At 66.2% G+C, this 55,580-nt stretch carries 52 protein-coding genes and 1 pseudogene (2 of these 53 running past the window's edge); 22 read left to right on the forward strand and 31 right to left on the reverse strand.

Features of this window, described 5'->3' with window-relative positions; translation table 11 throughout:
- A protein-coding gene (locus tag E4487_RS02120) for an aminotransferase class V-fold PLP-dependent enzyme (RefSeq protein WP_037051748.1) crosses the window boundary here: on the forward strand, positions 1 to 72 show its end. Its footprint begins 1,062 nt before the window's first position; only the last 72 of its 1,134 coding nucleotides appear in the window; the start codon falls outside the window, past its left edge; the stop codon is at positions 70 to 72.
- A gap of 22 nt (positions 73 to 94) precedes the next feature.
- Here the strand turns inward: E4487_RS02120 and E4487_RS02125 are convergent, their stop codons facing one another.
- The 3 genes from E4487_RS02125 to E4487_RS02135 all read right to left on the reverse strand — a co-directional run bounded on the left by E4487_RS02125 (position 95) and on the right by E4487_RS02135 (position 3,120).
- Positions 95 to 919: a bifunctional 2-polyprenyl-6-hydroxyphenol methylase/3-demethylubiquinol 3-O-methyltransferase UbiG gene (locus tag E4487_RS02125; RefSeq protein ID WP_175252633.1), complete on the reverse strand. Its 825-nt coding sequence runs from the start codon at positions 917 to 919 to the stop codon at positions 95 to 97.
- A 77-nt stretch (positions 920 to 996) separates the two neighbouring features.
- On the reverse strand, positions 997 to 1,917 hold the full coding sequence (locus E4487_RS02130) for a histone deacetylase (RefSeq protein ID WP_175252634.1): 921 nt from the start codon (positions 1,915 to 1,917) through the stop codon (positions 997 to 999).
- Positions 1,918 to 2,037: 120 nt separating this feature from the next.
- Entirely contained in the window at positions 2,038 to 3,120 is a 1,083-nt protein-coding gene (locus E4487_RS02135; RefSeq protein ID WP_052178350.1) for an L-dopachrome tautomerase-related protein, read from the reverse strand.
- 419 nt (positions 3,121 to 3,539) lie between these two features.
- Here E4487_RS02135 and E4487_RS02140 point away from each other — a divergent pair, with 419 nt between their 5' ends.
- From E4487_RS02140 to E4487_RS02155, 4 genes are all read left to right on the forward strand, one after another.
- Positions 3,540 to 4,100: a GNAT family N-acetyltransferase gene (locus tag E4487_RS02140; RefSeq protein WP_175252635.1), complete on the forward strand. Its 561-nt coding sequence runs from the start codon at positions 3,540 to 3,542 to the stop codon at positions 4,098 to 4,100.
- A complete protein-coding gene (locus tag E4487_RS02145; RefSeq protein ID WP_134675704.1) occupies positions 4,097 to 5,686 on the forward strand; it encodes a nitroreductase family protein in 1,590 nt (529 codons plus the stop codon). The genes E4487_RS02140 and E4487_RS02145 overlap by 4 nt, the downstream gene beginning before the upstream one ends.
- A 144-nt stretch (positions 5,687 to 5,830) precedes the next feature.
- Entirely contained in the window at positions 5,831 to 6,700 is an 870-nt protein-coding gene (gene tesB / locus E4487_RS02150) for an acyl-CoA thioesterase II (RefSeq protein WP_047591382.1), read from the forward strand.
- A 16-nt stretch (positions 6,701 to 6,716) separates the two neighbouring features.
- On the forward strand, positions 6,717 to 7,310 hold the full coding sequence (locus tag E4487_RS02155) for an HAD family hydrolase (protein WP_134675703.1): 594 nt from the start codon (positions 6,717 to 6,719) through the stop codon (positions 7,308 to 7,310).
- Between the two features lie 90 nt (positions 7,311 to 7,400).
- Here E4487_RS02155 and adeC read toward each other — a convergent pair whose 3' ends face one another.
- From adeC to E4487_RS02170, 3 genes are read right to left on the reverse strand one after another with little or no spacing between them, the layout of a single operon-like run.
- Entirely contained in the window at positions 7,401 to 8,822 is a 1,422-nt protein-coding gene (adeC, locus tag E4487_RS02160) for an AdeC/AdeK/OprM family multidrug efflux complex outer membrane factor (protein WP_037051767.1), read from the reverse strand.
- A complete protein-coding gene (locus E4487_RS02165; RefSeq protein WP_175252636.1) occupies positions 8,819 to 11,959 on the reverse strand; it encodes an efflux RND transporter permease subunit in 3,141 nt (1,046 codons plus the stop codon). Before E4487_RS02165 ends, adeC begins: the two co-directional genes overlap by 4 nt.
- 15 nt (positions 11,960 to 11,974) lie before the next feature.
- A complete protein-coding gene (locus E4487_RS02170; RefSeq protein ID WP_037051050.1) occupies positions 11,975 to 13,123 on the reverse strand; it encodes an efflux RND transporter periplasmic adaptor subunit in 1,149 nt (382 codons plus the stop codon).
- Between the two features lie 180 nt (positions 13,124 to 13,303).
- Between E4487_RS02170 and E4487_RS02175 the strand changes: the two genes are divergently transcribed.
- Positions 13,304 to 13,933, forward strand: a complete 630-nt coding sequence (locus E4487_RS02175) for a TetR family transcriptional regulator (RefSeq protein WP_037051049.1) — start codon at positions 13,304 to 13,306, stop codon at positions 13,931 to 13,933.
- Positions 13,934 to 13,936: 3 nt separating this feature from the next.
- Here the strand turns inward: E4487_RS02175 and E4487_RS02180 are convergent, their stop codons facing one another.
- The 3 genes from E4487_RS02180 to E4487_RS02190 form a co-directional block, all read right to left on the reverse strand.
- On the reverse strand, positions 13,937 to 14,119 hold the full coding sequence (locus E4487_RS02180; RefSeq protein WP_037051060.1) for a hypothetical protein: 183 nt from the start codon (positions 14,117 to 14,119) through the stop codon (positions 13,937 to 13,939).
- A gap of 155 nt (positions 14,120 to 14,274) precedes the next feature.
- Positions 14,275 to 15,291 (reverse strand): zinc-binding alcohol dehydrogenase family protein, encoded by a 1,017-nt coding sequence (locus E4487_RS02185; protein ID WP_037051048.1) that lies wholly within the window; start codon positions 15,289 to 15,291, stop codon positions 14,275 to 14,277.
- A gap of 18 nt (positions 15,292 to 15,309) precedes the next feature.
- Positions 15,310 to 15,603, reverse strand: coding sequence for a putative quinol monooxygenase (locus E4487_RS02190; protein ID WP_175252637.1), 294 nt, complete (start codon positions 15,601 to 15,603; stop codon positions 15,310 to 15,312).
- A 107-nt stretch (positions 15,604 to 15,710) separates the two neighbouring features.
- Between E4487_RS02190 and E4487_RS02195 the strand changes: the two genes are divergently transcribed.
- The 9 genes from E4487_RS02195 to E4487_RS02235 all read left to right on the forward strand — a co-directional run bounded on the left by E4487_RS02195 (position 15,711) and on the right by E4487_RS02235 (position 25,935).
- Entirely contained in the window at positions 15,711 to 16,631 is a 921-nt protein-coding gene (locus E4487_RS02195; protein ID WP_037051043.1) for a LysR family transcriptional regulator, read from the forward strand.
- A gap of 106 nt (positions 16,632 to 16,737) precedes the next feature.
- On the forward strand, positions 16,738 to 17,121 hold the full coding sequence (locus tag E4487_RS02200) for a DUF2946 domain-containing protein (protein WP_037051042.1): 384 nt from the start codon (positions 16,738 to 16,740) through the stop codon (positions 17,119 to 17,121).
- An 81-nt stretch (positions 17,122 to 17,202) separates the two neighbouring features.
- The gene (locus E4487_RS02205) at positions 17,203 to 19,362 is read left to right on the forward strand and encodes a TonB-dependent siderophore receptor (protein WP_175252638.1); all 2,160 of its coding nucleotides are present in this window, start codon (positions 17,203 to 17,205) and stop codon (positions 19,360 to 19,362) included.
- An 11-nt stretch (positions 19,363 to 19,373) separates the two neighbouring features.
- Complete coding sequence (locus tag E4487_RS02210) at positions 19,374 to 20,900, forward strand: PepSY domain-containing protein (protein ID WP_175252639.1); 1,527 nt, start codon at positions 19,374 to 19,376, stop codon at positions 20,898 to 20,900.
- A gap of 34 nt (positions 20,901 to 20,934) precedes the next feature.
- Entirely contained in the window at positions 20,935 to 21,429 is a 495-nt protein-coding gene (locus E4487_RS02215; RefSeq protein WP_175252640.1) for a copper chaperone PCu(A)C, read from the forward strand.
- On the forward strand, positions 21,429 to 21,803 hold the full coding sequence (locus E4487_RS02220) for a DUF2946 domain-containing protein (RefSeq protein WP_152489586.1): 375 nt from the start codon (positions 21,429 to 21,431) through the stop codon (positions 21,801 to 21,803). Before E4487_RS02215 ends, E4487_RS02220 begins: the two co-directional genes overlap by 1 nt.
- 64 nt (positions 21,804 to 21,867) lie before the next feature.
- Positions 21,868 to 23,952: a TonB-dependent copper receptor gene (locus E4487_RS02225; RefSeq protein WP_175252641.1), complete on the forward strand. Its 2,085-nt coding sequence runs from the start codon at positions 21,868 to 21,870 to the stop codon at positions 23,950 to 23,952.
- An 87-nt stretch (positions 23,953 to 24,039) separates the two neighbouring features.
- Complete coding sequence (locus E4487_RS02230; RefSeq protein ID WP_051800567.1) at positions 24,040 to 24,969, forward strand: LysR substrate-binding domain-containing protein; 930 nt, start codon at positions 24,040 to 24,042, stop codon at positions 24,967 to 24,969.
- 87 nt (positions 24,970 to 25,056) lie between these two features.
- A complete protein-coding gene (locus tag E4487_RS02235) occupies positions 25,057 to 25,935 on the forward strand; it encodes an alpha/beta fold hydrolase (protein WP_175252642.1) in 879 nt (292 codons plus the stop codon).
- Between the two features lie 50 nt (positions 25,936 to 25,985).
- Here the strand turns inward: E4487_RS02235 and leuD are convergent, their stop codons facing one another.
- Positions 25,986 to 26,594: a 3-isopropylmalate dehydratase small subunit gene (gene leuD / locus E4487_RS02240; protein ID WP_175252643.1), complete on the reverse strand. Its 609-nt coding sequence runs from the start codon at positions 26,592 to 26,594 to the stop codon at positions 25,986 to 25,988.
- 14 nt (positions 26,595 to 26,608) lie between these two features.
- Positions 26,609 to 28,018, reverse strand: coding sequence for a 3-isopropylmalate dehydratase large subunit (gene leuC, locus E4487_RS02245; RefSeq protein ID WP_175252644.1), 1,410 nt, complete (start codon positions 28,016 to 28,018; stop codon positions 26,609 to 26,611).
- A 203-nt stretch (positions 28,019 to 28,221) separates the two neighbouring features.
- Here leuC and E4487_RS02250 point away from each other — a divergent pair, with 203 nt between their 5' ends.
- Together E4487_RS02250 and E4487_RS02255 are read left to right on the forward strand one after the other, a co-directional pair.
- Positions 28,222 to 28,488, forward strand: coding sequence for a PepSY domain-containing protein (locus E4487_RS02250; protein WP_037051020.1), 267 nt, complete (start codon positions 28,222 to 28,224; stop codon positions 28,486 to 28,488).
- Positions 28,488 to 29,024: a cytochrome b/b6 domain-containing protein gene (locus tag E4487_RS02255; protein WP_175252645.1), complete on the forward strand. Its 537-nt coding sequence runs from the start codon at positions 28,488 to 28,490 to the stop codon at positions 29,022 to 29,024. Before E4487_RS02250 ends, E4487_RS02255 begins: the two co-directional genes overlap by 1 nt.
- A gap of 65 nt (positions 29,025 to 29,089) precedes the next feature.
- On the opposite strand, the gene E4487_RS02260 is transcribed toward E4487_RS02255, so the two are convergent.
- The 5 genes from E4487_RS02260 to E4487_RS02280 form a co-directional block, all read right to left on the reverse strand.
- Positions 29,090 to 30,037, reverse strand: a complete 948-nt coding sequence (locus E4487_RS02260; protein ID WP_150606550.1) for an adenosine deaminase — start codon at positions 30,035 to 30,037, stop codon at positions 29,090 to 29,092.
- Between the two features lie 420 nt (positions 30,038 to 30,457).
- Positions 30,458 to 31,417 carry a 2-oxoglutarate and iron-dependent oxygenase domain-containing protein gene (locus E4487_RS02265; protein ID WP_152489580.1) on the reverse strand — a complete coding sequence of 320 codons (960 nt, stop codon included), beginning with the start codon at positions 31,415 to 31,417 and terminating at the stop codon, positions 30,458 to 30,460.
- A gap of 191 nt (positions 31,418 to 31,608) precedes the next feature.
- Positions 31,609 to 32,691 (reverse strand): BMP family ABC transporter substrate-binding protein, encoded by a 1,083-nt coding sequence (locus E4487_RS02270; protein WP_037051012.1) that lies wholly within the window; start codon positions 32,689 to 32,691, stop codon positions 31,609 to 31,611.
- 341 nt (positions 32,692 to 33,032) lie between these two features.
- Complete coding sequence (locus E4487_RS02275) at positions 33,033 to 34,388, reverse strand: 8-oxoguanine deaminase (RefSeq protein WP_175252646.1); 1,356 nt, start codon at positions 34,386 to 34,388, stop codon at positions 33,033 to 33,035.
- Positions 34,389 to 34,521: 133 nt separating this feature from the next.
- The gene (locus E4487_RS02280) at positions 34,522 to 34,872 is read right to left on the reverse strand and encodes a MerR family transcriptional regulator (protein WP_175252647.1); all 351 of its coding nucleotides are present in this window, start codon (positions 34,870 to 34,872) and stop codon (positions 34,522 to 34,524) included.
- Between the two features lie 82 nt (positions 34,873 to 34,954).
- Between E4487_RS02280 and E4487_RS02285 the strand changes: the two genes are divergently transcribed.
- Together E4487_RS02285 and E4487_RS02290 are read left to right on the forward strand one after the other, a co-directional pair.
- Entirely contained in the window at positions 34,955 to 35,359 is a 405-nt protein-coding gene (locus E4487_RS02285; RefSeq protein WP_175252648.1) for a hypothetical protein, read from the forward strand.
- A gap of 163 nt (positions 35,360 to 35,522) precedes the next feature.
- Entirely contained in the window at positions 35,523 to 35,987 is a 465-nt protein-coding gene (locus E4487_RS02290; protein WP_037051007.1) for a transposase, read from the forward strand.
- 78 nt (positions 35,988 to 36,065) lie between these two features.
- On the opposite strand, the gene E4487_RS02295 is transcribed toward E4487_RS02290, so the two are convergent.
- The 14 genes and pseudogenes from E4487_RS02295 to E4487_RS02355 form a co-directional block, all read right to left on the reverse strand.
- On the reverse strand, positions 36,066 to 36,992 hold the full coding sequence (locus E4487_RS02295) for an ABC transporter permease (protein WP_037051002.1): 927 nt from the start codon (positions 36,990 to 36,992) through the stop codon (positions 36,066 to 36,068).
- Between the two features lie 52 nt (positions 36,993 to 37,044).
- A complete protein-coding gene (locus E4487_RS02300) occupies positions 37,045 to 38,148 on the reverse strand; it encodes an ABC transporter permease (RefSeq protein WP_175252649.1) in 1,104 nt (367 codons plus the stop codon).
- A gap of 10 nt (positions 38,149 to 38,158) precedes the next feature.
- Positions 38,159 to 39,706, reverse strand: coding sequence for an ABC transporter ATP-binding protein (locus E4487_RS02305; RefSeq protein WP_175252650.1), 1,548 nt, complete (start codon positions 39,704 to 39,706; stop codon positions 38,159 to 38,161).
- A gap of 458 nt (positions 39,707 to 40,164) precedes the next feature.
- The gene (locus tag E4487_RS02310; protein ID WP_152489575.1) at positions 40,165 to 40,725 is read right to left on the reverse strand and encodes a DUF2637 domain-containing protein; all 561 of its coding nucleotides are present in this window, start codon (positions 40,723 to 40,725) and stop codon (positions 40,165 to 40,167) included.
- Between the two features lie 180 nt (positions 40,726 to 40,905).
- Positions 40,906 to 41,592, reverse strand: coding sequence for an SDR family oxidoreductase (locus E4487_RS02315; protein ID WP_175252651.1), 687 nt, complete (start codon positions 41,590 to 41,592; stop codon positions 40,906 to 40,908).
- A 45-nt stretch (positions 41,593 to 41,637) separates the two neighbouring features.
- A complete protein-coding gene (locus E4487_RS02320; RefSeq protein ID WP_175252652.1) occupies positions 41,638 to 42,198 on the reverse strand; it encodes a DUF922 domain-containing protein in 561 nt (186 codons plus the stop codon).
- Entirely contained in the window at positions 42,195 to 42,779 is a 585-nt protein-coding gene (locus E4487_RS02325) for a YigZ family protein (protein ID WP_037050993.1), read from the reverse strand. The genes E4487_RS02320 and E4487_RS02325 overlap by 4 nt, the downstream gene beginning before the upstream one ends.
- A 71-nt stretch (positions 42,780 to 42,850) precedes the next feature.
- A complete protein-coding gene (locus E4487_RS02330; protein ID WP_175252653.1) occupies positions 42,851 to 44,734 on the reverse strand; it encodes a PhoX family phosphatase in 1,884 nt (627 codons plus the stop codon).
- 60 nt (positions 44,735 to 44,794) lie between these two features.
- Positions 44,795 to 45,454, reverse strand: a complete 660-nt coding sequence (locus tag E4487_RS02335) for a TetR/AcrR family transcriptional regulator (RefSeq protein ID WP_037050989.1) — start codon at positions 45,452 to 45,454, stop codon at positions 44,795 to 44,797.
- 174 nt (positions 45,455 to 45,628) lie between these two features.
- On the reverse strand, positions 45,629 to 46,492 hold the full coding sequence (locus E4487_RS24775) for a methyl-accepting chemotaxis protein (RefSeq protein ID WP_373921500.1): 864 nt from the start codon (positions 46,490 to 46,492) through the stop codon (positions 45,629 to 45,631).
- Positions 46,487 to 47,659, reverse strand: a pseudogene (locus E4487_RS24780) (HAMP domain-containing protein); the annotation flags it as partial. The gene E4487_RS24775 and the pseudogene E4487_RS24780, both read right to left, overlap by 6 nt.
- Positions 47,660 to 47,794: 135 nt before the next feature.
- Entirely contained in the window at positions 47,795 to 49,150 is a 1,356-nt protein-coding gene (locus E4487_RS02345; protein ID WP_134675686.1) for a uracil-xanthine permease family protein, read from the reverse strand.
- Between the two features lie 68 nt (positions 49,151 to 49,218).
- On the reverse strand, positions 49,219 to 50,019 hold the full coding sequence (locus E4487_RS02350; RefSeq protein ID WP_134675685.1) for an outer membrane protein OmpK: 801 nt from the start codon (positions 50,017 to 50,019) through the stop codon (positions 49,219 to 49,221).
- 248 nt (positions 50,020 to 50,267) lie between these two features.
- Positions 50,268 to 51,185, reverse strand: a complete 918-nt coding sequence (locus E4487_RS02355; RefSeq protein ID WP_037050983.1) for a LysR family transcriptional regulator — start codon at positions 51,183 to 51,185, stop codon at positions 50,268 to 50,270.
- Between the two features lie 163 nt (positions 51,186 to 51,348).
- Here E4487_RS02355 and E4487_RS02360 point away from each other — a divergent pair, with 163 nt between their 5' ends.
- On the forward strand, positions 51,349 to 52,695 hold the full coding sequence (locus E4487_RS02360) for an aspartate aminotransferase family protein (RefSeq protein WP_150606531.1): 1,347 nt from the start codon (positions 51,349 to 51,351) through the stop codon (positions 52,693 to 52,695).
- 119 nt (positions 52,696 to 52,814) lie between these two features.
- Positions 52,815 to 54,311 carry a CoA-acylating methylmalonate-semialdehyde dehydrogenase gene (locus E4487_RS02365; protein WP_037050981.1) on the forward strand — a complete coding sequence of 499 codons (1,497 nt, stop codon included), beginning with the start codon at positions 52,815 to 52,817 and terminating at the stop codon, positions 54,309 to 54,311.
- Positions 54,312 to 54,405: 94 nt separating this feature from the next.
- Here E4487_RS02365 and E4487_RS02370 read toward each other — a convergent pair whose 3' ends face one another.
- On the reverse strand, positions 54,406 to 54,609 hold the full coding sequence (locus tag E4487_RS02370; RefSeq protein ID WP_172979181.1) for a hypothetical protein: 204 nt from the start codon (positions 54,607 to 54,609) through the stop codon (positions 54,406 to 54,408).
- A 330-nt stretch (positions 54,610 to 54,939) separates the two neighbouring features.
- Between E4487_RS02370 and E4487_RS02375 the strand changes: the two genes are divergently transcribed.
- Positions 54,940 to 55,580, forward strand: partial view of an arylamine N-acetyltransferase gene (locus tag E4487_RS02375; RefSeq protein ID WP_175252655.1) — the 5' portion only. The gene runs 187 nt beyond the window's last position; only the first 641 of its 828 coding nucleotides appear in the window; it begins with the start codon at positions 54,940 to 54,942; its stop codon lies beyond the right edge, outside the window.

Below are 55,580 nucleotides of genomic sequence, written 5' to 3' on the forward strand. Positions count from 1 at the left end.
GACAAGCTGGGCAACGTCGAGCGCAGCGTGGCAACCCTGGAACAGGCGCTGGACAAGGTGCTGGCGCCCTGATGCACGCGGGAGGACAGCGTGGTCAGGGGCGTTTCACCGCCTGCAGCGTGTAGCTCAGCGGCAGGCGCTCCGGCCGCGTCTGCAGGCGCCACTCGCCGTCGGCGCCGCGCACCATCTGCCCTGGCAACGCCTCCCAGGGCACACTGTCGTGCTCTTGCAGTGCGCTCAGCAGCATGCCGTGGCGCAGCAGGGCCGAGATGATCTCGCCCAGGCCGTGGTTCCACTCGTGGGTCACGGTCGCCGTCAGCGGCGCCGTGGTCTGCACATAGGTCTGCGCGTCGTCCCAGACCAGCGGCTCACGGTGTTCGAAGTACGGATGGACGATGCGCAACTCACCTTCGCAGGTCTCGTCGAGGCTCAGCAGAACGGGGTGCGCCTCGCGCAGGAAGAGTCGCCCACCCGGCTTGAGCAGCGCGGCCACGTTGGCGGCCCAGTCGTCGATGCGCGGCAGCCAGTTGAGCGCGCCGATGCCCGTGTAGACCAGGTCGTAGCGCTGCTCGCCGAGCACCTGCGCGGCGTCGTAGACCGGGGCCTCGACGAAGCGGATAGGTTGGTTGCAGGCACTGGCCAACTGCCGTGCCTGCGCCAGCGACGCATCGGAAAAATCCAGGCCGGTAAGCTCGGCGCCCAGGCGCGCCAGTGACAGGGTGTCGGTGCCGATGTGGCATTGCAGGTGAACCACCTGCAGCCCGCTGATATCGCCGAGGCGAGGACGGTCGAAGCGCACCACGTCGGACAGGTGCTCGGCCGTGTCGATGAACTGCTGCGCCTGGTACTCGGGGGAGGCCGCATGCAGGGCGGCGCGGTCGTTCCAGTTGGCCTTGTTCAGCGCGAATGAATCTTCCATGAGGTTTTCTCCTTGAGGGCAACGGCGGATTATGCCGATGCCATGGCCGAATCGATAGCGCTGTTCGCGTTTGTCGCTCAGCCCAGCCCGCGCGAGGCCCACACCCGTGCCGCGCTGTGGTGGAGGACGCCATGGCGGCGGGCGAGGGCGGGCAGGTCCTTCGAGTAGCCGCCGCCGATCACCCCCAGCACCGGGATGTCACGGCCCAGGCAATGATCCAGCACGGCTTCGTCACGGGCCGCCAGGCCGGCGTCGGTAAGGTGCAGGTAGCCCAGGGCGTCGTCCTTGTGCACGTCGACACCGGCGTCGTAGAGCACCAGGTCCGGCTGGTAGATCGGCAGCAGGTAGTTGAGCGTGTCGTCGACCACCTTGAGGTAGTCGGTGTCGCCCATGCCGCGCGGCAGGGGGATGTCCCAGTCGCTGCGTGCCTTGCGCGCCGGGAAGTTCTGCTCGCAGTGCAGGGACACGGTGATCGCCTCCGGCTCGTCTTCCAGCAGGCGCGCGGTGCCGTCGCCCTGATGCACGTCGCAGTCGAAGATCAGCACTCGCTGCACGCGTCCTGCCGCGAGCAGGTAGCGGGCGATCACCGCCAGGTCGTTGAAGATGCAGAAGCCCGAGGGGAAGTCGTAGTGCGCGTGGTGCGTGCCACCGGCCAGGTGGCAGGCCAGGCCATGCCGCAGCGCCAGTTCGGCGGTCAGCAGCGAGCCGCCCACGGCGCGCACGGTACGCCGCGCCAGGGCGTCGCTCCAGGGCAGGCCGAGGCGGCGCTGATCCTCCGGCGCCAGCTCGCCGGCCATGTAGCGGGCGATGTAGTCCGGGCAGTGCACCAGGGCCAGGATCTCCGCCGGGCACAGCTCGGGGCGCAGCAGCTCGGCATCCGTGGTCAGGCCGCTGGCGACCAGGTGATCGCGCAGCAGGCGGAATTTCTCCATGGGGAAGCGGTGCCCGGCCGGGAAGGGCGGGCTGTAGTCCTCGTGGTAGACCAGCGGCAGCGGCATAGGCTCAGTGCTCGTCGAATCGATGGCATATGGTCGCAGCCAATCGAGGCAATCGCCATGCCCCTGTTCGACAGCGGCTGCGGATGACCGCTGCCAGGGCATGGATGATTCGGCGGCGGCTTATTTCCCCGGCCACACGCGCATCACGCGATACGGCGGTTTGCCGCTATCGCTGCCACCGGTGAAGGCCGGGGTTCTGTACAGCTGATTGACCGAGATGTACAGCCAGCCGTCGTGACCCACATGCACGCTGTCCGGCCAGTCCAGTCGCGCGTCGCGCACCAGTGGCTCGAGCGTGCCATCGCTATCGAGCCGGTCGATGCCATTGTCGTTGAGGTTGGTGAAGAAGTGCCGGCCCTTGGCGTCGGTGGCGGCGCCATCGGAAACGGGCTTGGCACCGACACGCTGGATGGCCGCCGCGATCTGCTCGTCGCTGGCGCCGTCACGCAGCAGCTCGCTGGGCAGCGAGTACCAGGTCTTGCCGTTCATGGCGCCGAAGTACAGGGTGGCGTGGTCGGCCGACAGGGTGATCGGGTTGACCGCCACGTTGGCGGGCTTGCCCTGGAACTGGATCGGCACGCCGCCGATGACCATCCTGGCGTCGGGCTCGGCCTGCAGCGCGGCATGGCCGCTGAAGCGCCGCGCCTTGCCGCTGCTGATTTCGACGGCGATCAGGCCGGGGTTGGCGATGTCCGCCAGGTAGATCCAGCCAGCGTCGTCGTCGACGGCCAGGTCCTGGATGAAGCTGCCTTTGGGGGCGACATCGGCGGGCAGTTCGATGCGATACAGCTCGTTGCCCGTGGCGACATCGAAGCCCCACAGACGTGTCTTGCCCAGGTTCAGGCCCATGTCCGTTATCCACAGGCGGTTCTTGCCATCGATGGCGATGCCCAGCGGCGTATCGATCTGCGCATCGTTGGCAGCGGCGGTACCGCGTTGCAGCGTGCTGCTGGGCCAGGGCTTGTAGCTGTCGCGGCCGGTGATTTCGATCAGTTGAGCGGCAGCCGGCGCGCCCAGGGGATGGACCGTGGCAAACACCCGGTCGTCCGCGCTGGGGGCGACGTTGCCGGGGCGGATCGGCAGTTCGGCGACCACTTCCAGATCGCCGACCTGGGCGGCAAGGGCCGAGTTGACGAAGGCTATGGAAAGGGCCAGCAGGGAGGCGCTGGCGGCCCGGCGGATGGGGCGAGAAAGAGAGGTCATTACAGGTTTCCTGTGGTGCGCTGGGACAGGCGAATGCGCTACACGAGCGTTATCCGTCGTTGCGGCTGCCCCGCTGATCGATGGCGACGAATGTGCGCCCTGAAGCCGGCAGGCAGTGAGGCCCAGTCTGGCTTTATCGGCAAAGGCGAAAAAGACGGGCCGCGTTGAACCTCTTTCAATCTGTGCGAGAAAGTCGTCACGCCACGCAGAACCGCATCGCCACGATATGCAGCAGGTGCGGCGGCCGCAGGGCGAGGGACTGCGCTGGGGACTGTCGGCGACGCTGCCGCCAGGCGATCGCGCCGGCGGCATTTCTCCATGGGCAGACGATGCCTGGCGCGAAGGGCGTGATCCAGGCGGCATACAATGAGTGTCCAGCGAGTCGACGCTATCTGCTCGCCGCCAATCGAGAAACTGTCATGCCCCTGATCGAAACCGCTACCGAACGCCTGTTGCTGCGCGCCTGGCGCGACAGTGACCTGCCGGCGCTGGCCGCGCTCAATGCCGATGCCGAGGTGATGCGCCATTTCCCTTCGCCGCTGGATGCCGAGCAGAGCGCCCAGATGCTGGCGCGCATGCGTGAGCACCTCGATGAGCATGGGTTCGGCTTCTGGGCGCTGCAGCGGCGTGACAGCGGGGAGCTGATCGGCGTCACCGGCCTGGCGCGGGTCAGCTTCGCCGCGCCGTTCGTGCCAGCCGTCGAGATCGGCTGGCGCCTGGCGCGGGCGCACTGGCGCCAGGGTTATGCCCGCGAGGCGGCCTGTGCCGCGCTGGCCGTGGCCTTCGAACAGCTGGGGCTGGACCAGGTGGTGAGCTTTACCGTGCCGGCCAATCTGCCGTCGCAGGCGGTGATGCGCACGATCGGCATGCAGCGTGACGAGGCCGGTGACTTCCTCCATCCGAAGCTGCCGGATGGCCACCCGCTGCAGCCCCATGTGCTCTATCGCATCCGCCGTGCGCAGTGGGAGGCGCAGCGATGAACGATGTGCTCGCCTATCACCAGCTCAGCAAGCATGCCCCGGAGCGTTTCGCACCCGGTCCGGGACAGCTGGACTGGGCCACCCAGCCGGCGCCGTTTCGCCGCTATGACGGTGCCCGGCTGATCGCGCTGTACCACCGTCCGCTGGAGGAGAGCCCGGCGTACGACCTGGCATTCGCCGGCGTGCAGGCGCCGCCCGCGCCGCTGGATCGCGCCAGCGTCTCGCAGCTGCTGTATGACAGCCTGGCCATTTCCGCCTGGAAGGAGGCCGGCGGCAATCGCTGGGCGCTGCGGGTCAACCCCTCATCCGGCAACCTGCACCCGACCGAGGCCTACCTGCTGCTGCCGGCTGGTGCCGTCGAGGCGCACGCTGTGCTGGCGCACTACGCGCCCGACCAGCACGCGCTGGAGGTGCGCAGCGAGCTGCCAGCGGCGGTTGCCGAGCAACTGGCCGGCAGCCTGCCAGCCGGCGGCTTGCTCCTCGGCCTGAGCAGCATCGCCTGGCGCGAGGCCTGGAAGTATGGCGAGCGCGCCTATCGCTACTGCCAGCATGATCTCGGCCATGCCCTGGCCGCGCTGGCCATCGCCGCCAGCGTGCAGGGCTGGCAGGTGCGCCTGCTGCATGGCGTGGCCGAAGCGCACCTGGATGCGCTGCTGGGGCTGGATGACGAAGGCTTTCACGAGGCCGAGCACGGCGATTGCCTGTTGTGGATCGGCCCGGCGCAGACGCGGGAGTTCGCCCTGCCCGAGGCCTTGCTGAGCGCGCTGGCGCACCTGCAGCGTTGCGGCACGCCCAATCGCCTGTCACGCGACTACCGCCACTGGCCCGAATTGCAGCGGGTGCAGGGACTCTGCCGGGCACCGGCGCGTCCGCGCGCCTCGTGGCACACGGCGCCGGCCAGTGTGCATGGCGATAATCCGGGGCTGCCTCTGCGGCCGATCCTGCACCGTCGGCGCAGTGCGCAGAGCATGGATGGGCGCAGCGGCATCCAGGCCGGGTTGCTGCTGGCCTGGCTGCGCCGCCTGATGCCTGCGCAATCGCCGGTGCCGTTCGCCGTGACCGGCGAGCCGAGCGAGGTCGACCTGCTGCTGTTCGTCCATCGCGTGCAGGGGCTGGCCCCCGGTCTGTACTGGCTGGATCGCAGCGGCAGCGGGGTGCAGCCGCTGCGCGAGGACTACCTGTGGCAGCGGGTCGATGACGAACTGCCGCTGTACCGCCTGCTCGAAGGCGACGCCCGTGGCCTGGCGGGCTTTCTCAGTTGCGGCCAGGACATCGCAGCCGACGGCTGCGTGGCCTTGGCCATGCTGGCGCGGGTGGAGCGCGCCGTTGCCAATGGCAACTGGCGTTATCCCAGGCTCTACTGGGAATGTGGCCTGATCGGCCAGTTGCTCTATCTGGAGGCCGAGGCGGCGGGGCTTTCCGGGACGGGGATTGGCTGCTATTTCGACGACGCTCTTCGCGAATTGCTCGGAGATGCCGACAACGGCTGGCAAAGCCTTTACCATTTCACCCTCGGCCGCGCCGTGTGGGACGAACGCCTGACGTCCCTGCCGGCCTATTCTCAACCGCGACTAGCAGACCATTGAAAAACCTGGGCAAGACAAGGCAGAAACGGCTGAAAAGCGCAGTTTGGTTGGACTGAACGAGCATTTTCTGGGTGTTTCAACGCCGTATTGCCAACGCAGGAAGTTTTGCAACGGTCCGTAACCCCCTGCATGAGGAGACACTCCATGACCCAGGTGCTCGACGATCTGGTCGCGCTGCTCAGCCTGGAGCAGATCGAGGAAAACCTGTTCCGTGGCCGCAGCCAGGACCTGGGATTCCGCCAGCTGTTCGGTGGCCAGGTGCTCGGCCAGTGCATTTCCGCTGCCAGCCAGACGGTCGAGGAAGCGCGTCACGTGCATTCCATGCACGGCTATTTCCTGCGCCCCGGGGATGCCAGCCTGCCGGTGGTCTACCAGGTCGAACGCACCCGTGACGGCGGCAGCTTCAGCACCCGGCGCGTGGTGGCGGTGCAGAAGGGCAAGCCGATCTTCTTCTGCAGTGCCTCCTTCCAGTACGACGAGGAAGGCTTTCACCACCAGAGCCAGATGCCCGATGTGCCGGGCCCGGAAGACCTGAAATCGGAGACCGAACTGGCGCGCATGGTGGCCTCGATGATTCCCGAGCGCCTGCGTGAACGGGCGATCAGCGACAAGCCCATCGAGATTCGCCCGGTCACCCTGATCAACCCCTTTGCCCCGCAGCCCTGCGAACCGGTCAAGTACGTGTGGTTCCGCGCCGCTGGCGAATTGCCGGCCGACCCGCAGTTGCACAAGTACCTGCTGTCCTACGCCAGCGACTTCAACCTGCTCACCACGTCCATGCAGCCCCACGGCGTGTCGGTGTTCCAGAAGTTCATGCAGGTGGCCAGCCTCGACCATTCGCTGTGGTTCCATCGCGACCTGCGCATGGACGACTGGCTGCTGTACGCCATGGACAGCCCCTGGGCCGGCAATGCGCGCGGTTTCTCCCGCGCCAGCATCTACAACCGCCAGGGCGAGCTGGTGGCCTCGGCCGCGCAGGAAGGCCTGACCCGCGTGCGCGAGGACTGGAAATGAGCCAGGAGATCCGCTCGTGAAGGCACTGCGCGAGGCCCGCTACTGGGTATTCGACATGGACGGCACCCTGACCCTGGCGGTGCATGATTTCCCCGCGATCAAGCGGGCGCTGGGCATTCCTGAGGAGGACGACATCCTCCATCACCTGGCGGCCCTGCCGGCGGATGAGGCGGCGGCCAAGCATGCCTGGCTGCTCGAGCACGAGCGTGAGCTGGCCGTGGCGTCACGACCGGCGCCGGGTGCCATCGAACTGGTGCGTGAGTTGAGCGAGCGGGGTTGCCAGCTGGGTATCCTCACCCGCAATGCCCATGAGCTGGCCTTGCTGACGCTGCAGGCCATCGGTCTCGATGACTGCTTTGCCAGGGCGGATATTCTCGGCCGTGACGAAGCCCCGCCCAAGCCGCACCCGGGTGGCCTGCTGCACCTGGCGCAGCGCTGGGCCGTGGCCGCGCAGGACCTGGTGATGGTGGGGGATTACCGCTTCGACCTGGAGTGCGCCCAGGCTGCAGGTGCTCGCGGTGTGCTGGTCAACCTGCCGGACAACCCCTGGCCGGAGCTGACCGAGCTGCATGCGCAGGATTGCGCGCAGCTGCTGGCGCAGTTGCGCTGAGCCCCAAGCGCTTCGGCAAAAAAACGCCCCCGCAAAGACTGCGGGGGCGGCGCGTTGGATAAGGTCGTCCTTGATGCGGGTGACGCGCGATCAATCTTGTGCGGCGGGGCTCCAGCCACCACCCAGGGCCTTGTACAGCTCCACTTCGCTGCTCAGCTGGGCCAGGCGGTCACCGATCAGCTGCTGGCGCACGGCGAACAGTTGGCGCTGGGCGTCGAGCAGGGTCAGGTAGCTGTCCACACCGGTGCGGTAGCGACGTTCGGCCAGTTCGTAGTAGGTCTCGGTGGTTTCCAGCAGGGCGCGCTGGGCGTCCAGTTGCTGGCGGTAGGTGGTCCGCGCCGCCAGGCGGTCGGCGACCTCCTGGAAGGCCACCTGGATGGCTTTCTCGTACTGCGCGACGCTGATGTCGCTCTGCAGCTCGGCGTAGTCGAGGTTGGCGCGCAGACGGCCGGCGTTGAAGATCGGCAGGCTGATCTGCGGCTGGAACAGCCAGGTGCCCGAACCACCGTCGAACAGGCCGGACAGCTGGCTGCTGGCCGTGCCGGCGTTGGCGGTCAGGCTGATGCTCGGGAAGAACGCCGCACGCGCCGCGCCGATGTTGGCATTGGCAGCCTTGAGCTGGTACTCGGCCTGCAGCAGGTCGGGGCGACGCTGCAGCAGGTCGGCAGGCAGACCCGCAGGCACCTGTTCCAGCAGATCGGCGTCCAGCGCCAGCCCTTGTGGCAGCTCCTCAGGCAGACCGGTGCCGAGCAGCTGGGTCAGGGCGTTGCGGTCCTGGGCGACCAGGCGCTGGTACTGCGCCAGGCTGACGCGGGCGCTGTCCACCGCGCTGCGTGCCTGGCTCAGGGCCAGGGCGTCGGCGACACCGACGTCGAAGCTGCGCTGCGTCAGGCGGTAGCTGTCTTCGTAGGTCTTCAGGGTGTCCTGGGTCAGCTGCAGCAGGGCCTGGTCGGCCTGCCACTGCAGGTAGGCGGTGGCGACGCTGGCGACCAGGCTGATCTGCGTGCTACGCGCGGCCTGCTCGGTGGCCAGGTACTGCTGCAGGGCCTGCTCGCTGAGGCTGCGGATACGCCCGAAGAAGTCCAGTTCCCAGGCATTGACGCCCAGTGTCGCGCTGTATTGCCCGGAGGTGCGGGCCTCGCCGGTCTGACTCAGGTCACCCGGCAGGCGCTGGCGCGTGCCGCTGCCGTCGGCGGACACCGAGGGCAGCAGGTCGGCGCGCTGGATGCGATACAGCGCGCGGTAGGCTTCGACGTTCAGCGCCGCGACACGCAGGTCACGATTGTTCTCCAGTGCCAGTTGCACCAGCCGCTGCAGGGCCGGGTCACGGAAGAACTCGCGCCATTGCAGGTCGGCGGCGGCGCGGCTGCCTTCGCTGGCCGCGCTGCCGTAGGCCTCGCCCTGCGGCCAGTCGGCCGCGACCGGGGCGTCCGGGCGCTCATAGTCGGGAATCAAGCTGCAGCCACTGAGCAGGGCAGTGGCGACGGCCAGGGACAACAGGGACTGCCTCATTGCAGTACCTCCTTCTCGTTGTTATCGGCCGGCTGCTTTTTCTTCTCGAACAGCGAGCAGACCACGACGTAGAACAGCGGAATCCAGAAGATCGCCAGCACCAGGGCACTGATCATCCCGCCGATCACCCCGGTACCGATGGCGTGCTTGCTGCCGGCACCGGCGCCACTGGCGATGGCCAGCGGCAGACAGCCGAGGATGAACGCCAGTGAGGTCATCACGATCGGGCGCAGACGCATCCGGCAGGCTTCGATGGCCGCCTCGGCGAGGCCCATGCCCTGCTCGTACTGCGCCTTGGCGAACTCGACGATGAGGATCGCGTTACGCGCCGACAGACCGATGGTGGTGAGCAGGCCGACCTTGAAGAACACGTCGTTGGACAGGTCGCGCAGCTCGGTGAACAGCAGCGCACCGATGATCCCCAGCGGCACCACCAGCATCACCGAGAACGGGATCGACCAGCTCTCGTACAGCGCGGCCAGGCAGAGGAACACCACGATCGCCGAAATCACGAACAGCGCGGTGGTCTGCGAACCGGCCAGGCGCTCCTCGTAGGACAGGCCGGTCCAGGCGAAGCCGACACCTTCCGGCAGTTGCGAGGCGATTTCCTCGACCGTAGCCATGGCGTCACCAGTGCTGAAGCCGGGGGCCGGCGCACCGAGAATCTCCACTGCGGAAACACCGTTGTAGCGCGACAGCTTGGGTGGGCCGTAGGTCCACTCGCCACTGGCGAACGCGCTGAACGGCACCATCTGCCCCTGATCGTTGCGGATGTACCATTTGTTCAGGTCTTCCGGGCTCATGCGCGACTCGGCGGTGCCCTGCAGGTACACCTTCTTCACGCGACCGCGGTCGATGAAGTCATTGACGTAGCTGGCGCCCCAGGCAATCGACAGGGTGCTGTTGATGTCTGCCAGCGACAGACCCAGCGCGCTGGCGCGTTCGTCGTCGATCAGCAACTGGTACTGCGGCTCGTCACGCAGGCCGTTGGCCCGCACGCTGCTGAGTACCGGGTGCTTGTTGGCCAGCTGGATGAACTTGTCACGGGCCTGGTTGAGCACCTCATGGCCGACGCCCGCCTGATCCTGAAGGAACAGGTTGAAGCCGGTGGCGTTACCCATCTCCATCACCGCCGGTGGGGCGAAGGCGAACACCAGGGCATCGCGGAAGCTGAAGAAGTGCATCTGCGCGCGATGCGCCAGGGCGGCGACGCCATTCTCCGCGCCGGGACGTTCGCCCCAGGGCTTGAGCATGATGAAGGCCATACCCGAGCTCTGGCCACGGCCGGCGAAGTTGAAGCCGGTCACGGTGAACACCGATTTGACCACGGCGTCTTCGTCCTCGAGCAGGTACTTGCGCATGTCATCGACCACCACCTGGGTGCGCTCGGCACTGGAACCGGCCGGGGTCTGCACCTGGGCGAACAGCACGCCCTGGTCTTCTTCCGGAAGGAAGGCGGTGGGGATGCGCGAGAACATCCACGCCATGATGGCGACGATCACCAGATACAGCAGCAGGTACGGCAGCTTGCGCTTGAGCATCGCCGCCACGCCGCGCTGGTAGGTCTCGGTGCCGCGCTCGAAGGTACGGTTGAACCAGCCGAAGAAGCCGCCCTTGGCCTCGTGGTGATCACCGTCGATGGGCTTGAGCAGGGTGGCGCACAGCGCCGGGGTGAAGATCAGCGCCACCAGCACCGACAGGGTCATGGCCGAGACGATGGTGATGGAGAACTGCCGGTAGATCACCCCGGTGGAGCCGCCGAAGAAGGCCATCGGCAGGAACACCGCCGACAGCACCAGGGCAATACCGACCAGCGCGCCCTGGATCTGCCCCATGGATTTGCGCGTGGCGTCCCGGGCCGACAGGCCGTCCTCGCGCATCACCCGCTCGACGTTCTCCACCACCACGATGGCGTCGTCCACCAGCAGGCCGATGGCCAGGACCATGGCGAACATGGTCAGGGTGTTGATCGAGAAGCCGAATGCCGCCAGCACACCGAAGGTACCCAGCAGGACCACCGGCACCGCCATGGTCGGGATGATCGTCGCCCGCAGGTTCTGCAGGAACAGGAACATCACCAGGAACACCAGCACGATGGCTTCGAACAGGGTCTGCACCACCCCTTCGATGGAGGCCGAGATCACCGGCGTGGTGTCGTAGGGGAACACCACTTCCATGCCGGCCGGGAAGAACGGCTTGAGGTTGTCGATGGTCTCGCGCACCGCCTTGGCGGTATCCAGGGCGTTGGCCCCGGTGGCCAGCTTGATTGCCAGACCGGAGGCCGGCAGGCCGTTGTACTGGGCGTTGATGGCGTAGTTCTCGCCGCCGAGCTCGACCTTGGCCACGTCACCCAGGCGTACCTGAGAACCATCGGTCTGCACCTTGAGCAGAATGTTGCGGAACTCTTCCGGGGTCTGCAGACGGGTCTTGCCGATGATGGTGGCGTTGAGCTGATTGCCCGGTGCGGCGGGCAGGCCGCCGAACTGGCCGGAGGATATCTGCACGTTCTGCGCCTGGATGGCGCTGCGCACGTCGACCGGTGTCAGCTGGAAGCTGTTGAGCTTGGCCGGGTCGAGCCAGATACGCATGGCGTACTGGGCACCGAACACCTGGAAGTCGCCGACGCCCTTGGTCCGCGAGATCGGGTCCTGCAGGTTGGAAACGATGTAGTCGGAGAGGTCTTCGCGGGTCATGCTGCCGTTGGTGGATACCACCCCGATCACCATGAGGAAGTTCTTCACCGCCTTGGTCACGCGGATACCCTGCTGCTGCACTTCCTGCGGCAGCAGCGGCGTGGCCAACTGCAGCTTGTTCTGCACCTGAACCTGGGCGATGTCAGGGTTGACCCCCTGTTCGAAGGTCACGACGATTTCCATGCTGCCGTCGGAGTTGCTCGCCGAGCTGACGTAGCGCAGGCCGTCGATGCCGTTGAGCTGTTGCTCGATGACCTGCACCACGGTGTCCTGCACCGTCTGCGCCGAGGCGCCCGGGTAGCTGACCGAGATCGACACCGCAGGCGGGGCGATGCTCGGGTACTGGTTGATCGGCAGCTTGAGGATGGACAGGCCACCGGCGAGCATGATCACCAGGGCGATCACCCAGGCGAAGATGGGCCGGTCGATGAAGAATTTGGACATTCAGTAGTTCTCCGTTCAGCCCTGGCCGTTGCCTGGCTTGGCATCGTCTGCCTTCTGCTCGGTCGTGACGTTGCCCGCCGGTACGGCCTTGACCTCGATACCAGGCTGCACGAACTGCAGGCCCTCGGTGATCAGGCGGTCGCCTTCGTCGAGGCCATCCTCGACCAGCCAGGCGCTGCCGACGGTGCGGCTGGCCTTGAGTACGCGCTGCTCGACCTTGTTCTCGGCGTTGACCACCAGGGCGGTCGGTTCGCCGCGCTGGTTACGGGTGATGCCTTGCTGCGGTGCGAGAATCGCCTGTTGCTTGATCCCTGCTTGCAGCTCGGCGTGCACGAACATGCCCGGCAGCAGCAGGTGGTCGGGGTTGGGGAACACTGCGCGCAGGGTCACCGAGCCGGTGCCTTCGTCGACGGCCACTTCGGAAAACTCCAGGGTACCTTCGTGGGCGTAGTGGCTGCCGTCTTCCAGCACCAGCTGCACCTTGGCCGAGTTGTCGCCGGCTTTCTGCAGGCGGCCCGCGGCGAGGTCGGCGCGCAGGCGGAGCAATTCCTTGCTCGACTGGGTGACGTCGACGTAGATCGGGTCGAGTTGCTGGATGGTGGCCATGGCCATGGTCTGGCCACTGGTGACCAGTGCGCCCTCGGTCACGCCGGAACGGCCGATGCGGCCGCTGATCGGTGCCAGTACCTTGGTGTAGCGCAGGTCGATGCGTGCCTGTTCCAGCGCGGCGTCGGCCTGCAGGCCGGCGGCGCGAGCCTCGTCATAGGCCTGCTGGCTGACGGCCTTGTCGGCGACCAGCAGCTTGTAGCGATCGGCCAGCGACTTGGCGGAAATCTGCGTGGCCTGGGCGCTCTTGTACGCGGCCTCGTACATGGCCGGGTCGATCTGGTACAGCTGCTGGCCGGCCTTGACTTCACTGCCTTCGGTGAACAGGCGTTTCTGGATGATGCCGTTGACCTGCGGACGGACTTCGGCGATGCGATAGGCCGAGGTGCGGCCCGGCACTTCGGTGGTCAGCGCAAAAGGTTGAGGTTGCAGGGTAACCACACCGACCTGAGGGGCTTGTTGAGCTTGTGGTGCGCTGTCTTCCTGGCAGCCGGTGAGGCTGAGCAGAGCCAAAGCGACGGCGGAAACCAAGGCGGCGAAGGCTGGCTTCGTGTGCATCTGAAGAAACCTCGTTTTAATTGAAATCAGTACCCGGAGGGCAAAGAGGGGCGAAGGCAAGGGGGTAGGTCGAGAATATACTTACATACGTGAATGTTTGTAAATGCCTAAACCTGCCTGCATACTCTCGTTTGTCCTCCCTGAGTCGGGGGTAACGGCAACAGAAATGCAGGTAGACAGATGGCCAGAAGAACCAAAGAGGAAGCGCAGGCGACACGCGTCCAGATACTCGACGCGGCCGAGCGGGTGTTCCATGCCCAGGGCGTTTCCCGTGCGTCCCTGGCGGAGGTGGCCAAGGAGGCTGGAGTCAGTCGTGGCGCCATCTACTGGCACTTCGAGAACAAGATAGACCTGTTTCAGGCCATGCTCGAGCGCCTGCGTCTACCGCTCGAGGAATTGGCTCGCGCCACCGAGAGCGAGGACGAACCGGACCCCCTCGGATGCATGCGCGAACTGCTGATAAAGGCCCTTACCCGCCTGGCCGAGGATGAGCAGACACGCCGTGCCCATGACATCCTGCGTTACAAATGCGAGTACACCGGAGAGCTGGTCGACCTGCGCGAACGCTTGCAGGCACTCAGCATCGAATGCGACCAGCGCATCGCCAAGGCCCTGAGCAATGCCGTGAACAAGGGCCAGCTACCGGAGGACCTGGACTGCGAACGTGCGGCCGTTTGCCTGCATGCCTATATGGAAGGCATCGAGGCCAACTGGCTGCTGGTCCCCAACTTCGACCTGGTCGTGCAGGCCCCTGCGCTGATCGACACGCTGATGCACATGCTGCTCAGCCCGGCCCTGCGGCGCAGCTGAGGCTCAACTCGCCTGGCGGTATGCGGGCAGGTCCGGCAACTTGTGCGGTGCGCGCAGCCGGGCTTCCAGCTTGGCGACGAACTGGCGTGCTTCCTCTTCACTGCGAAAACTCACGCAATGCTGGTCCAGGCGTACCTGCCAGAGGCAGGCGCCGCCTTGAGCGTGCGGTTGAACGAGAATGTTCATGCTGACCATCTCCTGAGCTGAGGCTTGTGGCAGGAGAGGTCATGCTAGTCCCATCACATGACTGTTTGCTGACGTGGATCAAGGCTTGGCCGTGCCCGGCTGAATAACCGCTGCCCGGTCGCGCCAGGCGCACCGGGGCGGTTGTCTGGCGTCGCTCAGAACCCTTCGAGGACGATCTTGCCCCTGGCCTTGCCACTTTCAAGCAAGGCATGGGCGCGGCGCAGGTTGGCGGCGTCGATGCGGCCGAAGTGCTCGCCCAGGGTGGTGCGCAGCACGCCACTGTCGACCAGGCTGGACACGCGCTCCAGCAGGCGGTGCTGCTCGATCATGTCCTCGGTCTGGTACAGCGAGCGGGTGAACATCAGCTCCCAGTGCAGCGACAGGCTCTTGCGCTTGAGCTTCATCACGTCCAGCGGCTGCACGGGGTCGTCGATCAGCGCCAGGCGGCCCTGGGGCTCCAGCGCCTCGATCAGTTGCTCGTAGTGCTGCTCGGTCTGGGTCAGGCTGGCGACGTGGGTCACCTGGCCGACGCCGATGCGCGCCAGTTCCTCGCTCAGCGGCTTGCTGTGGTCGATCACGTGATGGGCACCCAGTTCGCGCACCCAGGCCTGGGTCTGCGCGCGCGATGCGGTGCCGATCACGGTCAGGCCGGTCAGGCGGCGAGCCAGCTGGGTGAGGATCGAGCCGACGCCTCCGGCGGCACCGACGATCAGCAGGGTCTGGTTCTGGTTGGCCGAGCCTTCGCTGATCTGCAGGCGTTCGAACAGCAGTTCCCAGGCGGTGATCGCGGTCAGCGGCAGGGCCGCCGCGTCGGCGAAGGACAGGCTGCTGGGCATATGACCGACGATGCGCTCGTCGACCACATGCAGCTCGCTGTTGGCGCCGGCCCGGTCGATGGCGCCGGCGTAGAACACCCGGTCGCCCGGCTGGAACAGGCTGACCTCGCTGCCCACGGCCTTGACCACGCCGCTGGCGTCCCAGCCGAGCACCTTGGCGGCGCCGTCCGCTGGCGTGACGCCCTGACGGATCTTGGTGTCGACCGGGTTGACCGAAATGGCGCGGACCTCGACCAGCAGGTCGCGCGGGCCGGGTACCGGCTCGGCCAGTTGCACGTCCTGCAGGGCTTCGGGGTGTTCGGCGGGGAGGGGTTGGTAGTAGGCGACGGCTTTCATGAGGGGTCTCTCGGTGGTTCAGGCAAGACGCTGCAGGGGCAGCAGCTCGATGCTGGCGAGCCGTGCAGCGAAGGTCTGGGTGAAATGCTGGAAGTGCGGCGCATTGCGGTGCAGCTCGAGGGCGGCGTCATCGCGCCATTGTTCGAGCATCACGAACTGCTGCGGGTTGGCCGGGTTGCCGTGCAGCTCATAGCGCTGGCAGCCGGCTTCGGCGTTGCTGGCGACGACCAGCGCCTGCAGGCCGGCGGCCACGGCCTCGGCGTGGCCCGGCAGGCTGTTGATCGTGGCGATGAGGGTGACTGGGGTAGGCATCGGGGCGCTCCGTTGGCGGTACAGGTGCATGCTCGTTTATTCGTGTGGCGAGAAAAAGAAGCTGCTAGTAGAGTCTCTTTCATTATTTTTTTGAAAGTTGGGCTGCCATGCTGCGTCTCGATGATCTGCACCTGTTCGTTCGCACTGCCGAGACCGGCAGCCTGTCCGCCGCCGCCCGGGTGCTGGACGTATCGCCGGCGGTCGCCAGCGCCGCGCTGAAACGCCTGGAGCAGCAACTGCAGGTGCGCCTGCTGGCGCGCTCCACACGCAGCCTGCGCCTGACGCCCGAGGGCGAGCTGTACCTGGTGCATGCGCGCCTGGCGCTGCAGAGCCTGGAGGAGGGGCGCCAGCAGCTGGCCGGCAGCCAGGAGGGCATTCGCGGTGTGCTGCAGCTGTCGGCGCCGTCCGACCTCGGGCGCAACACGTTGCTGCCCTGGCTCGACGAGTTCCAGGGCGAGCACCCGCAGCTGCAACTGCGTCTGCTGCTGGCCGACCGAGTGGCCGACCTGTTTCGCGAGCCCGTGGACATCGCCCTGCGCTATGGCGCGCCGGAAGACTCCAGCCTGGTGGCGCTGCCCGTGGCTCCCGACAACCGCCGCGTGCTCTGCGCCTCACCGGCCTATCTGGCCCGTCACGGGGCGCCACGGACGGTGGAGGAGCTGCATCAGCACAACTGCCTGCTGTACATGCTGCACGGCCGTGTGCACGACCGCTGGCGCTTTCACGACGGCAAGCGCGAAAGCGTCCTGCACGTCAGCGGCGACCGGGTCTGCGACGATGCCGATGTCACCCGCCGCTGGGCCATCGCCGGGCAGGGCGTGGTGTACAAGTCCTGGCTGGACGTCGCCGAGGATGTGCGCGAGGGCCGGCTGCAGGTGCTGCTGCCAGGCTGGCTCGGCGAGGCGACGCCGCTGTATCTCGTGTGTGCCCATCGCGCACAGCTGAGCAAGGCCGTGCACCTGCTGCGCGAGTTCGTGCAGTTGCGTTGCCGGCGGTTGCTGGACGCAGCGCCCTGGCAAGCGTGTTGAGGGCGCGCGCGATAGTCGCGGCGGCCTCTGCTAGACTCCCGCAGCAAATGCCTGCGGCAACGCACCGCAGTGTCGTGCTGACATCCTCTGTTTAGAGTCGCGCCCCATGAAACTGGCTCGCAAAGACCGCTCACTGACCGCCTGGGTGCTGTACTTCAGCATTCTGTTCGGTGCGTTCGTCTGCGCGATCAGTCACGGTCAGATGGCCGGCATGCAGCTCAGTGGCCTGGATGGCCAGTACTGCTCCTTCGATGGCAACTTCGGTGCGGGCGCCGACCTCGACGGCTCCGGCATCGTCCCGCCGAACCCCGCGACCGGCACGGGCTGTGCACTGGGCAGCCTGTTCACGGCGATCATTCTCGCCGCCTTCTTCGGCTTGCTGGGGCTGCTCGCCAGCGACCGCGCAAGGCCGCTGCTGACACTGCACATCCCCCGCACCATCCGCTACCTCTGGCCATCGGCCAACCCCCGCGCCTCACCCCTTTCCTGATCCGCGCCACTCCTGCGTTGCATGCGCTGCGGCCTTGTCTGGCCGGCGCTGTCGTTCTGGTTTTCAGGAAAACAACAGGCTATGTCCAAGTCGTTCTCCCGCGCATCGAGCGCGGTATTGTTGTGCACGTGTTCCCCCATGCTGTGGGCCGAGCAGGCCGTCACGCTCCCCGACTCCGAGGTCCGTGCCGCCGCCGCGCCCGCCTCGGCGCTTTCCCTCGACGTAACGGCCGAGAGTGCCTCGCGTCTCGGCCTCACACCGCGGGAGACGCCGGCTTCGGTCAGCGTGGTGAGCCGCGAGCAGATCGAGCGGCGCGGCGCCGAGAACACGCAGCAGATGCTCATGGGCGTGCCGGGTGTGGTTGCCGCGGCTCCACCTGGCTTTGCGGGGGCGGTTTCCTGGCGTGGCTTCAGCGGAAGCCAGGTGACGCAGATGTTCAATGGCATCACCGTGCAGTACGACGCGATTGCCGCGCGTCCCGTGGATGGCTGGATCTATGAGCGTGTCGAGGCCGTGGGTGGTGCATCCGGCTTTCTCAATGGCGCTGGCGCGGTGGGTGGCTCGCTCAACTACGTGACCAAGCTGGCCAGCCGTGACGAAGCCTTCAGCGAGGGGCGAATCCGCTATGGCTCGTTCGACAGCAACGAGCTGGCCTACGGCTTCAATCAGCCGCTGGGCGACTACAACCACGTGCGTCTGGATGTCAGCCGCAGCGCCAGCAACGGCTACGTCGACCGGGAACAGCGCGAGGCCTGGACCAGTGCGTTCTCGCTGCTGACGGATTTCACCGAGCAGCTGTCTCACACCCTGGCGCTGGAATACCAGGAGGAGAAAGTCGACAGCCCGTACTGGGGCAGCCCGGTGCTGAAGGGGCGCACGGGCGATCTCAAGGTGGACGAGAGTCGGCGTTTCGAGAACTACAACGTGGAGGACGGGCGCTACGAGCAGCGCGTGCGCTGGTTGCGCTCCGTGACCGAGTACCGCTTCAGCGACGCGACCCGCGTACTCAATACGCTGTACCACTACAACGCCCGGCGTGAGTACCGCAACCTCGAGACTTACGCCTATACCGATGCCAGCAACAGCCAGGTGCAGCGCAGCAACGCCCTGCTGCAACGTCATGATCAGGAGCTCAACGGCAATCGCCTGGAGCTGCGCCATCAGCACGGGCTGTTCGGGCTGTCGAGCGAATGGGCGGTGGGTGTCGACTACAGCCACAATGTTCAAACGCGCTACCCCCGCTCGGTGTCCGGCCCCTTCGACGTGGTCGATGCCGAGCACTTCACTCCGGGGAATTTCTTCGACCTGCCGGGGATGAGCCCCGGTTATGCCCGGCAGCGCACCAATCAGGTCGATACCTGGGCACTGTTCGTCGAGAACCGCCTGCAACTGACGGAGCGCCTGTCGCTGCTCAGCGGGCTGCGTCACGACCGCATCGATCTGGAGGTCACCAACCACCAGGCCGCCACGGCGAGCAACCCGGCGTTCTTCTCCCGCGAATACGAGCCGACCACCGGGCGAGTGGGCTTGATCTACGCGCTCACCCCGGCGGCCAACGTCTACGTGCAATACAGCACGGCGGCCGACCCGCCCGCTGGCATCCTGACCACGGCGGGCCTCAGCCAGGTGCAGGATTTCGACCTGACCAAAGGGCGGCAGCTGGAGGTGGGCAGCAAGTTCGACTTTCTCGCCGGACGAGGGTCGGCAACGCTGGCGGCCTACCGGATCGAGCGGGAGAACCTGGCCACGCGCGACCCCGCGAACCCCGGGCAGACACTGGCGGTCGGCAAGCAGTCTACCCTCGGGCTGGAAATCGCCGCGGCGCTGCGGGTCACGCCGCGCCTGCTGGCCGAGGCCAACCTGGCCTGGCTCGATGCCCAGTACGACGCGTTCAACGAGAACGTCGCCGGCCAGTCGGTATCACGCAAGGGCAATACGCCGACCAACGTGCCGGACCAGGTGGCCAACCTGTGGCTGACCTATGACCTGGCGCCACGCTGGCAGGTCGGCGTCGACAGCCGCTACGTCGCCTCCGTGTATGCCGATGCGGCGAATCAGTTGAAGGCGCCTGCCTATACCTTGTACGGCGCCTTCGTCAGCTATCGGGTCGACGCCGACAGCCGTCTGACGCTGCGCGCGCGCAACCTCACCGATGAGGTGTACGCCAGCTGGGCCAGCAGCGACATGCTGTTCCTCGGGGCGCCGCGCTCGTTCGAGCTGGCCTTGCAGTCGCGGTTCTGACGAGAGCAGCCATGAAACGCTACCTCTACCTGTGGCATCGCTGGCTGGGCATCGGTCTGTGCCTGCTGATGGCGCTGTGGTTCGTCTCCGGGCTGGTGATGATATACGTGGGCTATCCCAAGCTGACCCCGCGCGAGCACCTGGCGCAGCTGCCGGCGTTGTCCGCCGAGGACTGCTGCGTGCTCCTGGCGCAGGTGCTGGCAGCCGCCGATGAACGGCAGGCACCGGCGGCCGTGCGCCTGACCACCGTCGCTGGCCAGCCCCGCTACCTGCTGCGCTATGGCCAGCGGGTGCTGGCTGTCGATGCGCGCAGCGGCCAGCGCCTGGCGGGCGTCGACGAACAGGCTGCACGGGCTGCGGCGCGGCAGTTCGCCCCCGGACGTGGCGCCTCCTACCAGGGGCTGGTGGACGAGGACGCCTGGACCCACTCCCGGGCGCTGGATGCGGACCGCCCATTGCATCGTGTCGAACTGGACGATGGCACGCTGCTCTACGTTTCCAGCCACAGTGGTGAGGTGGTGCGTGATGCGACGGCCAGCGAACGCAGCTGGAACTGGCTGGGCGCCTGGCTGCACTGGCTGTATCCGCTACGTGGCGGGACGCTGGATCGCTGGTGGGGCGACATCGTCATCTACCTGTCGCTGGCAGCCACGCTGATGACCCTGCTGGGCATCGTCGTGGGCCTGCTGCGCTGGCGTTTCGCCAAGCCCTATCGCAGTGGCGCGCGCAGCCCCTATCGGGGGCTGGCCCGCTGGCACCATATCGGCGGCCTGGCGTTCGGCGCGCTGGTGCTGACCTGGATATTCAGTGGCCTGATGTCCATGAACCCCTGGCGCCTGTTCACTACGCCCACGCCGCTCGACATGGCCGCTTACCAGGGCGCAGAGCTGCGTGCCGAGGCGTTCCCGCTACCTGCGCAGCAGGCCATCGTGCGCCTGCGCGAGGCGGGGCTGAACGCACGTGAGCTGCACTGGCGTCTGGTCGGTGGGCGCGCCTATCTGCAGGGTGTCGATGCCAGTGGCGCTACGGCGCTGCTGCCGGCGGAGGGTGACGGCACGCTGCTGCACGGCCTGACGGACGCGGAACTGCTGCGCGCCGCGCAGGCGATCCGCCCGCAGGAGCGGTTGCAGGTCGAGCGCCTGAACGCCTACGACTTCTACTACTACGCCCGCGCCGAGCACAGCATGCTCGGTCATCTGGAGCGACCGTTGCCGGTCCTGCGGGTACGTTTCGACGACCCGGCACAGACCTGGCTGCACCTCGATCCGCGCACGGGATCGGTAGTGGGCCGGCTCGACGCAGATCAGCGCACGTCGCGCTGGTTGTTCGCCCTGTTGCACAGCTGGGACTGGTTGCCGCTGTTGCAGAACCGGCCGCTGTGGGATGGCTGGATGTGGCTGGCGAGCCTGGGCGGCCTGCTCATCTGTCTCAGCGGTACGCTGCTGGGCTGGCGTCGCCTGCGTCGTCGTCCGCGACCGTCGCCGAGCAGAGCTCGGCCTGCGCGCAGCGCTGGCCGCCGTGACACGTTGTACCCTTGACCCATGATTCGATTTCAAACCCGGAGGTAATACCATGACCCTGAAGAAAACCCTGCTCGGCCTGACGCTGTTGCTGCCGGCGCTGTTCGCTCAAGCTCACGAGTACGAGGTCGGCCAACTGCATATCGACCACCCCTGGTCGCGCGAAATGCCGCCGGTGGCACCGACCGCCGCGGCGTACTTCGTGGTGCACAACAAGGGCGGCGAAGCCGACCGCCTGATCCGCGTCAGCACCCCGGTCGCCGGCAAGGCCGAGCTGCATGAACACCTGCATGCCGATGGCGTGATGAAGATGCAGCAGGTGCAGGACGTGGCCATCCCCGCCGGTGGCGAGGTGAAGTTCGAGCCCATGGGCTACCACGTCATGCTGTTCAACCTGCAGCAGCAGGCCAAGGACGGTGAACGCTTCCCGCTGACCATGACCTTCGAGAAGGCCGGCGATGTCGAAGTCGAAGTCGCGGTGCAGAAGGATGCACCGGCCGCCCATGACCACGCTGCGGGTCATGGCGAAGGCGAACACCAGCACTGATGCTGTTCACGGCACGCAGACGAAACCTCGCCGCCCGGCTCGGGCTGCTGGCGTTCGTCCTCATCGTTCTGGCGCCCGTGGCGTCGCAACTGCGTGCCGAGCCGGCCGACTGGCGCTGGCTGAACGAACTCGCCTGTCATGACGGAGCCGGCAGCGCGCCGGCGACCGTCGAGGCTCATCGGCCCGTCCTGCAGGCCGATGCCTGTGGCTACTGTTCGCTGTTCTCGCACTGTCCGGTGCTGGCCGATGGCGCCTGGCCGCTGCTCGGGCGATTGCCGCTGGCGCAACCGGCCACCGTCAAGTGGCCGGCTCCGCCACGGGCCAGTGCGCACTTCCCTGATGCGTTGTCACGCGCGCCGCCGATGCCGATCTGAGGTCATCCATTGGCTATCGAGACCCTTGCCGGGTCTCTTCGCAAACCGACTTTCAGGTATCCGCATGTCCGCTTCCTTCGTTCCGGGCGCCGCTTCCGTGCGCGTTCGTTTTCCCCTGTCCGCCCTGGCCATCGCCTGTGGCCTGTGTTCCATCGCTGCCGCTCATGCCGAGGAGGCTGTGCATGAACTGCCGCCCAGCGTGATCACGGCGATCCAGCAAAGCTCGCCTCTGACCGTCGTGGCCGATCCCAAGGACCCGCGCCAGCCGGTGCCGGCCAGCGATGCCGCCGACTATCTCAAGACCATCCCCGGTTTCTCCGCCATCCGCAGCGGCGGCAGCAACAGTGATCCGGTGTTGCGCGGGTTGTTCGGTTCGCGTCTGCTGCTGCTCACCGACGGTGGGCAGATGATCGGAGCCTGTCCGGGGCGGATGGATGCACCCAGTTCCTACATCGCGCCGGAAACCTTCGACCTGCTGACCGTGACCAAGGGCCCGCAGACCGTGATCTGGGGCCCCGGTGCATCGGCGGGCGTAGTGCGTTTCGACCGTGAGCCGGAGCGTTTCGGCGAGCTGGGCGCGCGCCTGCATGCCAGCGTGCTGGCCGGCTCCAACGGTCGTTTCGACCAGGCGCTCGACGGCGCCGTCGGTGGCGCACAGGGCTACCTGCGGTTCACCGGCAACCGCTCGCATTCGGACGATTACGACAACGGCAATGGCGACACCGTCCCCTCGCGCTGGGACAAGTGGAACGGCGATGTGGCACTGGGCTGGACGCCGGATGACGACAGCCTGATCGAACTCACCGCCGGGCGTGGCGATGGCGAGGCGCGCTACGCCGGGCGAGGCATGGATGGCACCCAGTTCAAGCGCGAGAGTCTCGGCCTGCGCATCGAACGCAGCAACCTCGGTGACGTGCTGGATAAGGTGGAGGCCAAGGTCTACTACAACTATGCCGACCACATCATGGACAACTTTCGCCTGCGCGTGCCGGACCCGAGCAGCATGATGGCCATGCCGATGGCCTCGCAGGTCGACCGCCGCACCCTCGGTGCGCGCCTGGCCGCCACCTGGCGCTGGGACGAACTCGAGCTGATCACCGGCGTCGATGCCCAGCGCAGCGAGCACCGCGCGCGTCGTTCCAGCTACAGCATGATGAGCGGCTACACCGATGCCGATCGCTACCCGTGGAACAAGGATGCGCTGATGCACAACTACGGCGTGTTCGCGGAGGCCACCTGGAATCTGGCCGAGCGTGATCGGCTGATCTCCGGTGCCCGCCTCGACCGCGCCTCGGCGAAGGATTTCCGCCAGCGCTTCAGCAGCATGATGGGCATGAGCACGGCCAACCCGACGGCGGGGGAGACCCGGGCCGACACCCTGCCCAGCGGTTTCGTGCGGTACGAGCATGACCTGGCCGGTTCACCGACCACCGTCTATGCCGGCATCGGCCACGTGCAGCGTTTCCCCGATTACTGGGAACTGTTCTCCGCCGGGCTCAATGGTCCGGCCGGCGCGGACAACGCCTTCGATGGCATCAAGCCGGAGAAGACCACCCAGCTGGATGTCGGCATCCAGTACCAGAACGACGCGCTGCAAGCCTGGGCCTCGGCCTATGCCGGGCAGGTTCGCGACTACATCCTGTTCGACTACCGGGGCATGAACACCCGTGCCGACAACGTCGATGCACGCATCATGGGTGGCGAGCTGGGCGTGGCCTACAGCTTCGCGAGCAACTGGAAGGCTGACGCGACCCTGGCCTATGCCTGGGGCAAGAACAGCAGTGACGACGAGGCGCTGCCGCAGATGCCGCCGCTGGAGGTGCGCCTGGGACTGAGCTACCAGCGCGACGACTGGAGCGTCGGCGCGCTGTGGCGCGTGGTCGATGGCCAGGGGCGCATCGCCGAGGGGCGGGGCAATGTGGTGGGACAGGACCTCGACGAGAGCGCCGGCTTCGGCGTGTTCTCGCTCAACGGCGCCTATCGCCTGACCTCCGAGGTCAAGCTCAGTGCCGGCGTCGACAACCTGTTCGACAAGCGCTACGCCGAGCACCTCAACCTGGCTGGCAACGCCGGATTCGGCTTCCCCGGCGACACCCGTATCGACGAGCCGGGGCGTACCTTCTGGGCCAAGGTCGATTACGACTTCTGAGTTGCTCGTACGGCGGCGGCCGGATGGGGTTACCCTCGCTGCCTGGCCGCCGTATCCTGCCACTTTGTCCTGCCGTGGATAGGCTGCATGAGTGGCGCACGAGACGCTTTCCCTTTGCCGGAGGACCTGCGGGTCTTCCTCACCGTCATTCGCAAGAAGAGCTTCGCGGCTGCGGCCGAGGAGCTCGGCTTGTCGCCCGCATACGTCAGCAAGCGCATCCAGATCCTCGAAACAACCCTCGGCACCCGCCTGCTGCATCGCACCACCCGGCGCGTTGCGCTGACCGAGGATGGCGAGCGTACCCAGCGCTGGGCGCTGCGCATCCTCGCCGATGTGGACGAGTTGTTCGATGAGCTGTCCGTGGCCCGGCAGACGCCGCGAGGGCTGTTGCGCATCAGCAGCAGCCTCGGCTTTGGCCGCAGTCACCTGGCGCCGGCGCTGGCGCGACTGGTCGAGCTCTACCCCGAGTTGAACGTTCGCCTCGAACTGTTCGACCGGGTGGTGGACATCGTCGCCGAGGGCATCGACCTGGAGATCCTCGTCGGTGACGACCTGCCGGGGCAGTGCATCGGACGACGCCTGGCGGACAACGGTCGCGTGTTGTGCGCCTCTCCTGCGTACCTGCAGCGCCAGGGCTGTCCGCAGGAACTGGAGGATCTGCAGTCCCACGACTGTCTGGTGATCAAGGAGCGCGACTATCCATTCGGCATCTGGCACCTGGAGCGGCATGGGCAGGCGCATTCGGTGCGGGTCGACGGGCCGCTGTCCTCCAACAGTGGTGAGGTGGTGCTGGCCTGGGCCCTGGCCGATCGCGGCATCATGCTGCGCTCGCAGTGGGAAGTGCAGCCGCTGCTGGCCAGTGGCGCACTGGTGCAGGTGTTGCCGGAGTACCGTCAGAGCGCCAATGTCTGGGCCGTGTATCCGACCCGCTTGGCCCATTCGGCCAGGTTGCGTGCCTGCGTGGAGTTTCTCGAGCAGTACCTGGCTGCGCTGCCGGTATTTGGCCACGATTCATGAAGGGCGCCGCCACGCTTTGCACCTTAGTGGCCCGAGCCGTGCGGCCTAGCATGTAGGCTCCCCAGTTCAGTTAAGGAGACTCGCCTCATGTTCGCGTCCTTCGAGACAGGCCAGTGCCAGGTCAATGGCATACGCATCCACTATCGCAAAGGGGGCAGCGGGCAGGCGTTGTTGCTGCTGCATGGTCATCCCCAGACTCACGCGATGTGGCACAAGGTAGCCGAACCGCTGGCCAGGCACTTCACGGTGGTAGCTGCGGACCTGCGTGGCTATGGCGACAGCGCGAAGCCGGCCGGTGGCGAACGGCATGAAGCCTACAGCAAGCGGCAGATGGCGCTGGACATGCTGGAGCTGATGAAGGCGCTCGGTTTCTCTCGCTTCGATGTCCTGGCACATGATCGCGGCGCACGCGTCGCTCATCGCCTGGCACAGGATCATCCCGAGGCTGTGAAGCATCTGATCACGCTGGATATCGCCCCGACGCTGGCAATGTACGAACAGACCAGCGAGGCGTTCGCGCGTGCCTACTGGCACTGGTTCTTCCTGATCCGCCCGGCGCCGTTGCCGGAAACCCTGATCGAAGCCAACCCGGAACTGTACCTGCGCAGCGTGATGGGCGCGCGTAGCGCCGGGATGAAACCCTTCACCGACGAGGCGCTGGCCGAGTATCTGCGTTGCCTGAGCCTGCCGGGGACTGCCCATGGTCTGTGCGAGGACTACCGCGCCAGCGCCGGCATCGACCTGGAACATGATCGCGCCGATGTGCAGGCCGGGCGCAAGCTGAGTGTGCCGCTGCTGGCCTTGTGGGGCGCGGAAGGCACCGTTGGCCGCTGCTTCGACCCGTTGCAGGAGTGGCGCCGGATCGCGGCGGACGTCCATGGCAAGGCGCTGCCCTGCGGGCACTACATCGCCGAAGAAGTGCCGCAGGTGCTGCTCGAGGAAGTGCTGGCGTTTCTCTATTCCTGACCTGCCCCCCTACGACGCGAGCGTCGTAGGGTCCTGTCCCTGGCTTGCGCTCAGGCCAACCAGGGATTTGCCTGCAGATGATCGCGTTCGAACTGACGAATCCGTTCGGCGCGCTGCAGGGTGCTGCCAATGGCGTCCAGGCCCAGCAGCAAGGCCTGCTTGCGCAGCGGGTCGATGTCGAACGCGAGGGCTCGGCCATCGCCGAGCGCGATGGTCTGGCTGGCCAGGTCGATGTCGAGGTGGTTGTGCTCGGCCTGGCTGACCCGGCGGCTCAGTTCGTTCACCTGCGGCACCGGCAGGCTGATGGTCAGCACGCCGTTGCGCTGGCAGTTGTCATGGAAGATGCCGGCGAAGCTGCTGCCGATCAGGGCGCGAATCCCCAGTTGCCTGAGCCCCCACACGGCATGCTCGCGGCTGGAGCCACAGCCGAAGTTCGGCCCCACGACCAGGAAGCAGGCGCCTTGCCACTGCGGATGGTTGAGGATGAATGCCGAATTGGGGCTGCCATCGGCAAGGAAACGCAGGTCGAAGAACAGACCGCGATCCAGGCCGTTGCGGTCGATGCCCTTGAGGAACTGCTTGGGCATGATCACGTCGGTGTCGATGTTGGCTGCTGGCAGCGCAGCGGCCTTGCCGCTGACGAGAGTGAAGGCTTGCATGCGAACCTCGTGGGTCAGAGTGAACGGATATCGGTCAGGTGTCCGGCAATCGCAGCGGCTGCGACCATGGCCGGACTCATCAGGTGGGTGCGGGCTCCCGCTCCCTGGCGTCCCTCGAAATTGCGGTTGGTGCTGGACGCACAGCGTGCGCCTGCTGGCAGCACGTCGTCGTTCATCGCCAGGCACATGGAGCAGCCGGACTGCCGCCACTCGAAGCCGGCTTCGATGAACTGCCTGGCCAGGCCTTCGGCCTCGGCCTGCTCGCGTACGGCGGTGGAGCCAGGAACAATCATCGCGCGCACATGACTGGCGACCTGGCGCCTGCCGATCACCTCGGCGACCTGGCGGAGATCCTCGATGCGCGCGTTGGTGCAGGAGCCGATGAACGCATGGTCGATGCGGATGCCCTGCAGCGCCTGCCCGGCTTGCAGTCCCATGTAATCGAGGGCGCGTTGCATGTCCTGGCGCAGGATGGGGTCCGTCTGCTCGCCTGGCGTCGGTATGCGGCCGTCGATGGCGAGTGCCTGATCCGGGCTGGTGCCCCAGGTGACCATGGGCTGCAGCTGCGATGCGTCGATGTGGACTTCACGGTCGAACTGCGCGCCAGGGTCGCTCTGCAACTGGCGCCAGTGGCTCAGTGCCTGTTGCCAGCGTTCGCCCTTGGGGGCCATCGGCCTGTTCGCCAGATAGTCGAAGACCTTCTGGTCCGGTGCCATGAACGCGCCGCGCGCACCTGCTTCGACGGCCATGTTGCACACTGTCATGCGTGCCTCGACGCTCAGGGCATCGATGGCTTCACCGCAGAACTCCACGGCATAGCCGGTGGCACCGGAGGCGCCGATTCGCGCGATCAGCGCCATGATGATGTCCTTGGAGACCACACCGGCTCGCAGTTTGCCGTCGACGCGGACGCGCATGCTCTGCAGGCGCTTGTAGACCAGGGTCTGCGAGGCCAGCAGATGTTCGATCTGCGACGTGCCGATGCCGAAGCCGAAAGCACCGAGGGCGCCGTAGGTGGTGGTGTGGCTGTCGCCGGCGGCGACCACCATGCCGGGCAGGATGAAGCCCTGCTCGGGGGCCACCACATGTTCGATGCCCTGGCGGCGGTCGAGCAGGTCGAACAGTTCGATGGCGAAGTCGCGGCAGTTCTCCGCCAGATAGGCAACCTGGCGCGCGCCACCGGCGTCGGCGATCTCGCTCGTGCGGCTGGCAGCGGTCGGGTTGACGTGATCGACCACGGCCAGGTGCGCGCCGGGGCGCCAGACGGGCCGGCCCGACTCGCGCAGACCGCTGAATGCCTGCGGGCTGGTGTACTCGTTGAGCACCTGGCGGTCGATGTACAGCAGCACATGCCCGGCATCATCCAGGGTACAGACGGTGTGGGAGTCGATGTGTTTGTCGTACAGGGTTCTTGGCTGGCTCATGGTCACGGCTCGTGTTGTGGAAGAAGGGGCGAGCGCCCAGGCCAAGAATTGGCCGAGGGGCGTTCGTCATCAACCACCTCGCCGTGGAGCCAACCTCCACGAATCGTGTGCACAGCCCGCTGCGCGCTAATACAGCCTTAAGGTTCAGGCGTGATAGTGCCTCCCCGCAGCAAACAACTTTCCACTGCTTCGAGGACGACACGATGAACCAGATGTTTCTGCTTTCCCTGCTGCTGGCCGCCCCGGCAAGCTTCGCCGCCACGCAATGCACCAACGTTGACCAGGCGCAGTGGCAGGACCAGGACAAGTTCCAGAGCGAGCTGAAGGCCGAGGGCTACCAGATCAAGAAATTCAAGGTCACCAGCGGCAACTGCTACGAGATCTATGGCTTCGACAAGGCCGGCAAGAAGGTCGAAATCTACTTCGACCCGGTCAGCGGCAAGCCGGTCAAGAGCAACGTGGAAGGCTGATGAACCGCGCGACCGTGCGCCTGTGGGACCCGGTGGTGCGCCTGTTTCACTGGTCCCTGGCCGGCGCGTTCCTGGCCAACTACTTCTTCACCGAGGAAGGCGAGAACTGGCACCGCTGGTTCGGTTACTACGCCGTGGCCTGGCTGGCGATCCGTCTGGTGTGGGGCTTCGTCGGTACGCCGGCGGCGCGCTGGGCGGATTTCTGGCCAACCCCTGCACGTCTGGGCGAGCACCTGCGGGCGCTGCTGTCCGGGCGAGCGTATCACCGCCTGGGGCATTCGCCGCTGGGGGCGTTGGTTATGATCCTGATGATGGCGCTGATGCTCGGCCTGGGTGTGACCGGCTTTCTGATGGAGGAGGTCGACTACTTCTGGGGCGCCGACCTGCCGCTGGAAATCCATGAACTTTGTGCCAATGCCCTGATGGCACTGGTTGGATTGCATGTCGCCGCCGCGCTGTTCGAGAGCTACCGGTTGCGCGACAACCTGCCGTTGTCGATGGTGACCGGCAGGCGCCGCAAGCTGGACGAGCACTGAACCTATGGTCGCGGCTAAAGCCCCTCCCACGGTTGTGAGAGGCGCTTCAGCGGCGACGCTCTTGCTCAGGCCAGGCGCGCATCCAGGCTGTTCTGCGCCAGGCGCTGGGCCTGCGCTTCGGTCATGCCCAGGTGTTCATGCAGGGCGGCGAAGTTCTCGCCGACATAGCCGCCGAAATAGGCGGGATCATCCGAGTTGACCGTCACCTTCACGCCGCGCTCGAGCATCTCCAGGATGTTGTGCTGGCCCATGTGCTCGAACACGCACAGCTTGATGTTGGACAGCGGGCAGACGGTCAGCGGGATCTGCTCGTCGATGATGCGCTGCATCAGGCGTTCGTCCTCGATGGCGCGTACGCCGTGGTCGATTCGCTTGATCTTGAGCAGGTCCAGCGCCTCCCAGATGTACTCGGGCGGCCCTTCCTCGCCGGCATGTGCCACCGCATGCAGGCCCTCGCTGCGTGCCTTGGCGAACACCCGCTCGAACAGGCGCGGCGGGAAGCCCTTTTCCGAACTGTCGAGGCCGACGCCGATGAAGGCGTCGCGGAACGGCATCGCCTGTTCCAGGGTCTTGAACGCTTCGTCCTCGGGCAGGTGGCGCAGGAAACTGAGGATCAGGCCGTGGCTGATACCCAGTTGCTGCTCGCCGTCGCGCAGCGCCTGCTGGATGCCGCGCAACACCACTTCGAAGGGAATGCCCCGGTCGGTGTGGGTCTGCGGATCGAAGAAGGGTTCGACATGGATGACGTTCTGCGCCTTGCAGCGTTGCAGGTAGGCCCAGGTCAGGTCGTAGAAGTCCTGCTCGGTACGCAGGACGTTGGCGCCGGCGTAATACAGATCGAGAAACTCCTGCAGGTTGTTGAACGCGTAGGCCGCACGCAGGGCCTCGACATCGCTCCAGGGCAGGGCGATCTGGTTGCGTTCGGCCAGGGCGAACAGCAGTTCCGGCTCCAGCGAGCCCTCCAGGTGCAGGTGCAGTTCGGCCTTGGGCAGGGCATTGAGCCATTCGGGCATGGTCGGATCTCGTGGTCAGGCTTGAGGTAGTCGTAAAGTTTAACCGCAGGGACAGGAATTTGCTGTGTGGAGGGCCGGGCGGCGATCCGCTTTAGCCGCGACAGACCGACCGTCGGCTGTCGCGGCTAAAGCCCCTCCCACAGGTCATCCATACGCAGGGTGGACATCGCTCTGCATGTCCGCCGATGCGCAGGTTCCGCTGCCTCAACGGTGGATGAGAAGAGCGTCATCCACCCTACGCAGTCATGCCGCCAGAGGATTTGTTCGCGGGCGGCGATCCTGTAGCCATCGCGAATGAATTCGCTTTGCAGGTCATCCACTCGTAGGGTGGACATCGCACTGCATGTCCACCGATGCACAGGTTCCGCTGCCGCAACGGTGGATGAGAAGAGCGTCATCCACCCAGCGACGCAACCAGCCCTATGCCTCTTCCCGCCGGTAGGCATAGGTATCGGCGAAGCGCGACAGCAGGTACTCGGCGCTGGTCACCGGCGAATACCTGGGCGGGTTGTCCGCGCTGGAGCAGTTCGGCAGGCAGTCGATCAGCGTGTCGGGATGCGGTTCGGCGAAGAACGGCATGGAGTAGCGGTCCACCCCCAACGGGCTGATCACGCGATGTGGCGTGGAGGTGTAACGGTCGTTGCTCCAGCGCGCCATCATGTCGCCGATGTTGACCACGAAGCTGCCGGCGATCGGCGGGGCGTCGATCCACTCGCCATCGCGTGCGCGGACCTGCAGGCCGCCGGCATCGTCCTGGTAGAGCAGGGTGATGCAGCCGTAGTCGGTGTGCGCGCCTGCACCTTGCTGATCGGCACTGGTGGCGGTGTGGCGCGGTGGGTAGTGGATCATGCGCAGTACGCTGATCGGCTCGTGGAAACGCGCATCGAAGAAGTCCCGGTCGATGTCCAGGGCCATGGCCATGGCGCGCAGCAGGGTTCTGGCCAGGTCCTGCATGTCCTCGTAGTGTTGCTCCAGCAGTGCGGCCCAGCCCGGCAGATCCGGGTGACGGTTCGGCCCGCGCAGCGGTTTGCCGGCCAGCACCTCGGGGTGGTCGGCAGGCATGTGGAAGCCCATGTCGAAGGTTTCCTTCAGGTCGCTCGGCTGGTTCGGGTCGAGCTGTTCCGTGGCGATCGCGCCGTAGCCACGGTGATGAGCGGTCTGGGTGATGTCGATCCTGAGTTTCTCTTCGGCAGGCAGGGCAAAGAAGGTCTTCGCCGCGCTCAGCAGGGCGTCGATGCGCGCGCCGCCGATGGGGTGGCCGACGATGTAGAAGAAGCCCCGGTCGCGGCAGGCGCGGTCGATGGCCTCGGCCACGGCGGGCCAGGCGGATGCGTCGTCGCTGTACAGGGGGGCGATATCGATGATGGGCAGGCTGTTCATAAAGGCTCCGGGGAGTTGCTGCGAGTCTTCTCGTACCCAGGGCAGCGAAAAAGGACCTCGTACGAGATCCCCTGGATGCGGTTCTGCCGAAGATCGGCAGGGACGGCATCGGTGATGGTCGAGTCGTCGTGGCTGAGGTGTCTGCCTCGGCCGCGATGCCTGCGGCGGATGCCGCAGGCCGTGGCGAGTGCTTACTTGGGCAATTCGGCCTTCACGTTTTCCACGTAGTAGTTCATCGACGCCAGCTCGGCGTTGCTCGCACTCACGCCTTCGGCGATGCGCACCACGCCGCTCTGGTCCTTGATCGGGCCGGTGAAGGGGTGGAACGCGCCGCTGCGGATGTCGGCGATGATCTGCTCGGCTTCGCTCTTCACGTCGGCCGGCACCAGGTCACTGATAGGAAGCTCGATGGTGTCCTCGGCCAGGCCGCCCCAGAAGTCCTGGGGTTGCCAGGTGCCGTCGATCACCGCCTGGGCGGATTTCACGTAGTGCGGGCCCCAGTCGTTGACGATGGAGGTGAGCACGGCCTTGGGTCCGAAGTGGGCCATGTCCGAGGCGTAGCCCACGGAGTAGACCCCACGGCGCTCGGCGGTCTGGATCGGCGCCGGGCTGTCGGTGTGCTGGAACAGCACGTCCACGCCCTGATCGATCAGCGCGTTGGCGGCATCGGATTCCTTGCCCGGATCGAACCAGGTGTTGACCCACACCACCTTGATCTCGGTGCCCGGGTTGTACTTGTCCAGGGCCAGCTGGATGGCGTTGATGTCGCGGATCACCTCGGGAATCGGGAAGGAGGCGATATAGCCGACCTTCTTGGTCTTGGTCATCTTCGCCGCGAGGAAGCCGCCGACGTAGCGGCCTTCATAGGAGCGCGACAGGTAGGTTCCGACGTTCTTGTCCTGCTTGTAGCCGGTGGCGTGTTCGAAGGTCACCTTGGGGAATTGCTTGGCCACCTTGATCGTCGGGTTCATGTAGCCGAAGGAGGTGGTGAAGATCAGGTCGAAGCCACCCTTGGCCATGTTGCGAATCACGCGTTCGGCGTCGGCGCCTTCCGGCACATTCTCGACGAAGCTGGTGGTGACCTTGTCGCCGAGTTCCTTGATCAGCATCTGCCGGCCCTGCTCGTGCTGATAGGTCCAGCCATGGTCGCCGATGGGGCCGATGTAGACGAAGCCGACCTTCAGCGGATCGGCGGCGGAAGCACTGAGCATGGCGCCAAAGCCGAGGGCGGCGACGAGGGTGCGCAGCAGCGGTTTCTTGCTCTTCTCGAACATGGTGGGTGGAGCTCCAGTCTTGGTATTGGGATGGCCGTTGGTTGGCTGATCCCATGACTGCAAAAAGCTGACCAACAGGACAAATAGCGGAGGTGGTGGCGTTTCCCCTGCGCGCCAGGCCCGACGCCGGAGCCGTATTGGTGCGTGGCAGGCGTGCATGTCGTGTTGTGGTGCGTCGCGCCAGCCTCGCATGGAGGACACGATGGTCGTGGCGAACGCCCCTCCCACAGGGTGGCGCTGTTCTTGTGGGAGGGGCCGCGTGGGAGGGGCTTCAGCCGCGACTGGCCCCATGGTATGAGGGCCGGGTATCGCCGGCTGCGATCCCGCCTGTGAAGACGAGGTCAGCCGGCGATCAGCTCGCGCGCCGCCTGGCGGTGGTCGGCGATCAGTTGCGCCACGTCCAGGCCTTCGATCTGCCCGTCGACGACCCGCCAGGTGCCGCCGATCATCATCCGGTCGGCGCGGTCGGCGCCGCACAGCAGCAGGGCGGAGAGCGGGTCATGGCTGCCGGAGAAGCGCAGCTCGTCGAGCTTGAACAGCGCCAGGTCGGCCTGCTTGCCCACTGCCAGTTCGCCGATGTCGCTGCGTCCCAGCAGTTGCGCCGAGCCCTTGCTGGCCCAGCCGAGCACGCGCTGCGGGGTGATCTGCTCGGCCCCGTAGCGCAGGCGCTGGATATACAGCGCCTGGCGCGCTTCGAGGATCATGTTCGAGGCATCGTTGGAGGCCGAGCCGTCGACGCCCAGGCCCAGTGGCGCACCGGCGGCCTCCAGTTCCACGCTGGGGCAGATGCCCGAGGCCAGGCGCATGTTGGAGCTGGGGCAATGGCAGATACCGGTGCCGGCGGCGCCGAGGCGGGCGATCTCGTCCGGGTTGAAGTGGATGCCATGGGCCAGCCAGGTACGCGGGCCGAGCCAGCCGACGCTGTCCAGGTAGTCCACGGTGCGCAGGCCGAAGCGCTGCAGGCAGAAATCTTCCTCGTCGAGGGTTTCCGCCAGGTGGGTGTGCAGGCGCACGTCCAGCTCATCGGCGAGCTGGGCGCTCTGGCGCATGATGTCCTGGGTCACCGAGAAGGGCGAGCAGGGCGCCAGGGCGATCTGGATCTGCGCGCCGTCGCCGCGCTCGTGATACTGGCCGATCAGGCGCTGGCTGTCCGCCAGGATCACCTCGCCCTGCTGTACCGTCTGCTGCGGCGGCAGGCCGCCATCGGCCTCGCCCAGGCTCATCGAACCACGGGTGAGCATGGCGCGCATGCCCAGCTCGCGCACGGCTTCGACCTGCACGTCGATGGCGTTCTCCAGGCCACCGGGGAACAGGTAGTGGTGATCGGCCGCCGTGCTGCAGCCCGACAGCAGCAGTTCGGCCAGGGCCACCTTGCTGGCCAGGGCGAGCTTCTCCGGGGTGAGGCGTGCCCACACCGGGTAGAGCGTCTTCAGCCAGGGAAACAGCGGCTGGTTGACCACCGGCGCCCAGGCGCGGGTGAGGGTCTGGTAGAAGTGATGGTGGGTGTTGACCAGGCCGGGCAGCACGACGTGCTCGCGCGCATCGAACACCTGCTGGCAGGGCCCTGCGGGCTGCTGGCCGGCGCCGAGCAGTTCGACGATGCGACCGTTTTCGACCACCAGGCCGCCACTGGCGTCCAGGTCGTTGGCGGTGAAGATGGCGAGGGGAGTCTTGATCCAGATACGGGTAGCAGCCATTGAGTGGCTCCTCTGAGGTTGATTTCAGGTAAGCCAGCTCAGTGTTGACCCTGTCTGCTGATCCAGGTGCGTCGCGCGCGACGTGCGGCGACGATAGCTGACTTTCGGGTCAGCATGCAATGCGTCCCGCCTGTCAGCGGCGCAACGGGCAGGTGGTGGCCAGGCGCTGCTGAAGCTCGCCGCGCAGGTGCTGCAGCTCCTCGATGCGCTGCTCGATCAACGCCAGCTTGTCCTGCAGCAGCCGGGTGACGGCCTGCTCCGGGTCACTGGCCTGCCACAGCTCGCCGATATGCCTGCCGATCTCGCCGAGGCTGAATCCCAGGCGCTGGGCCGTGCGGATATAGGTGACCAGCTGCGCCGTTTCGGCCGGGTAGTCGCGGTAACCGTTGTCATTGCGGCGTGCGGCGATCAGCCCGCGCTGTTCGTAGAAACGCAGCGTGTCACGGCTCACTTCACAGGCTGCGGCCAATTCTCCGATACGCATGCTCGGCACTCGGTGGGGGTTGACCTTGGAGCATACTCCAGGCTTTAGCCTGAGTGCTCCCTGAATGATTGGAGCATTACCCATGTGGACGCCCGAAAACTATCGTCGGCTGGTACGCGCCGGTGGCTGGTATGACTTGCTGGTGACCGCCGCCTTCGTCACGCCCTGGAGCTTCATGGCCCTGCACGGCCTGCTGCAGACCCTGCACCAGGGCCTTGGCCTGCCCGGCGCGCTGCCGCCGTTCGAGCCGATGCACCTGTTGCTGGCCAACCTCATGGGCTCGATCGTCTGCGTCTGGTCGGTGCTGCGCATCCGTGACCCGCAGGCGGTATTCGGCCGCTACGACGGGGCGGGGCGCGTGCTGTTCTCCACCTGGCAGATCTACGCGCTGGTGCACGGCGCTACACCACTGATCGCGATCTTCCTGTTCTTCGAACTGGCCTGGGCAGTCGCACAGCTGTGGCCGGTCAGGTCGCAGCAGGCCTGATGCCACGGATTGTCGATTACCCGCCATGGGGCGCGGTGTGGCTGTGAGTGCATCGCGGCTGAAGCCGCTCCTACAGAGGCATGCGCTGTTCGTGTAGGAGCGGCTTCAGCCGCGATCGATGATTGCTGCTATACAGAGTCGGTCAAGCTCAGGAGGCAAGGGAATGCTTCTTTCCGGTAAACCGCATGCGGATGCACTTCGGCGTGGGAGATTCTCCGAACCGGCTCGCATCTACTTGCTGACGAGCGTGCTGCTGGGGCGCGAAGCCCTGTTCAAGGACCTTACCCTTGGGCGGCTGCTGGTCGCTGAACTGCGTGAGGCTCATGAGATCGGTCTGGTGCATTCACTGGCCTGGGTCGTGATGCCAGATCACCTGCACTGGCTGGTGCAACTCGAGCGCATGCCACTGAATGAGCTGATGCGTCGGGTTAAAGGCCGCAGCGCGCGGCAGATCAATCAGCGTCTGTCGCGAAGCGGTGCGCTGTGGCAGCACGGTTTCCATGATCGGGCTCTGCGGCAAGAAGAGGATGTGCGGGCGGTCGCGCGTTATGTGATTGCCAATCCCATCCGGGCCGGACTGGTGAGGCGGGTGGCTGATTACCCGCTCTGGGACGCGGTGTGGCTGTGAGCGCATCGCGGCTGAAGCCGCTCCTACAGAGGCATGCGTTGTTCGTGCAGGAGCGGCTTCAGCCGCGATTCATCGGTTTCAATGTCCCGGCTGCCAGGGCTGGCCCAGCGATACCGGTGCGTACAACCGGGTCTTGATCGCATCGCGCGAGAGCAGCACCAGCACCACGATGGTGGCGACGTAGGGCAGCATGGCCAGCAGGTTGGAAGGGATCGACAGGCCGATGCCCTGTGCCACCAGGTGGAGGATGCTGGCCAGGCCGAACAGGTAGGCGCCGAGCAGCACGCGCAGGACCCGCCAGCTGGCGAACACCACCAGCGCCAGGGCGATCCAGCCACGGCCGGCGGTCATGTTCTCCGCCCACATCGGCGTGTAGGCCAACGACAGGTAGCCGCCCGCCAGGCCGGCCATGGCGCCGCCGAACAGCACCGCCAGGGTGCGCACGCGCAGCACCGGCAGGCCCATGGCACTGGCGGCGTCCGGGTTTTCGCCGACAGCCTGGATGATCAGGCCGATGCGGCTTTTCAGCAGCACCCAGGTGACCAGGGCGAAGAGGGCGAACGACAGGTAGATCAGCACGTCCTGGGCGAACAGCATGCGCCCGACCAGCGGAATGTCCGCCAGCAGCGGGATGACGATGGGCTCGAAACCGGACAGCGGCTTGCCGACCCAGGCGGCGCCGACGAAGGTGGACAGGCCGACGCCGAAGATGGTCAGCGCCAGGCCGGTGGCCACCTGGTTGGCGTTGAAGCCCAGCGCCACGGCGGCGAACAGCAGTGACAGCAGCATGCCGGCGGCGATCGCCAGTAGCACGCCCAGCCACAGGCTGCCGGTGCTCAGGGCGACGATGAAACCGATCACCGCGCCGAACAGCATCATGCCTTCCTGGCCGAGGTTGAGCACGCCGCTCTTCTCGCACACCAGCTCGCCGAGGGCCACCAGCAGCAGCGGCGTGCCGGTGCGCACCATGGCGTAGAAGATATTGGTCAACAGATCGAGATCCATATGCGTCAAGCCTCAAGCTGCAAGCGGCAAGAAAAAGAAGGATGGAGGTAGGTCACGCGGCGGACTCCTGCTTGCGGCTTGTGGCCTGCAGCCTGAAGCGCCATGCGAAGCGTGGCTTGTAGAGAATCAACACGTCGCAGGCCAGCAGGTAGAACAGCATCATCCCCTGGAACAGCTGGGTGATCGCCTGCGGCAGGTTGAGGTTCATCTGCGCGTTTTCGCCGCCCAGGTAGAGCAGCGCCATCAGCAGGCTGGCGACGACGATGCCGAGTGGGTTGAGGCGGCCGAGAAAGGCCACGGTGATCGCCGCATAGCCGTAGCCGGGGGAAACCTGCGGCACCAGCTGGCCGATGGGGCCGGCCACTTCACCGACGCCAGCCACACCGGCCAGCGCGCCGCTGACCAGCAGGGCGAACCACACCAGGCGTTTCTCGCGAAAGCCGACGAAGCCGGCGGCGCGCCTGTCGAGGCCGAGCACCTTGATCTGGAAACCGAGAAAGCTCCTGTGCAGCAGCACCCACACCGCCACCAGGGCCAGCAGCGCCAGGTACAGGCCGCCGTGCAGGCGGCCGTCCTCGCTGAGCAGCGGCAGGCGGCTGGCATCGCCGAACATGGCCGACTCGGGAAAGTTGAACCCGGCCGGGTCCTTCAGCGGGCCGTGGACGAAGAACAGCAGCAGGTTCAACGCGATGTAGTTGAGCATGATGCTGGTGAGGATCTCGTTGGCGTTGAACTGCGTGCGCAGCCACGCGGTGAGCCCGGCCCAGGCCGCGCCGGCGCAGGTGCCGGCGAGCACCACCCAGGCCAAGGCCCAGCGGCTGTCCCAGTCGATCAGTTGCAGGGCCATGGCGCTGCCGGCCAGTGCGCCCATCAGCAGTTGGCCTTCGGCGCCGATGTTCCAGATGCGCGCCTGATAGGCCACGGCCAGGCCGAGGGCGCAGAGCAGGATCGGCAGCGCCTTGACCAGCAACTCGGACACGCCATACCAGTCGCTGAGCGGGGCGATCAGCAGGGTGTGCAGGGTCTCCAGCGGGTCATGCCCGAGCAGGGTGAACAACAGCACGCCGCTGAGCAGGGTCAGCACGGCGGCGAGCAGGGGCGACAGCCAGAGCATGAGGCGCGACGCCTGGCCGCGGGGTTGCAGGGATAACAGCATGACGGCTCCGTCAGCAGGCCGCGGCAGCGGCGGGTTGATCGAATTCACCGGCCATCCAGCGGCCGACTTCCACGGTACTGACCTGCGCGGTCTCGCTCAGCGGCGACAGGCGCCCGCTGCACAGCGCGCCGATGCGGTCGCTGATCTGGAACAGCTCGTCGAGGTCTTCGGAGATCACCAGGATCGCCGCGCCGGCATCGCGCAGGGCAATCAGCGCGCGATGGATGGCGGCGGCCGCGCCGACGTCCACGCCCCAGGTCGGGTGCGCGGCGATCAGCAGCCTGGGCTGTTGCAGGATTTCCCGGCCAAGGATGAACTTCTGCAGGTTGCCACCGGACAGGCTGCGCGCGGTCGTGTCGGCATCCGGGGTCTTCACCGCGAAGCGGCGGATGATCTCTTCGGCCAGTGCACGCACCTTGCCCCGCTGCACCAGGCCGGCCTTGACCAGACCCTGGCCGAAGGCGGTGAGCAGCGCGTTGTCGACCAGGCTCATCTCCGGCACCGCGCCGTGGCCGAGGCGTTCGGCGGGGACGAAGGCCTGGCCCAGCTGGCGCCGTGCGTCCGGGTACAGGTTGGCCACAGGCGCCGCATCGAGGCTGATGCGTTCGCGCTCGGCACGGGGCAGGCGGCTTTCGCCGCTGAGCAGGGCGAGCAGCTCGTCCTGGCCATTACCCGCCACCCCGGCGATGCCGACGATCTCGCCGCAGCGTACCTCCAGGCGAATGTTCTGCAGCGAGCAGCCGAACGGGTCGGGGTTGTGCCAGCTGAGGTCATCCACGCGCAGGCGTGGCAGGCCGCCGCTGACTTTCGGGTAGCTGCTTTCCAGGCCCTCGGCGTCGCCGACCATCAGCCGCGCCAGTTGCAGATCGCTGCATTCGGCCGGTACACAATGGCCGGATACGCGCCCGCCACGCAGCACCGTGGCGCTCTGGCACAGCGCGCGCACCTCGCCGAGCTTGTGGCTGATGAAGAGGATGCTGCAGCCTTCGGCGGCCAGGCGGCGCAGGGTGACGAACAGCTCGTCGGCCTCCTGTGGGGTGAGCACCGACGTCGGCTCATCGAGGATCAGCAGCTTGATGTCCTGCATCAGGCAACGGACGATTTCCACGCGCTGGCGCTCGCCAATGGACAGGCTGTGTACCAGGCGCGTCGGTTCCAGCGCCATGCCATAGCGCTGCGATACCTCGCGAATCCTTGGCTCCAGCTGCTTCGGCGTACCGGCGTCGGCGCCCATCGCCAGGGCGATGTTCTCGGCCACGCTCAGGGTCTCGAACAGCGAGAAGTGCTGGAACACCATGCCGATGCCCAGGCGGCGCGCCATGGCCGGGTCGCGCATGGTCAAGGCTTCACCCTGCCAGCGGATCTCGCCGCTGCTGGGCTGGGTGACGCCGTAGATGATCTTCATCAGGGTGCTCTTGCCGGCACCATTCTCGCCGAGCAGGGCGCGTATCTCGCCGGGGGCGATGCTCAGGTCGACGCGGTCGTTGGCCAGGCAGCCGGGGTACTGCTTGCTGATGGACGTCAGCTGCAGACGCGGGAAATCGGGTGAGGCGGACATGGAAAGCGCTCATGGAAGTAACTAAGCGGGGCTAAAGCAAAAACTTGGCCAGAGAGTCAGAAAAGCCTGGCAGGGGGCTTGCCGCCTGGAGTGACGGATGCCCATGCCCGGCATTGGTGCGCGCCGATCCATCGTGGGCATCCCGCGCACCGTATTTGCGCGTGCCTCGGCAGGCGTCACGATGCTTGTCACGAATCCGTGGGACAGGCCTTGGCCGCGACTGCGACTTGCTGGCAGTCTGGGTTGCATGTCCGGCATCTGCCCTCGCTCAGGAGACTGGCGCCTGTACATGAAGGCCAGGGCCCTGTTCGAGGGGGTGTTTGCCGCGTTCTTCGGCTGCGCCGCGTTCAAGCTGCTGGTCAGCGAGATCAGGGCGTAGGGTGGATAGCGCGAAGCCTGTCCACCCTGGGGCGGGCTCGGTGCGAGCGTGACGCTGCCCGACCTGCAACGGTTCGAGTTCAGAGAAAAACGCCAACCAGTACGAGCATCCAGAGCAGAGCTCCGGGGATGATGAACAGCAGGTTGTAGCCGCTGATTCGGGCGTTGCTCTTCCCGGTGTCATCGCCGCTGGCCTGGTTGGCGTGCTGCTGGATCTGCGCCAGGGGAAGGGCGGGTACCGCCACGCAGCCGATCAACAGCAGCAGGTCGAGAACACCGTTCTGCATGTCCACGCGTGACAAGCCATTATTGGCCACGGCCAGGGCGACGTAGAGCCAGGCGGTGCCCGAGTAATCCCACGACGCCAGGCCCTGGCGCTGCTTGTGTTCGCTGATCAGACGGCACAGCGAGTGGGTGAAAAATATCTGGAAGATCGAGCGTGCCGCCGGCGCGATCTTCCTGGGCAGCATCGCGGCGCGTTGGCTGTCCCACTGCTTGTAGAACCAGTAGATGGCGTACAGGCCGAAGGTGGCGAAATACAGCAGATGGAGCTTGTCCCTGGAGGTGACGAAGAAGGCGCTACGGGAAGGGGATTGTTCGTCCAGCAGTTCGGCTTTCGGGGGCTGATACAGGTTGTCCATGTACCTAGATCCAGGTCGTGGTTGGGGAGGCTCGCATCCTGCGAGTGTGTTCAAGGCCGGTAAGGTACAACGATCACGCGCCCCGGGTTGTGCGCTCGGGCGCGAAAGTGCTTCGTTCGGCTAAAAGACCGGGGCGGGCAGGCGTTGCCCGCCCCTGATGCTGCACGCGCGAAGGGGGGGTTACCAGGGCAGCGGGTTGCCCTCGTAGTCCTGGTAGCGCAGCCCGGCCTGGCCGACGGCGGCGCTGACCTGCGCGACCATGCCCTTGCAACTGCTGGCGATATCCAGCGGGGCGTCGGCGCCGCCCATGTCGGTGCGCACCCAGCCCGGATGCATCAGCAGGACCCCGAGGCCGGGGTTGTCCTGGGTCCGCACGAAGCACTGCGCAAGGTGGTTGAGCGCAGCCTTGCTGGCGCCGTACAGCGGCATGCCGAGACCGGCACCGGCCTCGATGCTGCCGAGGATCGAACTCATCAGCACGATCAGCCCGTGCCCGCTGGCCAGGTTCGCCAGCAGGCGCTCGGCCACGCGCAGCGGGGCGACGGCGTTGGTCAGGAACAGCTGGCCCATTTCCTCGGCGCTGGCCTGTGCGGTGCTGTGGTGCGACGGGCCGGCGACCCCGGCGTTGACGAATATGACGTCGAACTGCTGACCGCTCAGGCGCTGGGCCAGCTGTTCGAGGCTGGCCGGGTCGGTCATCTCCAGCTGCTCCACACGCACGCCGGGCAGTGCCAGCAGCGGCGCCTGCTGTGCGGCGCTGCGCACGGTGGCGGTAACGGCCCAGCCCTGGGCGACGAATTCACTGGCCAGGCCGAGGCCGAGGCCGCGTGAGGCTCCGATGATCAGGATGGATCGGGGCGCGGTCATATCAGGCTCCATGAGGGATGAGAGGGACGGCTCAGCATAGCGCAGTTACTCCGCCAGCCAGGCACCCTGGCTGCGACCATGGCCGGTGTCGCGGTCGTAGTCCCGTTCTCGTTCGGCATGCCGTTGCAGCACGGTATTGGCCCGCTGGTTGGCGTGCCGTTGCAGCTCGCTGCAGCTGGGTGACTCAGCCGTGGCCAGCAGCGCGGCATCGATGTCGGCGGCGGCCGCCTGACCGATGCGGTAGTGCCCCAGCTCATGTTCGCGCAGCGCCTGCAGGTACTGCGCGAAGCGCTGGCGTTGCCGGGCGTCGCCACCGCCAAGGCGCGGCAGGGTCACCTGTGCGCTCAGCCGGGTGCGGCTCAGCGTCAGGCGGCAGCGTCCGTCGCGCGCCTCCTGCCACCAGTAGTTCCACGTCACGCCCCAGCGCGTATAGGCATGGTAGACCTGCCCGTTCTGGCGAATCGTCGAGGCCTGGCTGAGTGCCTGGCGCAAGGACTCGCCGGCGGCGATGGTCACGTCGTAGTACTGGTACTGCAGCTGTTCTTCCACCTGCGCCTGTGCGCTCAGGCTCATGCCCAGCAGCAGGAGCGGGCACAGGCGCTTCATGGCTTGTGCAACTGCTCGCGGCCACGGCTGATGTCGGCCAGCAGGCGGGCCAGGGCGTCCTGGCGCTCGGCCGGGACGGCCAGTTGCAGGCGCGCACCACTGGCATCGTACTCTTCGCTGGCGAGCAGGGCGTCGAACTCGCCCAGGCGTGCCTTGAACAGCGGCAGCTCGGCGAACTGCAGGTGACAGCTGAGCGCCAGACGCGTCACCAGTTCCTCGCGCTCACCCAGCTGCAGGCATCTGGCCGCGCTGCCGCCGTAGGCCCGTGCGAGGCCACCGGTGCCGAGCTGGATGCCGCCGTACCAGCGGATCACCAACACGGCCACCTGGTCGCAGTCCTGTCCTTCGATGGCGGCGAGGATCGGCCGGCCGGCGGTGCCGCCGGGTTCGCCGTCGTCGTTGAAGCGGTACTGGTTGCCGACCTTCCACGCCCAGCAGTTGTGCGAGGCGGCCAGGTCGCTGTGGCGGTCGATGAAGGCCTGGGCCTCGGCAGCGCTGGCGACCGGCGCCGCGAGCGCGAGAAAGCGGCTCTTGCGGATCTCCTCGCGGTATTCGCTGGGGCCGAGCAGGGTACTGGGCATATCGGTTGGCCGGACAATGAAAAACGCCCGCCAGTATAAGCCTGGCGGGCGTCATGCTGCGCGGCCTGGCGTCAGGCGCCGATCACGCCGCCGTCCTCGCGGCGGATCACCACCACCGTGGAGCGTGGGCGCATGCCGTCGCGGTGGTCCGGGAAGCTCGACTGGCCATCTTCGCCGGGATGCTGCACGCCGACGAACAGGGCGCGCTGGTCCGGGGCGAAGGCCACGCCGGTGATCTCGCAGCCGCGCGGGCCGACCAGGAAGCGGCGGATCTCGCCGCTGAGCGGGTCGGCGCAGAGCATCTGGTTGTTGCCCATGCCGGCGAAGTCACCCGCGTCGCTGTAGTTGCCGTCGGTCTGGATCCACAGCCGGCCGTCCTTGTCGAAGGCCAGGCCATCGGGGCTGTTGAACATGTTGCCGGCATTGACGTTGGCCGAGCCGGCATTGGCGCTGCCGGGATGTGCCTGCGGATTGCCGGCGACCACGAACAGGTCCCACTCGAAACGCTCGGCGGCCGCATCACCACCGGCTTCACGCCAGCGCAGGATCTGCCCGTAGACGTTGTTGGCGCGTGGGTTGGCCGCGTCCACCGGCTGGCCTTCCGTGCCGCGCTGGACGTTGTTGGTCAGGGTGCAGTAGACCTGGCCGTTTTTCGGGCTGACGGCGATCCACTCCGGACGGTCCATGCGCGTGGCGCCGACCTGGCTGCCGGCGGCACGGGCGCGGATCAGCACGTCGCCATGGTCGCTGAAGCCGTTCTCGCGGGTCAGGCCGTTGTGACCGAAGGCCAGCTTGAGCCACTGGCCGCTGCCGCGCTGCTCGCCTTCCTGGCCGCCGAGACGCGCGACATAAAGGTCGCCGTGGTCCAGCAGGTGGCGGTTGGCGGCAGGGTCTTCGGCCTTGAAGCGATCACGGCTGACGAACTTGTAGATGAACTCGCCGCGCTCGTCGTCGCCCATGTACACCACCACGTGGCCGTCGCGGCTGGTGGTGATCGCGGCGTTCTCGTGCTTGAAGCGGCCCAGCGCGGTGCGCTTGATCGGCCTGGACTGCGGATCGAACGGATCGATCTCGGTGACCCAGCCGTGGCGGTTCACTTCGTTGGGATGACGGCTGATGTCGAAGCGCTCGTCGTACAGGTGCCAGCGGTTGTCGCTGGCGCCTTCGAGCTTGACGCTGTAGCGCTTCTGCGCGGGCGTCAGGGCCAGCGTGGCGTCGCTGCTGCCGAAGCAGTCGGTGAAGTTTTCCTCGCAGGTCAGGTAGGTGCCCCACGGGGTCATGCCGCTGGAGCAGTTCTGGAAGGTGCCGTGCGGGGCGATACCCGCCGGGTCGGCTGCGGTCTTCAGCAGGTCGTGGCCACGCGCCGGGCCCGCGAACTCCATCGGCAGGTTGGCGTGGATACGGCGGTTGTAGGGCGAGCCCTGGACGAACTGCCAGGCGCCGGCGGCGTCACGACGTACCTCGATGATGGTGACGCCCACGGCCGCCTGAGCCTTGCGCACGTCCGCCAGCGACTGCGGCGGCTTGCCGTGCTGCAGCAGGTACTGGTAGTTGCAGTATTCGTTGTTGATGGCCATCAGCGCGCGGTCGTTGTCGCCTGGCCAGGGGAAGAAGCTCATGCCGTCGTTGTTCTCGCCGAACTGGCCGAGCTGCTCGGCGGCGCTGTGGCTGCCGTCACCGCGGTAGGCGGCGGAGTCGTCATGCAGCGGCTGGCCCCAGCTGATCAGCGGATCGAAGCGGTAGCCGGCTGGCAGGGTGATGGTGTCGGCACGGGTGGCGGCCAGGTTGGCGAAGCCGAACGTCGAGTTGGCTTCGGCGATGCCGGCAGCCAGGGCGCTGCGGCCCAGCGGGCTGCCGGCGAGAAACAGTGCGGCGCCGGCCAGGGCGCCGGTGCCGATGAAGCGACGGCGGCTGATCGCCAGGCGCTGCAGGTCGGTCGATTCGTTGTCGTGCATGTTTGGCCACTCTTCGTCAGTTGGTGGCCGGCAGACTAGAGCGGGTTTGTGACGACGAGGTTACCGTGGCGTGGCTTGCAGGCCGCAGCCCTTGAGGATGATCTGCACCAGCTGGTCCGAGGCTTCCTCGAAGTCCTGCTTGGTCAGGCGCGAGCACTGCTTCACCCGGCAGATCTGCGAGGCGAAGTCGGCATAGTGCTGGGTGCTGCTCCAGAGCAGGAAAATCAGGTTGATCGGCTCGACCGGGTCCATCTTGCCGGCGGCGATCCAGGCTTCGAACACGGCGGCACGACCCCGGAACCACTCCAGGTAGTTCTGGTTGAAGTACTGCGACAGGCAGTCGCCGCCGCTGATGACCTCCATGGCGAAGATGCGCGAGGCCTTCGGGTGGCGGCGGGAGAACTCCATCTTGGCGCGGATGTAGCGATCCAGGGCCTCGGCCGGGTCGTCGTCCACGGTCAGGTGGTTGAAGGTGCTGTCCCACAGTTCGAGGATGTTGCTCAGCACCGCCAGGTACAGGCCCAGCTTGTTGCTGAAGTAGTAGTGCAGGTTGGCCTTGGGCAGGCCGACGTTCTGCGCGATGGTGTTCATGCTGGTGCCCTTGAAGCCATGGCGGGCGAACTCTTCCTCGGCGGCTTTGATGATGGCTTCTTCGTTCTTCTGGCGGATGCGCCCGGCGGGTTTGCCGTTACTGCTATGGGCGGGGACTTCGAAGGTCATGGGCAATTCCGAACTGAATCAGGGAGCGGAGCGATTGCACTGATACCCCAGCGCTGGCTGGGTGACAAGCTCCATGGCCAGAAAAGTTGCCTGCAGCGCCCCGGTCCGCCATGCGCTGCACGGAGAGGGTGCGCCGCGCACCAGAATGGCGCGGCGCGTGGCGTCGACGAGCGCTCATACCCTGAAGTTGGCGATCAGCCCGTGCAGGTCACGGGTCATGCCGGTCAGCTCGCCGCTGACCTGTACGGTGCTCTGCGCTTCCTGCGCGTTGCTCTCGCTGAGGTATTTGATCTCCAGGGTGTTCTGTTCCACGCCCTGGACCACGGCGGCCTGCTGCTCGGCAGCCGAGGCGATCTGCACGTTGTGGTCGATGATCTGTCCCATGCTGTCGGTGATGGCCTCGAAGATGCTCGCCGTCAGGGTCACCTGTTCGACACTCTGCGCCGCGCTCTGGTGGCTGCCACGAATGATCTTCACCGCGCTGCCGACCTGCTGGCGCAGGCGTTCGATGGTCTGGTCGATCTCGCCGGTCAGCTCGCGCGAGCGGATGGCCAGGCTGCGCACTTCGTCCGCGACCACCGCGAAACCGCGCCCCTGTTCGCCGGCCCGGGCGGCCTCGATGGCCGCGTTGAGGGCCAGCAGGTTGGTCTGCTCGGCGACGCTCTTGATCAGGTCGACGGCCTTGGCGATCTCGCTGCTTTCCTTCTCCACGGCGGTGATGGCGCCGATGGAGTCGTCCATTTCGCTGAACAGCTGGTTGATGCGCGACACGGCGTGATCCACCTGCACACGGCCCTCGCGGCACTTGTCGCCGGCACTGTTGGCTTTCTCGGCCGTGACGTGAGAGTTCTGGCTGACCTCCTGGACGTTGCTCACCAGTTGGCTCATTGAGGTGGCGATGAGTTCGAGCTCGCCTGCCTGGCGCTGGACGCTGAGCTGGCTGGTGGAGGCGCTGTCGCTGACGTTCTGCGCCTTGCCCAGGGTGCTCTCGGAGAACTGCGAGACCTGCGCGATCAGCTGGCTCATGCGGGCCTGCATGTCGTTGAAGTCCTGGGCCAGGTCGCCCAGCTCGTCGCGTGCGGCGGTCTCGACGCGGGTGCGCAGGTCACCTTCGGCCATGCGCCGTGTGGCGCTGCTGAGCGTGGCAATGGCGCCATGCACGGACAGATAGAAGCCGACGAACAGGTAGACCAGCAGGGCCACGGCCAGCGACAGGCACAGGGCCCAGAGCAGCAGTGCACGGAGATTGGCATCGGCGCGTACCTGCAACAGCGTCGCCGTTTCCTCCAGCAGCAGCCCGGCGGCCTGGTCCAGGCTGGCGACATGGGGCGCGTAGGCCGCGTAGCGTTGCAGCCAGTGCTCGACGGCGTTCTGGTCGAAGTAGCCGCTCTGCGTGTAGGTGTCGACGATCTCGCGCTTGTACAGCGCGGCTGCCTCGCGCGCGGCGTCGCTCATCAGTTGCCGGGCCTGGGCGTTGCCCTTGCCCTCGGCGCCATCGGCGTAGCGCTGCAGGGTGCCGAACTGATTGCTGATGGCCGCGCGCGACGACGATTCGAGAAACCCGTACGCGGTCATGTAGCCGGCGAAGGTGCGGGTCTGGTTGAGCACTTCGTACAGCGGCAGCAACTGGTTGAGCAGCAGGTCGACGTTGCGGTAGATGCGTGGATCGCTGTCCTGGCTCAGCTTCGACAGCGCGGCAATCTCACGCATGTTGGCACTCAGCGCGTGTACCGGGCTGACATGCTCGATCATCTGCGAGCTCAGGCCCTGTACCGAGAGCTTCTTGTCCAGGCTGTAGCCGGGGTCGCTCTCGGCGAGCTGCATGGCGCTGAACTGGCCACCGTCCAGCCAGGCGTTGAGCGTGCCGATGGCGCTGATCAGGTCCTGGCTGCGGCGCTCGATTTCCTGCCTGGCGTCGTCCTTGTTACGGGCATAGCCGATCACGTGCAGGCCGGCCTGGCCCAGGGCCTGGCGATAGACCGGCAGGTAGCGCTCCAGGGTGAGCAGGCCCTGCAGCTCGTGGCGCGACTGTTCGAGGTTCGCGTTGACGTCCAGCAGCTTGCTCAGCGAAAGCCAGCAGTAGGGCAGCATGAACAGGGTAAAGATCAGCAGGAATTTGTGGGCGTAGCGGGCGCGGTTCATCAACGCCAGAACCGGTTTGAAGAAGAACATCATGACCCCTTGCGGTGGAAGACGTGGCGACATCGGCACGGAACTGCCCGAGATAGAGCAGTTCGTGCGCTGCCATCTGGCGAATTGCCAGCAAGAATCCTGCCGTCATCAAACCGGCGACGGCTGCTTGGCGTTCGGCTGCCGTCGCCGCTGTTGCGCCTGCGTGCGTCAGTCCTGTGTCTGAGGCGCTTCCAGTGGCAGCAGCAGGTTCATCAGGATCGCCGTCAGGCCACCGCTGGTGATCGCCGAGCCGAACACGTTCTGCACCAGCCTGGGCATCTGGCTCAGCAGGTCCGGCTGGCTCGACACGCCGAGGCCGATGCCGAAGCTGGTGGCCATGATCAGCAGGCTGCGGCGGTCCAGCGGGGCTTGCGCGAGGATGCGGACACCGGCTGCGGCGACGGTGCCGAACATCACCAGCGTGGCGCCACCCAGCACCGGCTTGGGAATCTGCTGGAGGATCGCGCCAAGCACGGGGAACAGACCCAGCACGATGAGCAGCGCGCCGATGTAGTAGCCGACGTGCCGGCTGGCGACGCCGGTGAGCTGGATGACCCCGTTGTTCTGGCTGAAGGTGGTGTTGGGAAAGGTGTTGAACACGGCGGCGATCAGCGAGCTGACGCCATCGCCGAACACGCCGCCCTTGATGCGTTGCAGGTACTGCGGGCCCTTGATCGGCTGGCGCGAGATCATGCAGTTGGCGGTCAGGTCGCCGGTGGTCTCGATGGCCGTGATCAGGTAGATCAGCGCGACCGGAATGAAGGCCATCCAGTCGAAGTCGAAGCCGTAGCGGAAGGGCAGCGGCAGGCTGACCAGGGGCAGTGCCGGCAGCGCCTTGGGCACCAGCACGCCGGTGAACCAGGCAGCCAGCGAACCGATCAGCAGGCCGATGATGATCGCCGACAGGCGCAGCCAGGGATTGCTCAGGCGGTTGAGGACAATGATGGTCAGCAGCACCAGGGCGCCGAGGGCCAGGTTGATCGGTGCGCCAAAGTTCTCCGCCTTCACGCCGCCGCCGACGTCGGTGATGCCGACCTTGATCAGGCTGATGCCGATGATGGTGATGACGATGCCGGTGACCAGTGGCGTGACGATGCGCTGCAGGCGGCCGATGAAGCGGCTCAGCACCATCTCGATGAAGGCGCCGAAGAAACACACGCCGAAGATCATCGCGAGAATCTCGTCCGGGCTGCCGCCACGCGCCTTGACCATCAGGCCGGCGGCCAGCACGGCGCTGAGAAAGGCGAAGCTGGTGCCCTGCACGCAGATCATCCCGGCGCCGATGCCGAAGGGGCGGCGGGCCTGGATCAGGGTGCCGACACCGGACACCATCAGGCCCATGCTGATCAGGTAGGGCAGTTGTTCGTGCAGGCCGAGCACGCCGCCGATGATCAGCGTCGGCGTGACGATGCCGACGAAGCAGGCCAGGACATGCTGCAGCGCGGCGAAGAAGGCCGGCAGGGGCGCGGGGCGGTCGTCCAGGGCGTAGATCAGGTCGGACGAAGAGGGCGATTCAGTGGTCATGAGCGTTCTCGTGGCAAGTCGGAATCAGGCGGCAGGAACCGACCCACGATGCGGGTCGGTGAGGCGCATCAGAAGTGAACTTTCAGCAGCAGGCTGGCGGTGTTCTGCGTGGTGGTGAAGGCGGCGCTGTCCTGGATGCCGAACTTGTCCTTCCAGTAGCTGTACTCCACGCCGACGTAGACCTGCTTGTCGCCCCAGTCCATGGCCTTGCCCAGGTCGTACTTGATCTGCGGGTTGATGTGGTAGTTGCTGTGGTAGCTGGCGTCGTTGTCCACCACCCAGTCGATGTAGCCGTCGATGAGCAGGTCCGACTTGCCCAGCGGCAGGGTGTAGGACCAGGCCGGTGTCACCTGCCAGACGCCACTGCCATCCGGCTTGCCATCGCCGTTGCGGTCGACGCGGTCGCCATCGGGCTGGCGGTAGTAGAAGTTGAGCTTGAAGAAGTTGAAGCCCGGAACGTCCAGGTCGAAGCCGGGGCCGAGCAGGTAGGCTTCGGTCTCGTCCTCGCCGAATTCGTAGGTGGCCGCCAGCAGCACGTCCTTGACCGGGCCGAACGACAGATCCTTGCCCAGCAGCTTGCCGAACGACAGGCGTGGGCTGAACTCGCCATAGAAGCTGCGTGTATCCCCCGCACCATTCTCCGCGCCGTTGAAGAACTTCTGGTCGACGAACAGGAACAGGTCGCCCCAGTTCCAGCCGCTGGCATGTTCGAAGGTGAGCGTCTGCTGAATGGCCGGCTCTACCTTGAAGTTCTTGCCGTACAGGTAGGTGAGGCTGTTGTTCTGCCACAGCAGCGGGCTATCGGCGTGTGCCTGGGTGGTCAGCAGCAGGCCGCAGGCGGCGAGCATCATGGTGCGACTGGCGTTCATCTTGGCTCCTGAGGATCATCGTTATTCTTTTTTCCTGTCCATCTGGTCAGGTGAGCGCCCTGTTGCAAAAAGCTATCCAACTGATCAGCTTGCTGGTGAATTGTGTGCAGTGTTGCGGAAAGCCTTGTCCCATCAACTGCATACGAATATTCCTGACTTGGTATTCAGTTTTCGATTCTGCGGCCGAGCGCGTACGCGCCCCGCGATGGGGCGTGCTGCACTCAAGTGGAGCTTAGGGCAGGCGTGGCTCAGCTGCTGGCCAGGGCTTCGAGAAAGCTCTCCAGCACCAGGTGCGCGCGGCGGCCTTTGCGCGTGACTGCCGCCAGGTTGATGTCGTAGAAGCGACTGTCGGGCTTGAGCGCGCGCAGCCGGCCCTGCTGCACCCAGGCCTGGGCATAGTGGTCGGGCAGGTAGCCGATGTAGCGCCCGGTGAGGATGAGAAAGGCCATGCCCTCGCGGTCCGAGGCGCTGGCCGTGCAGTTGAGGGCCTGGTAGTGGCTCTGCACCTCGGGGGGCACGCGGAAGGTCGGGGCGATGGCTTCCTGGGTGTTGAGCCGCTGGTCTTCGAGCTGCTGGTCGTCGACGTAGAACAACGGGTGGCCGACCGCGCAGTAGAGCAGCGAGCGCTCGTCGTACAGCGGCTGGTACTCCAGGCCGGAGAGGGCACTGACCTGTGGCACCACGCCGATGTGCAGGCGCCCGTCGAGCACGCCCTGTTCCACCTCCGAGGGCGGCGTCATGCGGATGTGGATGCGCACGTCCGGCCCTTGCACCTTGAGGCGCGCCAGGGCGTGGGTGATGCGCATGTGCGAGATGGTCACCAGGTTGTCGGTCAGGCCGATGTTAAGTTCACCCCGCAGATGCCGGTGCAGGCCGTTGACCTCGGTGCGAAAGCTCTCCAGCGCGGCGAGCAGCTGCAAGGTGCTCTGGTACACCTCGCGGCCTTCCTCGGTCAGGGCGAAGCCGGCGCGGCCGCGCTGGCACAGGCGCAGGCCCAGGCGCTGCTCGAGGTCGCTCATCTGCTGGCTGATGGCCGAGCGGCCGATGCCCAGGGCACTTTCCGCAGCGGAAAAGCCGCCGCATTCCACCACGCTGCGAAACAGTTTGAGCAGGCGAATTTCAAAGTCGCTGACCTGGGCCAGCGGATCGGGACGACGACTGCTCATATGTTTAGTAGGCCTTGAACTGAAGTTGCAAAGAGTGTTGTTTTACTGACTCTATGCTCATGGCACATTCACTGGCAACTACCCTGCAGGAGCCGGCTCGTCGGCGCTGATCGCCCGCAAGCGGACTCCTGCGTTCAATTGCCTGCCGAGTGAGGCTACGCCGATGAACATGCCGCAGACCGAAACCCCGTCCCTGGCCAGCCAGCTCAAGCTGGATGCTCACTGGATGCCGTTTTCCGCCAACCGCAACTTCCAGCGTGACCCGCGCCTGATCGTCGGTGCCGAGGGCAGTTGGCTGGTCGACGACCAGGGACGCAAGGTGTACGACAGCCTGTCCGGCCTGTGGACCTGCGGCGCCGGTCACTCGCGCAAGGAAATCCAGGAAGCCGTGGCCAAGCAGCTCGGCACCCTCGACTACTCCCCGGGCTTCCAGTACGGCCATCCGCTGTCGTTCAAGCTGGCCGAGCAGGTCGCCGACCTGATGCCGGGCGACCTCAATCACGTGTTCTTCACTGGCTCGGGCTCCGAGTGCGCCGACACCGCGGTGAAGATGGCCAAGGCCTACTGGCGTCTGAAAGGCCAGGCGAGCAAGACCCGCTTCATCGGTCGTGCCCGTGGCTACCACGGCGTCAACATCGCCGGTACCGCACTGGGCGGCATCGGTGGCAACCGCAAGATGTACGGCCAGCTGATGGACGCCGACCACCTGCCGCACACCCTGCAGCCGGGCATGGCCTTCACCCGTGGCATGGCCGAAACCGGCGGTGTCGAGCTGGCCAACGAACTGCTCAAGCTGATCGAACTGCACGACGCGTCCAACATCGCGGCGGTGATCGTCGAGCCGATGTCCGGCTCGGCCGGTGCCATCGTGCCGCCGGTCGGCTACCTGCAGCGTCTGCGCGAGATCTGCACGCAGCACAACATCCTGCTGATCTTCGACGAAGTGATCACCGGTTTCGGCCGCATGGGCAAGTGGAGCGGTGCGGAGTTCTTCGGCGTCACCCCGGACCTGATGAACGTCGCCAAGCAGATCACCAACGGCGCCATCCCGCTGGGCGCGGTGATCGCCTCCAGCGAGATCTACAACACCTTCATGCAGCAGCCGTCGCCGGAGCACATGATCGAGTTCACCCACGGCTACACCTACTCGGCGCATCCGGTCGCCTGTGCGGCCGGTCTGGCCACTCTGGACCTGCTCAAGCGCGAGAACCTGATCCAGCAGTCCGCCGAGCTGGCGCCGAAGTTCGAAGCGGCCCTGCATGGCCTGAAAGGCACCAAGCACATCGTCGACATCCGCAACTGCGGCCTGGCCGGCGCCCTGCAGATCGCTCCGCGTGACGGCGATGCGGTGATCCGCCCGTTCGAGGCCGGCATGGCCCTGTGGAAAGCCGGTTTCTACGTACGCTTCGGTGGCGATACCCTGCAGTTCGGCCCGACCTTCAACGCCAAGATGGAAGACCTCGACCGCGTGTTCAACGCCGTCGGCGACGTGCTGAACCAGCTGGACTAAACGAATACCGACAACCGTAGGGTGGATGACGCCTTTTTCATCCACCAGGTTCCGAATCTGCCACGGTGGATGAGAAAAGCATCATCCACCCTACACAAGATTTCTACTGAGGAGTCCCCATGAGCCATATCCCTCACCTGATCAACGGCGAGCGCGTTGCCGGCAACGGTCGCAGTGCCCCGGTGTTCAACCCCTCCACTGGCGATTCCACCAGCCAGGTCGGCCTGGCCGATCGCGCCACCATGCAACTGGCCATCGATGCGGCCAAGGCCGCCTATCCGGCCTGGCGCAACACGCCACCGGCCAAGCGCGCGCAGATCATGTTCCGCTTCAAGCAACTGCTGGAGCAGAACGAGCAGCAGATCGCCGCGCTGATCAGCGCCGAGCACGGCAAGACCATCGAAGACGCCGTGGGTGAGCTCAAGCGCGGCATCGAGAACGTCGAGTTCGCCTGCGCCGCCCCGGAAATCCTCAAGGGCGAATACAGCCGCAACGTCGGCCCGAACATCGACGCCTGGACCGACCTGCAGCCCGTCGGCGTGGTCGCGGGCATCACCCCGTTCAATTTCCCGGCCATGGTGCCGCTGTGGATGTACCCGCTGGCCATCGTCTGCGGCAACTGCTTCATCCTCAAGCCGTCCGAGCGCGACCCGAGCTCCACCCTGTTCATCGCCGAGCTGCTGAACCAGGCCGGCCTGCCCAAGGGCGTGCTCAACGTGGTCAACGGTGACAAGGATGCCGTCGACGCGCTGATCGAGGCTCCCGAGGTCAAGGCCCTGAGCTTCGTCGGCTCGACCCCGATCGCCGAGTACATCTACAGCGAAGGCACCAAGCGCGGCAAGCGCGTGCAGGCCCTCGGCGGCGCCAAGAACCACGCCGTGCTGATGCCCGATGCCGACCTCGACAACGCCGTCAGCGCACTGATGGGCGCGGCCTACGGCTCCTGTGGCGAGCGCTGCATGGCCATCTCGGTGGCGGTGTGCGTGGGCGACCAGATCGCCGACGCGCTGGTCGACAAGATCGTCCCGCAGATCCAGGCGCTGAAGATCGGTGCCGGCACCTCCTGCGGCCTGGACATGGGCCCGCTGGTCACTGCTGCGGCACGCGACAAGGTCAAGGGCTATATCGATGCGGGCGTCGAGCAGGGCGCCAAGCTGGTGGTCGATGGCCGTGATCTGGTGGTCGCGGGCAACGAGAATGGCTACTTCGTCGGTGGCACCCTGTTCGACAAGGTGACCCCGGAGATGACCATCTACACCGACGAAATCTTCGGCCCGGTGCTGTGCATCGTCCGCGTCGGCAGCCTGGAAGAAGCCATGCAACTGATCAACGATCACGAGTACGGCAACGGCACCTGCATCTTCACCCGTGACGGTGAAGCCGCGCGTCTGTTCTGCGACGAAATCGAAGTGGGCATGGTCGGCGTCAACGTACCGCTGCCGGTGCCGGTGAGCTACCACAGCTTCGGCGGCTGGAAGCGTTCGCTGTTCGGCGACCTGCACGCCTATGGTCCGGACGGTGTGCGCTTCTACACCCGCAAGAAGGCCATCACCCAGCGCTGGCCGGCGCGCAAGAGCCACGAGGCGGCGCAGTTCGCCTTCCCCAGCAATGGCTGAGTGAGCATCGGGCGATAAACAGAAAGGCCGGTCTTGTGACCGGCCTTTCTGTTTCCGGTATCGCGTGACTGCCTCGCACGCAGCGAGGCAGCATTCACTGCGCCTGATCGATGGCCTGTTCCAGGCGCTGGTTGTTCAGCGCATTGGCCTGATCGATTTGCTGCTTGAGCTGCTCCATCTGCTGCTGCGCCTGCTTGGCCTGCTCCGCCTGCAGCGTGGCCGTGGTGGCTGTTTCGCCGGCGCCACAACCGCCGAGGCAGAGCAGCAGGGCCAGGGAGCAGAAAAGAGGCAGACGCATGATGAAGTCCTCGGGCGAGCGGGTGGGATGGCGACAGCTTGGCGCATTTTGGCCGTCTTGTATGTGCCGGCCGCCGCAAACCATACCCACTGACCCGTCGCAGGCTCCTGCAGGAGCGGCTTCAGCTACAGCAGAGTGGACACCATCAGTTCCCTCTGCGGGTGAGGAGGCTGCACGCGGAACCCGCGAGGGTGGACGAGCTTGGCGTCGCCCGCTCTGCTCACTGCCCGCATGGGGGCTGGCTGGCGCAAATCGATCAGGGTGATTCGTATATCGCCCGTTCCGCTTCTCTGCTACAAACCGTCCACCGGACGACGAGGACGATGCGCGATGAGCGAACCCTTCATGCTGGACCTGCAACGGTACCTGGAGCGCCTGGGCTATGCCTCGGCACCGGCAGCGACCCTTGACAATCTGCGCGAGCTGCAGAGGCGGCACACCACCGAGTTCGCCTTCGAAACGCTGTCGACCATGCTGCGTGTGCCGGTGGAGGTCGAGCCCGCTGCGATCCAGGACAAGCTGCTGCATCAGGGGCGTGGGGGTTACTGCTTCGAACTCAATCGCCTGTTCCTGCTGCTGTTGCAGGCGCTGGGCTTCGACGCGCGCGGCCTGACCGGGCGCGTGGTGATGGGCGGTCCGGAAGACGCCCTGCCGGCGCGTACCCACATGCTGGTGCTGGTGACGCTGGAGGGCGTGCGCTACATCACCGACGTCGGTTTCGGCGGCATGGTGCCGACCGGTCCCTTGCTGCTCGACAGCGAGGCCGAACAGGCCACGCCGCATGAGGCCTATCGACTGTCGCACGTGGATGGCACCTACACCTTGCGTGCGCGGGTGGCCGACAGTTGGCGGGCGATGTACGTGTTCGATCTGCAGGCGGTGGCGGATATCGACTATGTGGTGGGCAACTGGTACGTGTGCACCCACCCGGACTCACCATTTCTCGGCCAGATGATCGCCGCGCGCACCGG

Origin of the sequence: Pseudomonas sp. BMW13 (genome assembly GCF_013357275.1) — a bacterium.
Classification (GTDB): domain Bacteria; phylum Pseudomonadota; class Gammaproteobacteria; order Pseudomonadales; family Pseudomonadaceae; genus Aquipseudomonas; species Aquipseudomonas khazarica.

Bases quoted from the DNA above. Each gene is read 5' to 3' on its own strand.
- E4487_RS02285 (WP_175252648.1), top strand. From the start codon at position 34,955: ATGTGGACGCCCGAAAACTATCGTCGGCTGGTACGCGCCGGTGGCTGG.
- E4487_RS02270 (WP_037051012.1), bottom strand. From the start codon at position 32,691: ATGTTCGAGAAGAGCAAGAAACCGCTGCTGCGCACCCTCGTCGCCGCC.
- E4487_RS02185 (WP_037051048.1), bottom strand. From the start codon at position 15,291: ATGAAAGCCGTCGCCTACTACCAACCCCTCCCCGCCGAACACCCCGAA.
- E4487_RS02175 (WP_037051049.1), top strand. From the start codon at position 13,304: ATGGCCAGAAGAACCAAAGAGGAAGCGCAGGCGACACGCGTCCAGATA.
- E4487_RS02200 (WP_037051042.1), top strand. From the start codon at position 16,738: ATGAAACTGGCTCGCAAAGACCGCTCACTGACCGCCTGGGTGCTGTAC.
- E4487_RS02315 (WP_175252651.1), bottom strand. From the start codon at position 41,592: ATGACCGCGCCCCGATCCATCCTGATCATCGGAGCCTCACGCGGCCTC.
- E4487_RS02255 (WP_175252645.1), top strand. From the start codon at position 28,488: ATGAACCGCGCGACCGTGCGCCTGTGGGACCCGGTGGTGCGCCTGTTT.
- E4487_RS02190 (WP_175252637.1), bottom strand. From the start codon at position 15,603: ATGCCTACCCCAGTCACCCTCATCGCCACGATCAACAGCCTGCCGGGC.
- E4487_RS02125 (WP_175252633.1), bottom strand. From the start codon at position 919: ATGGAAGATTCATTCGCGCTGAACAAGGCCAACTGGAACGACCGCGCC.
- E4487_RS02195 (WP_037051043.1), top strand. From the start codon at position 15,711: ATGCTGCGTCTCGATGATCTGCACCTGTTCGTTCGCACTGCCGAGACC.
- E4487_RS02130 (WP_175252634.1), bottom strand. From the start codon at position 1,917: ATGCCGCTGCCGCTGGTCTACCACGAGGACTACAGCCCGCCCTTCCCG.
- E4487_RS02230 (WP_051800567.1), top strand. From the start codon at position 24,040: ATGAGTGGCGCACGAGACGCTTTCCCTTTGCCGGAGGACCTGCGGGTC.
- E4487_RS02290 (WP_037051007.1), top strand. From the start codon at position 35,523: ATGCTTCTTTCCGGTAAACCGCATGCGGATGCACTTCGGCGTGGGAGA.
- E4487_RS02265 (WP_152489580.1), bottom strand. From the start codon at position 31,417: ATGAACAGCCTGCCCATCATCGATATCGCCCCCCTGTACAGCGACGAC.
- E4487_RS02180 (WP_037051060.1), bottom strand. From the start codon at position 14,119: ATGAACATTCTCGTTCAACCGCACGCTCAAGGCGGCGCCTGCCTCTGG.
- E4487_RS02205 (WP_175252638.1), top strand. From the start codon at position 17,203: ATGTCCAAGTCGTTCTCCCGCGCATCGAGCGCGGTATTGTTGTGCACG.
- leuD (WP_175252643.1), bottom strand. From the start codon at position 26,594: ATGCAAGCCTTCACTCTCGTCAGCGGCAAGGCCGCTGCGCTGCCAGCA.
- leuC (WP_175252644.1), bottom strand. From the start codon at position 28,018: ATGAGCCAGCCAAGAACCCTGTACGACAAACACATCGACTCCCACACC.
- E4487_RS02260 (WP_150606550.1), bottom strand. From the start codon at position 30,037: ATGCCCGAATGGCTCAATGCCCTGCCCAAGGCCGAACTGCACCTGCAC.
- E4487_RS02135 (WP_052178350.1), bottom strand. From the start codon at position 3,120: ATGACCTCTCTTTCTCGCCCCATCCGCCGGGCCGCCAGCGCCTCCCTG.
- adeC (WP_037051767.1), bottom strand. From the start codon at position 8,822: ATGAGGCAGTCCCTGTTGTCCCTGGCCGTCGCCACTGCCCTGCTCAGT.
- E4487_RS02300 (WP_175252649.1), bottom strand. From the start codon at position 38,148: ATGCTGTTATCCCTGCAACCCCGCGGCCAGGCGTCGCGCCTCATGCTC.
- E4487_RS02280 (WP_175252647.1), bottom strand. From the start codon at position 34,872: ATGCGTATCGGAGAATTGGCCGCAGCCTGTGAAGTGAGCCGTGACACG.
- E4487_RS02225 (WP_175252641.1), top strand. From the start codon at position 21,868: ATGTCCGCTTCCTTCGTTCCGGGCGCCGCTTCCGTGCGCGTTCGTTTT.
- E4487_RS02170 (WP_037051050.1), bottom strand. From the start codon at position 13,123: ATGCACACGAAGCCAGCCTTCGCCGCCTTGGTTTCCGCCGTCGCTTTG.
- E4487_RS02370 (WP_172979181.1), bottom strand. From the start codon at position 54,609: ATGCGTCTGCCTCTTTTCTGCTCCCTGGCCCTGCTGCTCTGCCTCGGC.
- E4487_RS02220 (WP_152489586.1), top strand. From the start codon at position 21,429: ATGCTGTTCACGGCACGCAGACGAAACCTCGCCGCCCGGCTCGGGCTG.
- E4487_RS02305 (WP_175252650.1), bottom strand. From the start codon at position 39,706: ATGTCCGCCTCACCCGATTTCCCGCGTCTGCAGCTGACGTCCATCAGC.
- E4487_RS02145 (WP_134675704.1), top strand. From the start codon at position 4,097: ATGAACGATGTGCTCGCCTATCACCAGCTCAGCAAGCATGCCCCGGAG.
- E4487_RS02165 (WP_175252636.1), bottom strand. From the start codon at position 11,959: ATGTCCAAATTCTTCATCGACCGGCCCATCTTCGCCTGGGTGATCGCC.
- E4487_RS02365 (WP_037050981.1), top strand. From the start codon at position 52,815: ATGAGCCATATCCCTCACCTGATCAACGGCGAGCGCGTTGCCGGCAAC.
- E4487_RS02325 (WP_037050993.1), bottom strand. From the start codon at position 42,779: ATGCCCAGTACCCTGCTCGGCCCCAGCGAATACCGCGAGGAGATCCGC.
- E4487_RS02235 (WP_175252642.1), top strand. From the start codon at position 25,057: ATGTTCGCGTCCTTCGAGACAGGCCAGTGCCAGGTCAATGGCATACGC.
- E4487_RS24775 (WP_373921500.1), bottom strand. From the start codon at position 46,492: ATGCAGGCCCGCATGAGCCAGCTGATCGCGCAGGTCTCGCAGTTCTCC.
- E4487_RS02275 (WP_175252646.1), bottom strand. From the start codon at position 34,388: ATGGCTGCTACCCGTATCTGGATCAAGACTCCCCTCGCCATCTTCACC.
- E4487_RS02350 (WP_134675685.1), bottom strand. From the start codon at position 50,019: ATGAACGCCAGTCGCACCATGATGCTCGCCGCCTGCGGCCTGCTGCTG.
- E4487_RS02215 (WP_175252640.1), top strand. From the start codon at position 20,935: ATGACCCTGAAGAAAACCCTGCTCGGCCTGACGCTGTTGCTGCCGGCG.
- E4487_RS02335 (WP_037050989.1), bottom strand. From the start codon at position 45,454: ATGACCTTCGAAGTCCCCGCCCATAGCAGTAACGGCAAACCCGCCGGG.
- E4487_RS02140 (WP_175252635.1), top strand. From the start codon at position 3,540: ATGCCCCTGATCGAAACCGCTACCGAACGCCTGTTGCTGCGCGCCTGG.
- E4487_RS02320 (WP_175252652.1), bottom strand. From the start codon at position 42,198: ATGAAGCGCCTGTGCCCGCTCCTGCTGCTGGGCATGAGCCTGAGCGCA.
- E4487_RS02210 (WP_175252639.1), top strand. From the start codon at position 19,374: ATGAAACGCTACCTCTACCTGTGGCATCGCTGGCTGGGCATCGGTCTG.
- E4487_RS02360 (WP_150606531.1), top strand. From the start codon at position 51,349: ATGAACATGCCGCAGACCGAAACCCCGTCCCTGGCCAGCCAGCTCAAG.
- E4487_RS02250 (WP_037051020.1), top strand. From the start codon at position 28,222: ATGAACCAGATGTTTCTGCTTTCCCTGCTGCTGGCCGCCCCGGCAAGC.
- tesB (WP_047591382.1), top strand. From the start codon at position 5,831: ATGACCCAGGTGCTCGACGATCTGGTCGCGCTGCTCAGCCTGGAGCAG.
- E4487_RS02355 (WP_037050983.1), bottom strand. From the start codon at position 51,185: ATGAGCAGTCGTCGTCCCGATCCGCTGGCCCAGGTCAGCGACTTTGAA.
- E4487_RS02295 (WP_037051002.1), bottom strand. From the start codon at position 36,992: ATGGATCTCGATCTGTTGACCAATATCTTCTACGCCATGGTGCGCACC.
- E4487_RS02330 (WP_175252653.1), bottom strand. From the start codon at position 44,734: ATGCACGACAACGAATCGACCGACCTGCAGCGCCTGGCGATCAGCCGC.
- E4487_RS02310 (WP_152489575.1), bottom strand. From the start codon at position 40,725: ATGGACAACCTGTATCAGCCCCCGAAAGCCGAACTGCTGGACGAACAA.
- E4487_RS02345 (WP_134675686.1), bottom strand. From the start codon at position 49,150: ATGACCACTGAATCGCCCTCTTCGTCCGACCTGATCTACGCCCTGGAC.